This window comes from Moritella sp. (genome assembly GCF_013215705.1).
Taxonomy (GTDB): Bacteria; Pseudomonadota; Gammaproteobacteria; order Enterobacterales; family Moritellaceae; genus Moritella.
In genome coordinates this window covers 57672-115342 of sequence record NZ_JABSQR010000016.1, presented here as the reverse complement: position 1 = coordinate 115342, position 57671 = coordinate 57672, and the positions used below count along the sequence as shown (strand labels likewise).

42 protein-coding genes and 1 pseudogene (2 of these 43 cut by a window edge) are annotated in these 57671 nt (G+C 41.3%); 6 read left to right on the top strand and 37 right to left on the bottom strand.

Annotated elements, in window-relative coordinates:
* The 4 genes in view from HRT96_RS12360 to oleD are tightly spaced (at most 25 nt apart) and all read left to right on the top strand, a layout consistent with a single transcriptional unit that may run on beyond the window.
* Positions 1-566: the 3' portion of a 3-oxoacyl-ACP synthase III gene (locus HRT96_RS12360; protein ID WP_293157006.1), read on the top strand. The gene continues 484 nt to the left of window position 1, outside the view; only the last 566 of its 1050 coding nucleotides appear in the window; its start codon lies off the left edge, out of view; its stop codon occupies positions 564-566.
* A 16-nt stretch (positions 567-582) separates the two neighbouring features.
* Positions 583-1461, top strand: coding sequence for an alpha/beta fold hydrolase (locus tag HRT96_RS12355; RefSeq protein WP_293157004.1), 879 nt, complete (start codon positions 583-585; stop codon positions 1459-1461).
* A 5-nt stretch (positions 1462-1466) separates the two neighbouring features.
* The gene (oleC, locus tag HRT96_RS12350) at positions 1467-3203 is read left to right on the top strand and encodes an olefin beta-lactone synthetase (RefSeq protein ID WP_293157002.1); all 1737 of its coding nucleotides are present in this window, start codon (positions 1467-1469) and stop codon (positions 3201-3203) included.
* Between the two features lie 25 nt (positions 3204-3228).
* A complete protein-coding gene (gene oleD, locus HRT96_RS12345) occupies positions 3229-4296 on the top strand; it encodes a 2-alkyl-3-oxoalkanoate reductase (protein WP_293157000.1) in 1068 nt (355 codons plus the stop codon).
* A gap of 125 nt (positions 4297-4421) precedes the next feature.
* Here oleD and HRT96_RS12340 read toward each other — a convergent pair whose 3' ends face one another.
* The 9 genes and pseudogenes from HRT96_RS12340 to soxR form a co-directional block, all read right to left on the bottom strand.
* Positions 4422-5264 carry a mechanosensitive ion channel family protein gene (locus tag HRT96_RS12340; RefSeq protein WP_293156998.1) on the bottom strand — a complete coding sequence of 281 codons (843 nt, stop codon included), beginning with the start codon at positions 5262-5264 and terminating at the stop codon, positions 4422-4424.
* A 315-nt stretch (positions 5265-5579) separates the two neighbouring features.
* A complete protein-coding gene (locus tag HRT96_RS12335) occupies positions 5580-7142 on the bottom strand; it encodes a methyl-accepting chemotaxis protein (RefSeq protein ID WP_293156996.1) in 1563 nt (520 codons plus the stop codon).
* Between the two features lie 596 nt (positions 7143-7738).
* Positions 7739-8182 (bottom strand): MarR family winged helix-turn-helix transcriptional regulator, encoded by a 444-nt coding sequence (locus tag HRT96_RS12330; protein ID WP_293156994.1) that lies wholly within the window; start codon positions 8180-8182, stop codon positions 7739-7741.
* On the bottom strand, positions 8183-8593 hold the full coding sequence (locus tag HRT96_RS12325) for a polyketide cyclase (protein WP_293156992.1): 411 nt from the start codon (positions 8591-8593) through the stop codon (positions 8183-8185).
* A gap of 232 nt (positions 8594-8825) precedes the next feature.
* A pseudogene (locus tag HRT96_RS12320) lies at positions 8826-9433 on the bottom strand (transposase); the annotation flags it as partial.
* Positions 9411-9551 (bottom strand): hypothetical protein, encoded by a 141-nt coding sequence (locus tag HRT96_RS12315; RefSeq protein ID WP_293157022.1) that lies wholly within the window; start codon positions 9549-9551, stop codon positions 9411-9413. The gene HRT96_RS12315 and the pseudogene HRT96_RS12320, both read right to left, overlap by 23 nt.
* 166 nt (positions 9552-9717) lie before the next feature.
* Positions 9718-12477, bottom strand: coding sequence for an immune inhibitor A domain-containing protein (locus tag HRT96_RS12310; RefSeq protein WP_293156990.1), 2760 nt, complete (start codon positions 12475-12477; stop codon positions 9718-9720).
* Between the two features lie 113 nt (positions 12478-12590).
* A complete protein-coding gene (locus tag HRT96_RS12305) occupies positions 12591-12929 on the bottom strand; it encodes a hypothetical protein (RefSeq protein ID WP_293156988.1) in 339 nt (112 codons plus the stop codon).
* A gap of 892 nt (positions 12930-13821) precedes the next feature.
* A complete protein-coding gene (gene soxR / locus HRT96_RS12300) occupies positions 13822-14262 on the bottom strand; it encodes a redox-sensitive transcriptional activator SoxR (RefSeq protein WP_293156986.1) in 441 nt (146 codons plus the stop codon).
* Between the two features lie 121 nt (positions 14263-14383).
* On the opposite strand from soxR, the gene HRT96_RS12295 reads away from it, so the two are divergent.
* Positions 14384-15595: an MFS transporter gene (locus HRT96_RS12295; RefSeq protein WP_293156984.1), complete on the top strand. Its 1212-nt coding sequence runs from the start codon at positions 14384-14386 to the stop codon at positions 15593-15595.
* 230 nt (positions 15596-15825) lie between these two features.
* On the opposite strand, the gene HRT96_RS12290 is transcribed toward HRT96_RS12295, so the two are convergent.
* Together HRT96_RS12290 and HRT96_RS12285 are read right to left on the bottom strand one after the other, a co-directional pair.
* Complete coding sequence (locus tag HRT96_RS12290) at positions 15826-16248, bottom strand: hypothetical protein (protein ID WP_293156982.1); 423 nt, start codon at positions 16246-16248, stop codon at positions 15826-15828.
* A 633-nt stretch (positions 16249-16881) separates the two neighbouring features.
* Positions 16882-17478, bottom strand: a complete 597-nt coding sequence (locus tag HRT96_RS12285; protein ID WP_293156980.1) for a type VI secretion system-associated protein TagO — start codon at positions 17476-17478, stop codon at positions 16882-16884.
* A 404-nt stretch (positions 17479-17882) separates the two neighbouring features.
* Between HRT96_RS12285 and HRT96_RS12280 the strand changes: the two genes are divergently transcribed.
* Positions 17883-18983: a site-2 protease family protein gene (locus HRT96_RS12280; protein ID WP_293156977.1), complete on the top strand. Its 1101-nt coding sequence runs from the start codon at positions 17883-17885 to the stop codon at positions 18981-18983.
* A gap of 439 nt (positions 18984-19422) precedes the next feature.
* On the opposite strand, the gene HRT96_RS12275 is transcribed toward HRT96_RS12280, so the two are convergent.
* From HRT96_RS12275 to HRT96_RS12150, 26 genes are all read right to left on the bottom strand, one after another.
* A complete protein-coding gene (locus tag HRT96_RS12275; protein WP_293156974.1) occupies positions 19423-21840 on the bottom strand; it encodes a Hint domain-containing protein in 2418 nt (805 codons plus the stop codon).
* Between the two features lie 71 nt (positions 21841-21911).
* The gene (locus HRT96_RS12270) at positions 21912-29390 is read right to left on the bottom strand and encodes an RHS repeat-associated core domain-containing protein (RefSeq protein ID WP_293156971.1); all 7479 of its coding nucleotides are present in this window, start codon (positions 29388-29390) and stop codon (positions 21912-21914) included.
* 500 nt (positions 29391-29890) lie between these two features.
* The gene (locus tag HRT96_RS12265; protein ID WP_293156968.1) at positions 29891-30982 is read right to left on the bottom strand and encodes a lipocalin-like domain-containing protein; all 1092 of its coding nucleotides are present in this window, start codon (positions 30980-30982) and stop codon (positions 29891-29893) included.
* Positions 30979-33414: an ABC transporter permease gene (locus tag HRT96_RS12260; protein WP_293156965.1), complete on the bottom strand. Its 2436-nt coding sequence runs from the start codon at positions 33412-33414 to the stop codon at positions 30979-30981. Before HRT96_RS12260 ends, HRT96_RS12265 begins: the two co-directional genes overlap by 4 nt.
* A gap of 28 nt (positions 33415-33442) precedes the next feature.
* The gene (locus tag HRT96_RS12255) at positions 33443-34120 is read right to left on the bottom strand and encodes an ABC transporter ATP-binding protein (RefSeq protein WP_293156963.1); all 678 of its coding nucleotides are present in this window, start codon (positions 34118-34120) and stop codon (positions 33443-33445) included.
* A 67-nt stretch (positions 34121-34187) separates the two neighbouring features.
* Entirely contained in the window at positions 34188-35147 is a 960-nt protein-coding gene (locus HRT96_RS12250) for an FHA domain-containing protein (RefSeq protein ID WP_293156960.1), read from the bottom strand.
* Positions 35148-35168: 21 nt separating this feature from the next.
* Entirely contained in the window at positions 35169-36110 is a 942-nt protein-coding gene (locus HRT96_RS12245; RefSeq protein ID WP_293156957.1) for a GGDEF domain-containing protein, read from the bottom strand.
* A gap of 301 nt (positions 36111-36411) precedes the next feature.
* On the bottom strand, positions 36412-37113 hold the full coding sequence (locus tag HRT96_RS12240) for a hypothetical protein (protein ID WP_293156954.1): 702 nt from the start codon (positions 37111-37113) through the stop codon (positions 36412-36414).
* Between the two features lie 53 nt (positions 37114-37166).
* Positions 37167-38672, bottom strand: coding sequence for a hypothetical protein (locus HRT96_RS12235; protein ID WP_293156951.1), 1506 nt, complete (start codon positions 38670-38672; stop codon positions 37167-37169).
* A gap of 149 nt (positions 38673-38821) precedes the next feature.
* The gene (locus tag HRT96_RS12230; RefSeq protein ID WP_293156948.1) at positions 38822-42769 is read right to left on the bottom strand and encodes a TOMM system kinase/cyclase fusion protein; all 3948 of its coding nucleotides are present in this window, start codon (positions 42767-42769) and stop codon (positions 38822-38824) included.
* 271 nt (positions 42770-43040) lie between these two features.
* Entirely contained in the window at positions 43041-43484 is a 444-nt protein-coding gene (locus tag HRT96_RS12225; RefSeq protein WP_293156945.1) for a CopD family protein, read from the bottom strand.
* A 92-nt stretch (positions 43485-43576) separates the two neighbouring features.
* Entirely contained in the window at positions 43577-43930 is a 354-nt protein-coding gene (locus tag HRT96_RS12220) for a hypothetical protein (RefSeq protein WP_293156942.1), read from the bottom strand.
* A gap of 185 nt (positions 43931-44115) precedes the next feature.
* Complete coding sequence (locus HRT96_RS12215) at positions 44116-45327, bottom strand: DEAD/DEAH box helicase (protein ID WP_293156939.1); 1212 nt, start codon at positions 45325-45327, stop codon at positions 44116-44118.
* 325 nt (positions 45328-45652) lie between these two features.
* Positions 45653-47530, bottom strand: a complete 1878-nt coding sequence (gene dsbD, locus HRT96_RS12210; RefSeq protein ID WP_293156936.1) for a protein-disulfide reductase DsbD — start codon at positions 47528-47530, stop codon at positions 45653-45655.
* The gene (locus HRT96_RS12205; RefSeq protein ID WP_293156933.1) at positions 47527-48399 is read right to left on the bottom strand and encodes an FAD:protein FMN transferase; all 873 of its coding nucleotides are present in this window, start codon (positions 48397-48399) and stop codon (positions 47527-47529) included. The genes dsbD and HRT96_RS12205 overlap by 4 nt, the downstream gene beginning before the upstream one ends.
* Positions 48389-49594: a DUF3570 domain-containing protein gene (locus tag HRT96_RS12200; RefSeq protein WP_293156930.1), complete on the bottom strand. Its 1206-nt coding sequence runs from the start codon at positions 49592-49594 to the stop codon at positions 48389-48391. The genes HRT96_RS12205 and HRT96_RS12200 overlap by 11 nt, the downstream gene beginning before the upstream one ends.
* A 106-nt stretch (positions 49595-49700) precedes the next feature.
* Complete coding sequence (locus HRT96_RS12195) at positions 49701-50432, bottom strand: DUF4266 domain-containing protein (protein WP_293156927.1); 732 nt, start codon at positions 50430-50432, stop codon at positions 49701-49703.
* Positions 50429-50893 (bottom strand): TlpA disulfide reductase family protein, encoded by a 465-nt coding sequence (locus HRT96_RS12190; RefSeq protein ID WP_293156924.1) that lies wholly within the window; start codon positions 50891-50893, stop codon positions 50429-50431. The genes HRT96_RS12195 and HRT96_RS12190 overlap by 4 nt, the downstream gene beginning before the upstream one ends.
* A gap of 80 nt (positions 50894-50973) precedes the next feature.
* Positions 50974-52188 carry a VWA domain-containing protein gene (locus tag HRT96_RS12185; RefSeq protein ID WP_293156921.1) on the bottom strand — a complete coding sequence of 405 codons (1215 nt, stop codon included), beginning with the start codon at positions 52186-52188 and terminating at the stop codon, positions 50974-50976.
* Positions 52185-52802 (bottom strand): tight adherence pilus pseudopilin TadF, encoded by a 618-nt coding sequence (tadF, locus tag HRT96_RS12180; protein ID WP_293156918.1) that lies wholly within the window; start codon positions 52800-52802, stop codon positions 52185-52187. Before tadF ends, HRT96_RS12185 begins: the two co-directional genes overlap by 4 nt.
* Positions 52792-53280 (bottom strand): TadE family protein, encoded by a 489-nt coding sequence (locus HRT96_RS12175; protein ID WP_293156915.1) that lies wholly within the window; start codon positions 53278-53280, stop codon positions 52792-52794. Before HRT96_RS12175 ends, tadF begins: the two co-directional genes overlap by 11 nt.
* The gene (locus HRT96_RS12170) at positions 53277-54140 is read right to left on the bottom strand and encodes a tetratricopeptide repeat protein (RefSeq protein ID WP_293156912.1); all 864 of its coding nucleotides are present in this window, start codon (positions 54138-54140) and stop codon (positions 53277-53279) included. Before HRT96_RS12170 ends, HRT96_RS12175 begins: the two co-directional genes overlap by 4 nt.
* A gap of 2 nt (positions 54141-54142) precedes the next feature.
* A complete protein-coding gene (locus HRT96_RS12165) occupies positions 54143-55027 on the bottom strand; it encodes a type II secretion system F family protein (RefSeq protein ID WP_293156909.1) in 885 nt (294 codons plus the stop codon).
* Positions 55027-55962: a type II secretion system F family protein gene (locus HRT96_RS12160; RefSeq protein WP_293156906.1), complete on the bottom strand. Its 936-nt coding sequence runs from the start codon at positions 55960-55962 to the stop codon at positions 55027-55029. The genes HRT96_RS12165 and HRT96_RS12160 overlap by 1 nt, the downstream gene beginning before the upstream one ends.
* The gene (locus HRT96_RS12155) at positions 55959-57317 is read right to left on the bottom strand and encodes a CpaF family protein (protein WP_293156903.1); all 1359 of its coding nucleotides are present in this window, start codon (positions 57315-57317) and stop codon (positions 55959-55961) included. Before HRT96_RS12155 ends, HRT96_RS12160 begins: the two co-directional genes overlap by 4 nt.
* A protein-coding gene (locus tag HRT96_RS12150) for a hypothetical protein (RefSeq protein WP_293156900.1) crosses the window boundary here: on the bottom strand, positions 57317-57671 show its 3' end. It continues 473 nt past the right edge of the window; the window shows 355 of its 828 coding nt (coding positions 474-828); its start codon lies off the right edge, out of view — the gene reads right to left on this strand; it ends in the stop codon at positions 57317-57319. Before HRT96_RS12150 ends, HRT96_RS12155 begins: the two co-directional genes overlap by 1 nt.

The following is a 57671-nucleotide window of genomic DNA, read 5'->3' as shown; positions in this document are numbered from 1 at the left end:
ATGATATGTTAGCCGATCCGACCATCAGAAATTACGCCACATCACTGGCGACCTTGACCGGCGGTTCTGGCGCAGTAGCCATATTACTTACCGATGGCAGTTTAAATTTAGCTGGGTCTCACAATCACCAATTACTCGGGGCCACGCACTTATCTGCGCCTGAACATCACGACCTATGCCAGTGGGGATTGAAAGAAATCGATACGCAGTTATACCGTGAATATATGCGTACCGACGCAGTCAAATTGCTTAAAGAAGGCGTATCACTGGCGCAAGAAACCTGGCAGCAATTTTTAGCGCAACGCCAATGGACACCCGAAGATGTCAATAAAGTGATTTGTCATCAGGTGGGCGCAGCCAACCAAAAGAAAGTGTTAACCGCCTTAAATATTCCAGTTGAAAAAGAATTTCCGACCTTCAAATACCTGGGGAACATGGGCACAGTATCACTGCCAGTGACAGCCGCGATGGCCGACGAAGAAGGCTTTTTGAAGAAAGGTGACAACGTGAGCTTCTTAGGAATAGGCAGTGGCTTAAATTGTATGATGCTTGGATTAAAGTGGTAACTTGGATACTTCAAATATGTTAGATAAATTATTTCCGTTTAAACGTAATTTCCTTGACCGTAATGGTCAGCAATATCATTACCTCAATGAAGGAACCGGAGAGCCTGTCGTCATGGTTCACGGTAACCCAAGTTGGTCGTTTTATTATCGTAATCTGGTCTCGGCATTAAGTAGCAATTATCAGTGTATTGTACCCGATCATATTGGTTGCGGTCTGTCTGATAAACCCGATGATAACGATTACGACTATACCTTAACCAGCCGTATTGATGATCTGGAAGCATTACTTGAGCATCTGGATGTTAAAGAGAACATCACCTTAGTCGTCCACGACTGGGGCGGCATGATAGGTATGGGTTACGCGGCGCGATATCCAGACCGGATAAAACGCCTAGTGATCTTAAATACCGCGGCTTTTCACCTGCCGTTATCAAAAGCGTTTCCACTGCCATTGTGGATCTGTCGTAATACCATTGTCGGCACGTTTTTAGTGCGCGGTTTTAATGCCTTTTCATCCATCGCGTCGATTGTTGGTGTCCGTCGCAAAGCCATGAGCCGAGATGTTCGCCGCGCTTATGTATCGCCTTTTAACTCTTGGCGTAACCGTATTTCCACCTTACGTTTTGTGCAGGACATTCCGCTAAAACCTGAAGACCGCAATTATCAGTTAGTCACCGATATTGGCGATAGTCTGGCTAAGTTTTCGACAGTGCCAACCCTGATCTGCTGGGGATTAAAAGATTTTGTGTTTGATAAACACTTTTTAGCACAATGGAAACAACGCATGCCGCACGCGCAAGTAAATGAGTTTGATGACTGCGGTCATTATATTCTGGAAGACGCCAGTGATGAAGTCATTGCATTGATCACCGACTTCATGACCGATAAGCGTTAAGTTGTATGACCATTAACGCAACCTCAGAGGCGATTAATTTCTGTCGCCACCTCTCACAAGCCGCATTCGCGACCCCCGACTCGCTCGCCGTCGCTGTACAGCAGAGTTGTAAAGGGCAATTGGTTTATGACGAGATTAATTTAGCCGCTCTTGATCAGCAAAGTGATGAGCTCGCCTATGCGCTAAATGCTTATGGCATAAAACGAGGAATGAAAGCGGTATTAATGGTCACGCCAAGCATCGATTTCTTTGTCTTGACCTTTGCATTATTTAAAGCCGGTATCGTGCCGATCTTGGTTGATCCAGGAATGGGCATTCGCAATCTAAAACAATGTTTTAGTGAATCGGCTCCCGATGCTTTCATTGGTATTCCCAAAGCCCATATCGCGCGTAAACTGTTTGGCTGGGGTAAAGACAGTGTCAAATTTAGCCTTACCGTCGGCGGTTGTGAAATACTGTCGCGCCTCACTGGGCAAATGAGCTTACTGCGTTTATTAACCGAGTATCGTACCAATTTAACCCCCAATAAACAGCAAGATGAGCAGGTTAAGCCTTATCCTATTGCGCTATTTGATAACAGTGACTTGTGCGCCATATTATTCACTAGTGGCAGTACTGGCGTGCCTAAAGGCGTGGTTTACAGTCACCAAATGTTTGAAGGGCAAATACAAGCGCTCCGCGATGATTACGGTATCAAACCCGGAGAACGGGATCTCAGTACCTTTCCATTATTCTCGCTATTTGGTCCGGCGCTGGGCATGGCGTCAATTGTGCCCGATATGGATGCCAGCAAACCGATAACCGCAAACCCGGACTTTATCTTTGCTGCCATTGAAAAATACCAGTGCACTAACCTGTTTGCTAATCCGGCATTAATCGAGATCCTTGGTCAAGCGGGCTGCAAACACGATAAACCGCAGATATTAACCAGTTTGAAACGCGTGATCTCTGCGGGCGCTCCGGCAACCTTATCGTCAATTTCACGCTTTACTCGCTTGCTGAATACCAATGTAGAAGTCTGGAATTCTTACGGTGCTACAGAGTCATTGCCGCTTACGAAAATTGGCAGTAAAGCACTGCTAACTATGCAAGACATTACAGATAATGGTGGCGGGATCTGTGTTGGTCAGCCAATCAAAGATGTTGAGATAGCCATTATTGCGATCAGCGAAGATGTCATTACAGATTGGGATGATGAGTTAACCTTACCAACCCAACAAATTGGTGAGATAGTAGTGAAAGGACAAGTGGTCAGTCAGCGCTATTATCGCCGCGACGTCGCCACTCAACAAGCCAAGATCAAAGACCCAACGAGCACTGAGTCACAGCCAGTGTTTCGACACCGCATGGGGGATCTGGGATATTTGGATGAACAAGGCCAGTTATGGATGTGTGGACGTAAAGCCCACAGTGTCGTCACGCCGAGTCAACGCTATTTTCCGATCCCTTGTGAGCGTATATTTAATACCCATGAGCAAGTGAGACGTACCGCACTGGTGGGGATCCAATACCAAGGTGAAACCATCCCGTTACTGTGTGTCGAATTAGAACATGATGCTGTCATCTCTACTGAGCAGTTATTTAACGAACTTAACGTGATTGGCAATAAGCATCAGCAAACATCCGCGATCAACGCGTTTTTAATTCACCCTGATTTTCCTGTTGATATTCGCCACAATGCCAAAATATTTCGTGAAAAACTAGCGGTTTGGGCGAAAAAACAAGCACCTTACAATCGTTGACAGTATTCCCAAACAAGGTCTTAATATGTCGAATTTCAGCTCGCGTCCGCCCGCAGAACAGCGCGCCCTTACTGCATTAGCCGCGACCACCAAACATGCATTTGTCACTGGTGCTGGTGGTTTTTTAGGCACCAGTATCTGCCTGGCATTAACTGCCGCCGGTATTAAAGTAACCGGGTTCGCCCGTGGTCATTATCCGCACTTATCAACGTTAGGTGTCAACATGGTACAGGGCGACATCTGTGATTTGTCGGCGCTCACAGCGGCGATGAAGGACTGTGACTTGGTCTTTCATGTCGCATCCAAAGCGGGTGTATGGGGTTCGCAAGCTGATTATTATCGACCTAATGTGGAAGGGTCTGCCAATATCATTCAGGCTAGTCAGTCACTGGCTATCGAGCGCTTAGTATATACCAGCACCCCAAGTGTGACATTTACGGGCGAAGACGAAGCTGGGATCAATGAATCGCAACCTTACGCTCAATCATTCTTAAATTATTATGCGCAATCCAAAGCGCTGGCCGAGAAAATGGTACTGGCCGCGAATAGCGATAGACTCAAAACCGTTGCCTTAAGGCCACATTTAATTTGGGGACCCGGTGATCCACATCTGGTGCCACGCGTCATTGCCCGAGCCAAACTCGGTCGATTAAAATTAGTCGGTAAAGAAGATAAACTGGTTGATACTATCTACATTGATAATGCTGCTTATGCCCATATTCTGGCTGCGCTAAGACTCGCAGACCCCACGCCAAGTTGCGCCGGTAATAGTTATTTTGTCAGTAATGATCAACCGATCACGATGGCCAGCATGCTCAATAAAATACTTGATTGTGCCGATTTACCACCGGTGACGAAACGCGTACCAGCACTACTGGCCTACATAGTCGGTACCGTGCTAGAGAAGGTATACCAGTGGCTTGGCAAAACCCAAGAGCCGATGATGACGCGTTTTGTCGCTCGTCAATTGTCGACTAGTCATTACTTTGATATCAGCGCGGCTAAAGCCGATCTGGGTTACCAGCCTCTGGTGTCTATTGACGAAGGTATGCAGCGCCTTAAAGCCTCCTTATCAGCAGACATTAAAGTTTAAGATTTAAAGGATAAAATTAACATTACATAAAGTAGGGGTTAATTGAAATTAACAAATTGCGATTCTTCCATTCACTAGGCTTTACCCTATTAATTTTCAATTCGTCGAGTTCCATCATCGCGGGCTTAAACCGTTTCTGAAAGTAATCGTACCTCACGCTGTGGAAAGGGTATGGTTATTCCGTCTTGCTTCAGTGCCTGAAACATCTTCAAATTAGCGCTGTATTTCACTTCATAATAGTTTTTCGTCGGCACCCAGAAACGTATGCCCAAATTAATTGAACTATCGCCAAAGGCTTCAATGCCTATTTTCACAGCTGGATCTTTGGCTACTGCATCAATGCTAGCCAGCGCGGTACCCAAAGTGGCAATGGCCTGTTCTGGATCGTCGTTGTAACTAATGCCGATAGAAGCTTCCACTAACATGTATTCGAAGGAATTATGCAGAATTTCACCAACGATGTGCTTGTTGGGGATACGGATCTCATCACCCTCTTCATTCGTGAGGATAGTCATCCCGAGAGTGATCTCCTTAACCACGCCAATGACCCCTTGGATTTTGACGGTATGACCCACCACAAACGGGCGAGTTAAAATAATGGTAACCCCAGCGGCGTAGTTTGACAGCATACCCTGTAGGGCCAAACCCGCACCCAATGCCAACGCACCTACGGCAGCAATAAACGGCGCCACACTGATCCCGAGTTTACCCAATGCAATAACAGCGACCATCACAATAACGAGCATGCGCACAGCGTTGGAAATAAATCCGCTCAGGGTGACATCAACATCATGCTTTACACATTGGGCTGCAATAAAGCGTTGAACTTTACCTGCCACCCACAAGCCGATGATGAAGATAATCATCGCACCAAAAATCTGGAAACTGTATTCCACCACAAATTCAGTTATTATGGTATACACGTTCTGTAGTTGTTCTAGCTCTTCTTTTAACGCGATCTCGTCCATATTGTTGTCCTTTAATTCTCTGAATAATGATACTGCTTGCCAATACTTATTGGCGTTCGCTCAATTATGTTTATGTCTATGGCTTGGCTGTTTATCTCATCACAGCTTATGATACGGAATTCTATATATAAGACTAGGTTATCGAGAACAAAAGAGGTTTTTAGTTATTACGCTAAGATCGTAACTGGCAGAAATTCGACAGTAAGTCTGAGTTGAGGATGATGACTGAAAGGTTAATGGGATAGTGAGCGTGACGTCGTCACACTCACTATCTGAAAATAATAAAGAGCCCCTTATAATTAGAAGCCTTAAATATTATATTTTGAATGAACCTACATGAAGATCTAAAGTTTGAGCAAGCTGCTCTAGGGTTTTACTCGAAGTTTCTAGCTCCTGACTAGCGATCAAGCCTTCTTGAACAGAGTTATTGACCAAATCCATATTGATATTGATTTCATTTGCTACACAAGATTGCTCTTCGGTAGCCGTTGCGACTTGGGTATTCATATCAAGGATTGTAATGACTTGCACTGATATTTTTTCGAGCATTTCCAGAGCTTGAGCGGTGGTTCTTGTACCTTCTTCGGTTAAAGTTCGACTACTCTCCATCGCCTCTACCGCATTTTTTGCCTCATGCTGTAACTGATTAATCATATTTTGAATTTCATCGGTCGACTGTGCAGTTTTAGTAGCAAGATTTCTGACTTCATCTGCGACGACAGCAAAACCTCGACCAGCCTCACCGGCTCGAGCAGCTTCAATTGCAGCGTTGAGTGCAAGGAGATTAGTCTGCTCTGAAACACCTCTTATCACGTCGAGAATGGACCCGATTGACTGTGTTTTTCCCGCTAATGATGTGATAACCGATGACATATTATTCATTTCACCACCAAGGTTATTGATGGTATTAGATGAGTCTTGTAATGTTTTACGCCCTGCTTGAGTTTCGCTATTTGCACCATTAGCCGAATTTGCTGCACCCGCCGCATTTTGCGATATTTCATTAATAGTCGCGATCATTTCATTTATTGAAGTTGCGACTAATAACGTTCGTTCGCTTTGCGCTTGACCTCTTGATAACCCTAGCTGAGACTGACTGCGAAGTTCAGTCGCTGAACGACCTATACCTAAGCCCGTTTCGACAACTTTGGAAATTATTTCATTAATATTACCCACAAAAATATTGAATGCTTTAGAAATATGGGCTATTTCATCTGTTCCTTGTACAGGTAACCTAACGGTAAGGTCTCCATCGCCTTTTGATATATCTTCTAATGCCTGTTGCAAGCCAACAAGCGGTTTGAAAAATCGACCCAGTAGCCACATCAACACGCAGGCACATATCAGAAAAATGGCGGTGATTGCGATTAACTGAGTGAGCACAATGTCTGTTACAGCATCATCTACTTCTGAAATTGGGATGCCAATATCAAAAGCACCCAATAGCTCACCATTCTTATCGTAAACGGGGACCATTATGTCGTACACCCACATTTGTTGTACATCCGCATACCATTTAGAGAATTTTTGCTCTCCTTTCCCTGCGCCCGCCATGGTGTAGTTATCTTTATAAATCTTATTTAACTTGTTTATATCGCTATGTGCAACAGCCTGAATTTTTCGGTCAATGAAAACCGCGTAGATAATATCTGAACGCTCTGAAAGTGACACTACTAACTCTTGTAAATCAACCAATGGCTGGGCAGACTTTTGTAATACATACTCGACATTTTTAGCAATTACTTCAGCCTTTGCTTGGGATTTTTTTAATATAATGTCATCAATTTTTTGATTAGATATATAAGCAGTAGAGGTGATACTTGTTATGCCTGCGATCGCAAACATTACCAATACCGTTATTAATATTAAATTTTTCATACACGACATCCTTGGTGTTATCATCCAGTTAAAGTAATTAAATACGGTGTATTTATTCCACTTTTTATCATCTAGAATCAGTAGATTACAATAATTAAAACATTCTCCCCCCGCTTATGAATCAGAGCATAGGTTGAGAAATTAGAATAACATGGCGCCATGTTACAGGACATTGAAAATTGTTCATTTAAGGTGCGTTTACAGCTACTGAATCTACTTTTTACAATTGTAATGGCTCATTGGTGACATTCTTAATCTAGAAATCAAATCGTCGATATACGGCCGATTGAACATGAAGGGAATGATACGCAGTCTCATTTTCACTATTCAGACAAAAAGTCCTCTCTAATGCTTATTTTACCACTTTAAAACTAACTTTAACCCGTAATTCTGGATGGATCATTTTGCGCTGTCTTAATGAACATCCCTTTCGCATCGATTCTAATGAAAATGCTTATTTGTAATACTTTTGTAATATGCGATACAAGTCACTATAGAAGGGAGAGCGCTTTTGCATAATATCTAATCTAACCAAGGCTGGATCACAGCAACTATGTATCGGTTGCGCAACAAACATGAAAAATGATGCCTGACTTTTAGTTGAAACGATTAAATTCCAAAATCAAAGACAGAAATTTTTCTTTCTTTGCAGTTCCTAATGAACCGAAAACCTTATCATCGATTTCTTCCACAACACTAATTGCTTGCAGAGTTAGGTCTTTACCTGTTTCAGACAGTTTTAAAACAAAACTTCGTGAATCATTTAGTGCTTTACTTTTTACCACCAATTTATTTTCAACTAATCTTTTCAAGGCTTTAGACAAAGTCATTTTATCAATACTTGTTAAGGCCGATATTTTAGCTTGAGAAGGACTGGTTTGTTCTTTTTCACACCAAAGAGTCGCAGCAAGGATAACAAATTGAGTATGGTTTAATCCTAACGGCTTCAGGTTTACTGCAATTGCTGTATTCCATTTCGTGTACAAGTTCCAAAATTGCAATCCGATACTACCCATGGGGTCATCTGCTTTGAATATCATTTATTTCTCCGCTAAACTTTTCAGACCTTTGAGTGTAATAGGTAAACCGTTCTTAATTTTCTTACCAATTATATTGCGAAACACAACACTAAGTAGCCCCTTAAATCTAACCTTATGTGTTACCAAAACAGTGTCGCCTTTCGATATTAAATGATGTTCAAAATGCATGACACAAAAAGGTAATTTACTCTCAACTGTAAAAGATTTATCTTCTGCTACTTCGGATAGCTGGATTTTAGATTTTGGGCCTTTTGATGGCGTTAAACTACCAAAACTCCCCTTTATAAACGAACCGTTTAAGCTAGATTCTTTGACTTCTTTATCCCAAACATACCAATTAGAGACATTTTTATAAATCGAGAATATGTGCTGTGGAGTTGAGTTAATTTCGATGTTTTCTTCAATAATCATGTATTTTCTCTGCTAATGAATGACAATAAATAGTAAACGAGTTTACTATTTATTGTCAACTTCCTGATAACTTCGATTAAGAGAAGATCCAACTATACCAAAGAAAGATGCTCCACAAGCTTTTCGATAGCTATGTAGGCATCGCTAAGAGATTTCTCATGCCTTTCATCATCAAACTCTTGATACTCTGATTTAATGTAAGCGGTTGGTTAAGCGGCCAAGCCTGATATCATCAGGCTTTTAGACCTGCATTCCAAGGTAATAAATCACTTAAATCAGCAAGTCCATCCCACTGCGGCAGTTCTATGAAGAATTTTTGGAAGTATAAATACGGATTTATATCGTTCGCACGGCAAGTCATCACAATACTGTAAAGTACTGCGCTCGCATCTGCACCATCCACTGATTGACTGAACATCCAATTTTTCCGACCTGTGGTAAATGGCCTGATATCACGTTCAGTGACGTTATTATCAATCCCTAATTCACCCGAATAAAGATAACGCCTCAGCTTTCCCATTGATTTAAGGTATAGCTAATGACCACGCCTATTTTACTTTTGGGCTGCGCGGTTAAGGCATCGTGAAACTTACGTCTTGCATGAGCCCAACAACCAACAGGAATTATATCGTCGATTTTTTCATAAGCACTGTAACCATCGCATTGTAAATAACCTGAAAACCCCATTAAGAATGCTTTAGGGCAGCGACGTGCGCGACTCGGTTGGTAATCGTAGATTACAACCGGCTTTGCCGTGTATTCATTGCTACGATAAACCCACATGTATGATTTTTGCTGTGCAGTTCAATCTTTTTCATCAAGTACTTGGATCGTTGATTGAGCAAGTAAATGTGTTTTCATAACCAAGATGTTCATCTAGCTCTGCATTGAGCGCAGTTTCAACGGTGATGTTAGTGAGAGTTTGACTAAAATAGAGGAGATTTTGCTGAGATTTCAAGATTTTGCAGCTTCCTTTGCACAGGCTTCTAGTGCTTGCGTTGTCATAATTGCCTATCCTTAATATGATTAAGTTAATGATAGGCAATTACACAGATTTCGGGACAGGGCTCCTTAAGTGAGCGGCATTACCCACAAGGAGCGCTTTAACTCATCTTTTATGACATTTATATTTTAACGTTAATAACCTTGCTGACAACAGCACCGTCATTATCGATTATCTTCAATGTCACAACATGATGACCGTATGAAGGAAACATTGCCGTAATAAGACGACCATGCTTAGTCTTGCCATTCGGTAATTGCCATTCAGTATCAACAATACGACCATCACTGTCAGTACTGGTTGACCATAATGTCACCAGACGACCTAAGTGAATATATTTCGCATCAACTTCAGGTTCAACATTTGGAGAAACAACCTCAATTGTCTCAGATACTGTCGCTGTTACGCCATCATTATCAGTTACCGTCAGGGTTACCGTGTAACTGCCACTTTCAGTATACTGCCACACTGGTGAGATTTCATCACTGATCTGACCGCTGCCAAAATCCCATAGATATTTAGAAATCTGACCATCACTATCAGTACTTCTGTTTGTGGCAGTAACCTCGAGTCCGTCAACAACAAAGTCAAATATAGCTTGAGGTGCAACATTTTCAGCCTCTGAATAAGACACTTTTAGAACACCATATTCGTTGTTTTCAGCCTGCTTCAGTATATCAATAACAAGACCATATTCGGTCACGATACGCCCTGAATCCGGCGCTTGTGGCAAACTGTAATCTTGATTATCAGCAAAATGACCATTGGCAGCAAGATTACTATCTTCCAATACATTGCCATCACGAGCAGTCAAACTAAATTCAGTTTGATCATGTAATGAGAAAGCAGCATCACGAACTTGAAAACGAGTTTGTGCAGGGAGGCCAGTATCCGACCATAATAGCGCGTTCTGATCAGCATCTAAAATACCAAGCCAACCTTGACCAGGATGTTTACCTACCGCGTTATCCTTAAATGAATCATCAACGTACCAAATAATCAATCCGGGTTCGAACGTCACTAACTGACCCATACGTTTAATATTTTTCAAGCCTTCATCAACGTCGTTATGACTACGCCATTGTAGTAAATAATAGTGATTAGACTCGTAGAAACCAGTGTTAGCCTTAAAGCCATTAAGAGCAAACGTCGACGTTGATTCTACATCATCAATCAGCGTACGTTCACCATCACTAACCAGAGCAATGTTATCAAGGAACAGTCCTTTCATTGCCAGACCACCATCCGTGATGTAATCAAAACCAAGCGTAACAGTTTGTCCAGCGTAAGCCGACAGATCAAATTCTGCATCGATCCAACCATCAGATTCACCACCAATAGCCGGGGCTAAACCAGTATTAAGCGGATCATCCAGCGTCGTAATATTACCTGAGATTGGTTTACCGTTAATCAGCACACGGGCAAAGTCATAATCCTTTTCTATTTGATACCAAGCTTTAAATACCAGTTTAACGACATCTGCAGCTGGAATATCTAAGCTTCTGCTCATCGAATTGTTCAGGCCGTCACCCTGTTCGGAATGGAACTGAGCCGTCCCTTCGAACGGTTTTAATCCTTCGCTTTTCTTCATAGGTAAGTCAATGCGTACCATATTCGGACGATCGTTATCTGTAGTTTGGAACAAGGTAAAGAATAAATCTTTCTCTTTTATCTCTTCAATAGATAATCGCTCATCATTGATCCAGCGGCCACCAATTGCAGTTTGTAAGAAAGTTTTAGCCCATGAGCTGAATGCTGTCGGTTGGGTTCCACCAATTTTACCAGCCCAACTACCAGAAGACATGATTGACCAATAAGAAACAGGTTCGCCAGCGCCACTATACTGAGTATCATACTCATCAGGCAGGCCTAAATCGTGACCATATTCGTGCGCACAAACCCCTGCTGCGGCGTCTATTGGTTGGATCGTATAATCAAACGCTGCATAGTTACCATTAAATTGTTCCGGCACAGAACTTGTCGTACCTTCAAGTACATATGGCTGACCAAGATTAAAACGGTGTGACCAAATCGCATCAGGACCCAGTACACCACCACCTGCTTCTTCGCCAACAGAGGCATGAAAGACCATGAGATGATCGATAACACCATCTGGTTCACGGAAGTTACCATCACCGTCAAAGTCATAACGATCTTCGATATCATAGTCGGCCAGATTCACACTCGGATCTTTAGCCAGCTGTGCCAGCGCCTCGCGCACTAACGCTTGGGCATTTTTGTCATTGTCGGTTGTCGCAGAGTTGCCTCCGTAATAAGCGGCATTATTCTCCGCTGTATACCAACCTGTAGCTTGACCGGCAACACTGTAACTATCTCCTGATTCTTGCTCGTAATATTGACGCATAGAGATAAAATTATTGCCTTTCGGACCGGTATAACCAGTATCTGAGAATAGCAGGTTCTGATAATGCGTAGGTGAATAACTAGGGTAAAGCATCGAAGTATGCTCTTCAGTCAGCTGGTTATCATCCCATGGAAGGTCGGGGAAATCGATCAAAAGAGCCAAGACTTTATCGGTGCGCTTATTCGTAATTTCCAGCGCAAAGACACTCGACTTTTTCAATCCCTGTTGTTTCTCGATAACATTAATAATGCGACTTTGATGAAGTTTGGCTTGCTTCCCAAATTGAGCATCACCACTAAATCCATGTTTTATCTTATTGTCTAAATAGCTTTTTACTGCATCTGACCTTTCCTGTAATGACGCTGAATCATCAAGTAATCCCCTGCGAACCAGCATTTCGGCCAACTTATCTTCATTAACCACCCCCAAGTCTACTGGAGTTTTCGCATGTACAGCATTGACACCAAGTAAACTGATTATCGCTGTCGCAACCAATGTATGTTTGAGTTTCTTCATTAATATTTCCTTGTTATTATTTTCCATTTTATTATCACCACACTCCGCAGAACCTGTTAATGAGGATCAGCAAACATGTTGATTGATTCCCTATGAGTATTCTCTAACCGGGATTAGTCGGGCGGTAGAATGCAGGTATTTTTTTCATTCGAATTTGCAGGCTCCGAATTAGGCATTTCTGCATGTAAGTCGTTAGCAGTATTGACGTCAGAAGTATCGCTATCGGGATACACCGAATGCTTTATATTACTCGGTTTATTCATGCTGTTATGACGCTGTTTACGCTGTAAATATATCGCTAAAGCCTTTTGTTGTTGATCGCGATTAAGACCGTCGCAAATAACACCTCTGGATATCAAGGCACCGAGTAACCTTTCATTTTCATCCGCAGGAACAGAAGCAAATACTAAGTGACTAATAAGCGACATTACCAAACAAAAAACTATTTTCATTTCATCACCCTCGCTTTGTAAATTATTTGTAAATGTTTAGTTAAGTTATTACTAATGGAATTTATTGCAAAATAAATACACTGAACTTGTGAGGTATTCCAAAAGTAATAGAAATAATTCGTACATACATCACACTTTAGATGTTTTTATAACTAAGATTCATAACACTGTAATCATAAACATGGCCTAAACTGATTGATTATTAACCACTAAATATATATTTATAGGCAATATCATGTATCAAAAATATAAATTATCAATTTGGGTATTATCAGTCCGAACATGGGATATTTAAAAATAAAAGGGAGGAGAAGTAATGTGGCTGATATGACTGAATTTTAACTCTGTAACAAGATAACGAACGAGTTCATGATGGGCTGGGTTACACTAAATTAAAGTCTTATAATGATATTTCTTCCTGTATTGACGCATACTCTAATGCTCGAGAATATTCAAAGGTTACATTATGAAAATGTTTGCTATCAATTATATTTGTATTGGTATGTATTTTTTTAAAACGTCAGCAATATTGGAGTTCGATTAAAGCCTGAAATAAAAAGCAGGTGGTGTGGCTTATACCATAGTGTATGAACGCAAGCGGTTAGTTAAACAGTGAAGCCTGATATCATCAGGCTTCTAGGTCTGCATTCCAAGGCAAGTCATCACAATACTGTAAGGTATAGCCTATTTTACTTTTCGGGGTGACTGTTGTTGCACTTTTGCTTAGCCATTCGTGAAATTGATGCAAGACTGGTTCTGATTTTTACTCAATCGCGTACAGCGATTGAATGTAATTTAACGCCACTAGTGCTGCAAACAACGACGGTCTGAATTTTAGATACTTTTATCCTACAACGGTTATGTATCATTTTCCTATCATTCGAATACGCTATTAGGTTAAATCGCTATTTTCCCATAACACCGCACCTTTACCTGTCTGTGCTAATATGTCTTGCGGGTTTCTTAGTCTGCACTTATTGATAGATAGGCATCCACAACCAATGCATTCATCAAGCTCATCTCTCAACGTTTGTAAACGATTAATACGTTCGTCCAACTGTAACTTCCACACATTAGCCATCACTCTCCACTCTTCTTCAGTGGGGGCGTTATCTTTGGGTAAATGCGATAGTGCTAGTGTAATTTCTTGCAAAGACATACCCAATTTTTGCGCCATTTTAATCACTGCGATTCGCCTTAATACACTGCGATCATAACGGCGCTGATTACCCGTATTACGCCAACTTTGAATAAGCCCTTTCTGCTCATAAAAATGTAAGGTTGATACTTTAACAACAGCCCTTTTGGCTACTTGCCCAACACTCATTTCCATCTCACTCTCCCTGTTATTTTATATTTAAGTCTATGAAAATATCGCTTTACCTCAACTTAACTTGAGGTATTAGACTAGCACTAAATAAACATAAATAATAATAAAAAGCATGGAGCATAATATGAGAAATAGAACGGTCCCCTATCTATTCGCACGTTTTTTTGATGGTATTTCATCTGGGATGTTTATGATGGCGTTACCATGGATCATGCTTTCAGAAGAAGGTATGGGTATGTTCGTAGCGATTACGGCATTAGTTTGTACCTCTGTATCATTTGTTTTCACCCCATTTTTTGCCACTTCGATAGATCGCTACTCTAGAAAAAAGATTCTGATATTCATGCAGTTAATACAAGCAACGACTGCAATGATGGTGTTCGTTACTTATTACAATGGAATTCAGTCTCACTGGCTTTTGGCTTTTGCTCAGTTAATTTTTTGGTTAAGTAATGATTTAGCCTGGAGTTGTAATAATGCCTTCACACAAGAAAACTATCGTCAGGATGAATACGCGAAAATATCGAGTTATCAAGAAGTTGTGATGCAAGTCACCACACTTGGGGCGGGCGCATTAGGGATCATTTTACTTGAATACTGGTCAATGCTTGAATTTTCATTTTTAGCGGTATTCGCTTCAATCCTGTCTGGCTTATGTTATATCGCGACCCCTTACCAGCGCCAGTTCCGTCCATCCTTAAAAGAGGCATTCTTTAAACAGCTTGTAGCAAGCAAAAGCATATTTTCTAAACAAAAACACTTCTATACATTTTTGGCATTATCTTGCTTGTCTTATCCAGTATTGACCTTTCTGGTAAAACTTGTCCCTATCTATTTCGCTGAACAAGGCATTAGCGGTAGTTGGTTTGCGACATGGAAAATGAGTTATGGTCTAGGTGCATTACTCAGTGGATTGTTAATTGCTCACCTTTTAAGGCGTTATGATCATGACAATGCCATGATAGTTTCAATTCTAGTTATGGCGATCTTACTTCTTGTTATGGGATCTTATCTGTCCCCTACTTTGATTATATTACTTACTATTATCCTTGGTTTTTTCAATTCATATAATCGTATTGCGAGAACCAATAAGATGCATCATGTCATTGCGATGGAAGAAAGAGGGCGAGTTGAAGGTGGATTAAAACTGTTTTCTACACTAGCGCAAAGCTTGAGTTACGTCGTTATTGCGCTGTTAAGTTACTTACAACTCACAGCCTTGGGGTTCATTATTATCGGGATAGTATTGCTGTTCGCAGGGGTGATGATGCTGCACTTAAAACAGCGTTCAAATATTAAAATATTTATAAATCAAGCTGAAATTATCGGTCACTAGTCAGTACTCATTGTGTATTCTTGATGGCTGTATTGAGGTTAACGCTCAAATCAGCTGCCCCTTAAGTATCAGCTTTATTTTTTGATATGTGTATTTTATATTGATACTCAATAGCTTCAGGAATGCCACAAAGTGTTAGCTCTTTTACTGCAATTTCTCGATCTTTTGTTAATTAAAACCTAGATCGCCAAACGTTAGCTGTCGATTTGAGTAACTGGTTATACCGATGATTATAAGTTACGGTACATTGAATCATTTAGTGTCTCGATTAATTGATCAAATTCCGTCCGAGATTTTCTGCTATTTCCGATAGACCCTTTATTGCCACTTACCTTCGTAATTACCAATCTGTATTGTGCTCTGAGAAAAAAGCCAAGAATGAAAAATAAGCTCATGAAAAAAACCGAACTCACTAACTGAGGATCTTCTACACTCGGAAAAAAATTTGGTATAAAAATAGTTAATATAAACCCAGGAAAAAATGAGAAAAGCAGTCCCCAGAATGAAAGAGTTAAACCAGCTATAATCTTTTTCTTTACATCAGATTCGAGGACTTCAAGAGCAGCTATTTTCGATAATGGTTCGACATGTCCAAGGTACTCAAAGGTGCTGTCAGAGACCTTGTATTTACCGCCAAAAAACTCCTGTTCCATATCAAACCTTCCTTGAACTTCTAACATTTTTATAATAAGACGTTTCAAATTAACTCGCCGCGACAAAGAGTAACTAATCAACTGAAAAGTAAGATTATATTATAAATTGATTGATTACCAATTTCAGGGGGAACGAACCGTCCTGTAAATTATTTATTTAGTCTTATCAGTTATATACGAGACTAGCTATGTGACTGAGTATATTGATATTAATTTTTAGCTACAAGATAAATCTGACTGTTTTTTAACAAACCGTGACGGCTTTGGCCAAAATACCAATAACACTATATAAAATTATTCCATCGCACCGCTTTCATTAAGCACAAATATGGTCAGTAAAATTAAAGTTGCTAAAATTTAAATATAGAAAAATTTATGGCTAAGTGTCATGAACAAAATATGAATGAGTAGAAGCACTAACAAAGAAAGGGGCATTTTCAAGTTAGCTACGCGACCCAACTCATTCATGGACAAAAATAATTCATGACTAAAACTAACTAAGTTCTGGATACAAGTCGATGCCGATTTGTATCTCAAACCAGCTTGCCTTAAGTTTAATAAAAAGATGGCTTCGGACTTGTTCAATACCCGAATAGATGTCGGCTGCGCGGCACCTATTCTTGTTGTTAAAAATTACCAGCCACAACGGTCTCTAAGCGGCTGTATGATATTTGCTAAACCAGCGGTATTGAAAACCGCTGTAACGGAGCTTTCATTGTACAACGTTACTTGAGTAACTAACTTAGATGAATCAAGCAGCTCTTTTATGAACGGAATTGGCTCGTTGTGATATGTGGTATTTTTGTCAGTAGACATACTCCAGCTTTGAGTAATGGCTTTATTAGTACCGACTCGAGTCAGAACCGAAGCTTCGCGACCAAGATAGTCATTCCAGCCAATATAGAGATCTGTTGTATTACTTTTACACCTTACAACCAGATAAACCGGTTTACCCCATCGGTTTTTCCCAGAATCAGCATTCAGAGTCAATGTAACGGCCTTAGAACCACCATCTACGGATACATACCACTTTCCTTTACCCACGAACGATGCTGGTTTAACTTGACGAACATTAAGTTTTTTAGCGGCGGTCAAATTATCAAAGCACTCAAGTCTAGCCTGATCCCCTTCAACGATAGCGCATTTAGCATATTCTTTTTCATTTATTGCAGCGTTCGCGTTTGCAGCCAACAACAGCGAGGCTGCAACCAGTAAAATTTGTCTCATCATCTTCAGATTTTTCCTTGCGATGCTTAACGCTTTAATATTCTTTATGAACAACACCTTACCAATTTATGGCGGTAAGGTAAACGACCAGTAACTATTGATGATTATTCTCGTGCAGTACGCCGCATTTCTGCTTACTTTGACCTTTCATCAGATAAGTTCACAACTTCCAATCTAAGCCCGCAACAATTGCAAAAGACATGACCAAAAGGCCCGCAAGCAGATGAGAACAATATTTCTCACGTACAGATAACATTGAACAGGTACTGTTATCGTGCTTTTCTCTTTGCGATACTTTTTGCTATACTCTGCCATCGGCAAACACACTGTGATGACAGTAACTTAAACTCTATTATTCTATTATTCTATTAATCGGCATCACTGCTGGATAAATATAAAGGCTTAACTTGGAATTATTAAACATTGACTGCCTTGGCAAATCGCTGCGACTGGAAGGCTCGCTAGCGGGCTGGCAACAAGTATTTTGGGACGACAAACTCGTGTCGGTGATCAACGCCTCGAGTGATAATGAGGGCAGTAAAACCCATGAGTTTGAACTCAGCCAGCACAGCGGTGATGCGCAGACACCCGCCAGCATCCTCATAAAACTCACCACCGAGCTGCTCTGGCAACCCTTTAAAATAGACTATGCCTTGTATGTTAATGAACAGCTCATTAACCAAGGTCAGCGCGACACCAAAGATATTGAACGGCAAACCCCGCAACATCCGGTTGCCGAAAAGAAAAAATTTAGCTTAATTGGCTTAGGCTCGCTGGCGTTAAAGTTATTAAAGAGCGCTAAGGTTATCAAGGTAGTGCTGGCCGGCGCCAGTCTAGCGGCTTATTCATGGCTATTTTCTTGGCAGTTTGCCCTCGCCTTAATTGCTTGTCTGGTGTTTCATGAATACGGCCATGTTAAAGCCATGAAATACTTTGGTATGAAAACCAAAGGCATTTACCTGATCCCGTTTATGGGCGGGTTAGCATTAGGCGATGATAAGATTAATACCCGTTGGCAAGATGTGGTGATCTCGATTATGGGTCCTACCTTTGGCTTGCTCATGTCGCTGTTGTCTCTGGTCGCCTACTGGCTAACAGGGGAAGTATTCTTTGCCGGACTAGCCAGCTTTAACGCCTTGCTGAATCTATTTAACCTGTTACCGATTTTACCGCTCGATGGTGGCCACATCCTCAAAAGCATTAGCTTTTCGATGAACAGCGTCGTAGGCCTAGTTGCTTGTATCGCAGGGGCCGTGGCCGGGATATTCATCAGCTATAGCTTAGGCTTGGCCCTGCTTGGCTTCATGCTGTTAATTGGTAGCGTCGAGATCGTATTTGAATGGCGTGGCCGTCATCAAAGCCATCTATTACCCCTCGACAGATACGGGCAGCTGTTTTCCGCTATCTGGTATGTGGCGACAGCAGGCGCGCTTATTGGTGTGATTTGGTACTTTGCCGGTATGGGCGATGAGTTACTTTCCCTACCACTACAGATATTACAAAGCTAATTACCAGCAGTGCCACCAGCCCATTGCAACCTGATTTTCTGCAATGGGCTTCGCTGTACTTTGTTATGCAAAGTGCTAAAGAAACACATCAAGGTAATCCAATCGAAAAACTGTACTTGAAGCTGCGAAGGTGATAAATCCAATGTGCAGGCCTAACGGAATAAGGAATTGTGAACCAATCGGCGCGGTCATATTGAACCCACATAATGTGCCTAATGAAGAGACGAAAAAGGTAGTATGAAGCTTAAGTGAAGAGTGTCAACTATCTTGAAAAACACCCTATTCAGTATACATAAAAAAGCTAAATGACCTCCGGCAAAGCCGGAGGCTTATTGGTTACGCTCTAAAAAAGCTTAAGTTAACGCTCAAAACGTCGTAGCATGTGTCATTTCATTTTTTTAATATTTTACTGAAATGACACTAAATTATAAATACTACCTTATTGATTGTGTAAACGATTAATATCATCACTCATTCGCTTCATGTCATCCATGATTGCGATTGCTTCAGGGGTCGGCGTTTTTTTGTTTTTCTGCTCCCGCTTCGCATTTTGGCTGATAAAATCACCCGCATAAATACCATCGGCAATGAGCATAGCGCCGCCACAATCGACATTATAGACTTGATCGTTATAATCAACTTTTGATAGCTCAATGATTTCTTCCAAACCATCTTCGGTATGTATTTTGGCCGAAATAGCTAACTTAGCCGCCATCATTGTGCCTGAATCTGACATAATCGGGTGATTGTCTGTGATCTGCAACACTTTACCAGATGCTGTTTCTATACGTATCAGCTGCTTTTCTAAACCTTTGTAGATTTCCGTAACCGTTACTTTTTCCTGCTCTGCCGTTAACAATACATCACCAATAGAAATTTCACTGATTTTTTTCACACAACCACCAGCCAATTTAATCAGGCTATCCTTGTGGAAACAGCCCCATCTGATTAATATATCCGGTATCTTGACCGTATTTGAGTCCGAATGATTGTATTTTCCACCTTCAGGTGGCTTTGAAGCACTCGTTATTGCAACATTTACGTCAAATATGTCGCCATTTGCCTTAACGGTTTCGATTCTGAAACTCCATCTTAATTTAACCCCAGTTAAGCAGGGACCCTCTGTTGTATAGTTATCTTTATGTAGCTTAACACCCCAGTCTTCGTCAAAATTAAAATCAACCTTCCATTGTCCAAGGAGCCCTGCTTCCTTACTAAAAGTTAAGTATTTATTCAAATCTGACGGTTTGTCATAGTGATATTTCACCAAGGTTTGTCCGTCATAAACTAACTGTAAGCCCCCAATATTTGATATTTGTGTCGGTCTCAGAAAAGGCGCTAATTTAAAAGATCCCTTAACTGGCAGCTTAGTTGTCACTAACTCACCATTCAGCACACCTTTATAAGTATAGTCCGTATGCTCACCAGCAGCAGCATCTCGATCATACATAACGTTAACGGTCGTGTCATTTAGACTATGGGGATCATCAATAACAAAGTCGGTGACAACACTCTGTCCATTAACCAATGTATAACCCTGAGTTTGTTCCTCGCTTGTATATGTAGCAGCGTCAGCATATACGTAGGTAAACTCAGTAACCACTTCAAGTTCATGATCATTAAATTGTCCTATGTCTGAATTTAACGCCTCGACTCTAGATTCAATGTCGGTCTCACTCGTATATTCACTTATGGTGTTTAGTACGGTTTCAGTGTTCAGATCGGTTAACGTTGAAACGACCATAATCATTGCTGCGTTATTAACTGTTGCAAAAGAATCGCATGCCACAGAACGTCTGTCAGATGCTGTCAGATTACCTTTACTACTTGCGCCATCGGTTATATAAATAGCACTCATCATAAAGCCTTTATCTAAAGCATCATCCCCAGTTTCTGCCTGTGTTTTTGGCGATTCAGGCGTTTTTAAAAGCGAATTATAGAGCGCGGGATACTTTTCTTTCGCAACCTTAGTACCACCGACATGCTTAAACATTGATTCTAACTTGTGAGTTTTAGCCATAAAGTTGTTAGCGTTAGTTATAAAATCATCAGCTTTATCAATTGCTTGGCTTACTTTATCTATCACGTTACAAATTGTGGTTATCGGTTTTTTATTTTCTTTAATCACCTTAACAGTACCGGTTTTACCTTTCAGACCTTGATGACCCTTAGTACCATCCTTGCCATTTTCTGTATCCGCACTCCAGGCACCATTCTTACCTGAAACCCCACCTTGACCGCTACCACCAACACGACCAACACGATTAGTCCATGTGATATCATTAGTAGTAGAACCCCAATATACCGTTACTTGAGTACCATCACCGCCATTACCGCCATTACCGCCGTCACCGCCGTCACCGCCCTTGCCGCCCTTAGGCCCATTTTTTTGACCATCACCACCATCACCACCATCACCACCATTACCACCATCACCACCATTAGAACCAACATTAAGTAATGATAAATTCATATCGGAGTCTTTGATTGTCAATGTATAATCCCCCAATGAAGAACCGTTATAAGCTGATGAGCCATCTCTGCCATTTTGCCCATTGGCACTCGTCGCTCCATCTTCACCCTTTTGACCTTTTTTTCCATCGATTCCATCTTCTGATACTATGATGATGTCGTAGTTCCAATTTTTTTTCTGACTGGAATTTAGATTTGTTGTCGGTATCTTGCCACCTAAAGAACCATCATCTTCAGTGATTTTATCAATCGTAAGCTCTGCACCGACCTTAATTTCAATATATCCTCCTCTTTGAAAGAATATTTCATCGTATTCTGTCGGATTTTCGATATCAGACACTATTAGTGGAAAATCAGGTGTTACCGTAGTTGTTCTTCCCATCATTACTTTCCTTGTTGTTTATAGGTTGTAGGTTGTTACTCTTTTGAATTTACGTATTACTCAATAAAATCACTTTAGGTATTAAATGAAACATTTCTCACCCAAAGAGACCCTATATCATTTAAATTTCCCGGTTGTTTTACTTGATAAATCTGAATGTTAGGGCCGTTAATTTTATTAACGTCACCGAATTGCTGTTGTCTATCATCTGCCTGAACAGTGTTCATCAATGCATCTTTATTGTCGTATATCTCCGCCGCTGCTTTTCCTGCTACGGATTTACCCGCATCCGCTAAAGATGTGCGAATTTTTTTCTTAAGTTCATGTTTTGCGCTGTTGGGTGTAACCGTATATTTCCCTGTGTTTTTATTACTCCATGCTTTTTTTGCAGCAGGGATACCACCGACGATGGCACCCGTGATAGCACAGGTTGCCCAGCCATCTGTAAATGCGCGGTCTTCCCTAATATTGGTTATTCCGTTTGAAACTACGGAATTATTTGCGCCTAATATAACCCCTGAACCAATCTCAGCGAACGTCGTTGCCGTGGAACCTATCGTAGGTGCTGCGGCGGCAATTCCAGCGCCGACCCCGAAAGCAACAGCGCCAAAAACAAAGCCTAAGCCACCTGCAATTAGTGCGTCGGTCAAATTAAAATCGCCTGAAATGGCAGAGCTCACGCCATAAACCGCCAAACCAGCACCACCGCCGATCAATCCCGCCCCTAACATACCAAGGGCGACTCCGGCGGCACCGCCTAAACCACCAGTAGCAACAGTAATAGCAACACCGACACCAATAAGGACAATGCCAATGACAGCTGTAGCAAAGGCAGCCCAAGAAAAAGCGCCATCAGGATCAAAGTAATTAACCCAATCCGAACCGCAGTATAAATAAGGACTGGTATGTTGATTTTCTGGATCCAAATTAAGGAATCGGCCTAATGATGGGGAATATATCCGGTAGCGCATGGTATACAAGTCTAACGTCGCTTCCAGTCTTGCGGAGGTAAAACGAATTGGAATCAACGTTTCTACTGACTCATCTAGAATTGTCTGAACATCTATCTGACCAAAGGGATCGTAGCTAAAGGTGGCTAAAAGTGCATTACCGTCATAGATAGCCCGAACGGATGACTGATAATCCTTAATTAAAAAATATACTTGATCATTCTGGATCTGCGCCATCATTCCATTGGCACCATATATGCAGAGTGTTCTAACACCGTTTTTCATCTCACTAAGCAATCGGCCTTGCATATCGTAATTAACAAAAGTCGTCGCAGTGCCATCGTTTTTTGACGAATGTCCTTGTACACCATGGGTATAAGTCAGTTGTCGGCTTCCGACTTGAATTGCCGTTGGTTTATTGAACATATTGTCATACTTGATGAGCATCTCATGTTCAGGTACTTGGGTAACATTCCCCGACGGATCGTATTGAAAAGATGTATTGCCCTTGGATAATAGCTTATTGGTTCCTTCTTCATATTGAAATTTAGTAGACCCATTATTTTCATCGACCTGATTGCCGTTTAAATCCAAATCGATAGCATGAGCTATGCCATTTCGTTCATAAGATTGCAGCCTACCGTAAGCATCATAGCTATAATCAAAGGTTATTTCTGGAGTACCGACATGTCGACTAATAGACTTCGTGATCCGTCCTCCCAACCCAGAACTTGACCCCGTGTCGGCATACTCTAATTCTTGTTCAAAGAATCTGTCTTGCATGCCTTTTAACCACATTGCCGAATCATAAGTATAGTTTTTTTCCAAAGCGCCTTCTTGCTCAGGTAAGAACGTCTCCCCTGCAAGTTGCCCACAGGGTAGATAGGAACAAGTATAAATGAGATTGTTTCCGTGTTTCACACCGACTAATCTGGATAAAATATCGTAGATATTCGTTACGATCACATCGTCCATTCGATAACTTGTCATGTTCTTGGCGTGATCATACTCCATCACCAATACATCCTCATTGGCTTGGGTAGATGTGATTTTGTCCTTAATATTGTCTTTAAGGTCATCGAGGTACTTTTCGACGGTTTCTAATATTCCCAAAATTTTTGGACACGTTATTATATTCTTGGCTTGATCATACTTCGTCGCTAATACATCCTCACTAGCTTTGGTAATCGTAGTTTTCTCCCGAATATTTCCCCGAAGATCATAGCGATATTTTTCGACGGTTTCTAATACCCCATCATCATCGAAGCTTTCAACTTTGCTAAGCTTGCGCAGTAAGGTCTGATCCGTACCATCGCCATCATAGAAATTTCTAACTCTGGCAATGCCACCAGCAGGCGCAATACCAACCCCTTGCGCCTCTAGTTCTAATTGTACTGGGTCCCATTCGCCCTCGATGGTACCCTGTTCAATCATTCGCGTATAAGTGTCATACACATAATATAAATAACGCCCGGAATCTGACGCCTGATTCTTAAATCGTAACTTTCCAGCCCGATCATAGATAAATTCATAACCACTGGCATCAGGTTCTTTCTGTGAACTCAGTTTACCAAAGACATTATATGTATACGTGCTAAAGAACTGCTCATGCCCTTGCATACCCGAGAAATAGTTAGGGTAGAATACATGCGTTAAATTACCATTGTGATCATATTGATATCGCATCAGCTGCTCAGCGGTATCACTGGCTTCATTATAAGTGATGGACATCACTTTGTTTTCAAAGACATCTACGGCTTCAAAACTGCTAATTCCATCAGGCATTTTCTGTAACTTCAGGGTACAAGTGCCATCTTGTAAATGATGAAATTGACCTTCATTAATATAGTAATCAAAGCGCATGGTATTACCATCGCCTTCAATCGCCCTTTGCTTACCCGCCTGACCCATTTCTATCTGTTTAGGTGACGGGGATTTCGTATGTTTAATTTGATCATAAGGAAACCCATCATCCTCTGGATAAGTATCTGCAACGAGTCCTTCCAATATTCCAGTGTCACTATTGTAGTGCGTTACTAGATCTTGTTGATATGACCAAAGTACATCTTGTAGCTCTAATTTCTTTGTCGTTATCTCCGCTTGTCCCTGCGGGTTATAGAGGGTTTGCCCGACAATAATACCGGTTTCTGTAACAGCAATATCCTGATGAGATTTACCCGCAAAATCGGTAAATGAGAGCAATATTTTTGGATCTGGCGCAAACCCCATGCAATCCACATTTTCAGTATCAGACACGGCTAGCTGTAATTGTGTTCCTACTGCAAAAGGGTGCTTGCCCTCATAAATAACCGTATCTTCACAAGACAATTGAATACGATGCCCTACTTTTAAGAGCGTAAAGTGCTGGCCATCGGTGACATCTACTTGATGAACAAGCCCTCCTGCGTACTTTATCAACCACGTATTATTAATTACTTCGAGATGGAGTTCTCCTAACGTCAACGTCGGTTGTCCATCCGTCATTGCTGTAAATAAAGCAAAATTATTTTGGGCTATAAATTCCCAACAATTATCAGCGCGAGACCAGTATTTGCTATTACCATCCCATTGATCCATCCAATGAAAGCGTCCGCCGCTGGGGAATTCTATCAACAAAGTTTCATTTAATGTTAACGCTGTCGATAATTGCCCATGCCGCTGTCGCGATAGGCTGATAAATGATCCGTCATCGCCTGCAATAGCCGCTGGATTTTGAAAACGGTCAAGGTAAATTCGTTCACCGCTTTCGTGGTTTTTATGAGATGCAGATTGCTTAGCAAAAGCCCCTGTATACACATAAGCTTCGCCTAAGGAAAGCGATGGTGACAGAAACAGTGCGTCGATATATAAAGGCTGAGTGCCAGTAATAGTCACTGTCAACGCCCCTTTTTCTGACGCTGAATTGGAGAAAATATCTCTGAGTTGCTGCCAACGATATTCAGCAGCGGGATAAGTTTTAGTTTCTACCATGCTACCAAGCCGCCAAGTAATTGTTATCTCACCCTGCGTTTTTGCGGCTAAAGAAATTCTATTATGAGTACCCTTGTTAGAAAGATTGATACTCAGCGCATTATTGGGTTCAATGCGCAAACTTTGCGTTCCGCTGAAGCATTCGCTAGGATCAAGCATCTCGCTAATCCTACCTTCCAACATGTTAAGTTGAGTCAGATTTTCATAAGGTTCAAAACCACAGTACAGAACTTCTTCTGGAAGCGCGTGGTCAAATGCTGCCACGATAAACTGATCTTTTTGATCATAGAGGTAAGTTGTTTTTGTTCCTTCTATATCTTCCGTACAAGCTGTTTCCAGATTCGTGTTAACCTCTATTGCTTTTTGGGTTGTAACCCATTGTTCTCCCTCTTCTTCGAAGCTCGCTGTATGATCCCACAAAAATTCTCCGGTTTGATAATGTCGGTTAGAACTGTCTTTCTCAAAAGTATACCGAGTGACCCCCAATATCGTGTTTGACGTTTCCTCTTTTTTTATCTCAAGGACAACATCTGACAGGGCATTTTTTTCCAGAAGGGTGCTGTCATCTTCCCACAAATAGCGAAATTCAGTACTGAACTGTACTTCTTTTCCCTCGGCATTCAGACCGACTTGTTTTATTTTTCGTTTGAGAAAATACTGATCTTCATAATCAATATATGTAGCTTTTTTAATGGATGATGTGTTTTTCGCTTGATGATTCGTCATGTCATATGACGGGAAATAACGAGTCTCTTCTAACCGTGTTTGTAAAATAGTAAAACCAAGCGTATCCATGGCCTTCAAACTATTTTCGGACCGATTTACTTGGTTGTTATCACCATCATATTCTATGCTATGAGCCAAACGACCACACATGTGGCTATAATACTGCTTTACATTGGTATGCTTATCGTCTGGGTAGTCATAATCATTTACACTAGCGCCATTAAAGAAGTGAAATTCTGTCTTCCCACTAGAGCCATTTTCATCAACTGGATATACCGTCGTGGTTTGGAAAGCACAACGATCATTTTCTAGGCGTACCGTATTCATGTCATATTGAAGATAAATATCTTGTTGCCATACACCATAATCACAATTCAAAGAACGGATCAGTACATTGTGCTGTTTGTCTTTATATTTTTTTTCACTCAACTGGTAAAAATGTACAGCCTTGCTGCTAGCTTCAGAATTAAACGTATAAAAAGATTGAAGACCCGCTTGGGAACCCATCGCGCTCGTAGCATCTAACCGTTGTCCTTCGATTACTTTTACATCCGTACTCAATGCACCGTTTTCAAAGGGTACTTGGTAAATTTGTTCATATCCAATAAGTTGATAGAGTAAATAACCGCCTTGAGCATCGATTTGTACATGAGCATAGTCAATGTTTTGCTCTAGATCGCCAATATTTATCCAAGTGTCATCAATTGTCCGCGTGAAGATATACCGCCCCAATACAGCGTACTCCCCTGCAATCAATGGTTGGCAGGTTCCCTTTATTTGCGTGAGGTCCTCTGATTGTGGAACCCCATCGGTTGTCCATCCATCACGATAAGGGTCAAACCTTTGAGCATAGAACCGTTGACATTGATTCACATTCTCAACAGCCAAGGCCATATCTGAAGCGTAAGAAAATTTATAAGCGCCACCGGAAACGACGTCAAGCAGCTTGTGATGAACCCAACCTTGAGGTGTATAGCGGTATACGTGCTCTGCGTAGCCAATTAGGGTATCTGTTGTCACCGCAAATATATAAGGGCTTATCGTATCATCTGTATACTCAAAATCTTCCACTTGATAGTCAGTGAATTGAAAACCATCGGTCCAAGTCAGCAAAACTAGCGTTGTTTTAACACTGTTTCCTTCATGGTTAATAAAACACGCACTTGCTTGAGCATATCCGATAGACCATACATACTCTCGGACCACAAGTGCCCAGTCCACATTAGCTGTCACATCAAGGGTTCCCCCTATTTGCCAATTGTGATCTTCATCTGAATAGAAACTTTGTAGGCGAATATTGTCTGAGTTACTGTCACCATAGGCGCCGAAGATAAATCCATCCCCCGCACCCAATGCCTGATATCCCCGACTTTCCACTTCCAACGTATTCTCATGCCAATCATTGTCTGTGTATTTATATTGTAAAATGTTCAGACTATTTTGCTCGGTATATTGAACAGCAACAAAATCGGTTCCACAAGCAATGGAAGGTCTATCGGGGCTATTTTCTGTTGAAAAATCTCGAATTTCCCAATCAAAACGCCTTACAGGTGAACGTTTAATAATTTTTATCTTATAACTGCTGGATAATAAGTCCAGATAGGAAAGGCAAATAAATCCATTACCAAATTGTAATTGTACGTCTGATACACTCTCGTCAACCATGGAGTCATCAATATGCTGTCGCCAAGTAATATCCCATTGATAGATATGAAACTTTATTTTTTCCTCGCGCTGAAGCAACACAAATTCAAAATCATTTCCTTTGTATATTTTACTTTCCCAGTCCATCTCCAAATCAAACTGACCATACCCATCACTGGTCGATAGCTCAGTCTTCTCATAGTTATATGATATTCCTGTTCCAAGTGGATACTGTAACTTTTCTACCAGTCCTTCAAACTCACCACTCTTTTTATAAGCCAAAGTCAAAGCTGGCCGCTTGGTACCTTCTGCTGTGATTTGCGCTATTTCGGTTAATCGCCGCTTAGTTTCTTCGGTTCCAGATTCTACTAACTCATAGATCAGTTCCTGAGAATACATCAGTACGTGATGCTCATTACGAACATCTAGTTTTTTAAGATATTTGTCTTCATATTTTTCTTGGTAAGCATTATCGCCAGCCGTAATACTGTGGTTTGTTCCGTATTCCCCGGCTTCTTTATCTTCATAGTGAAACAATATTTCATGATCGTAGGAGGTTTGAATTCGTTTTAACCGTACCGTTCTGGTATAAGAAGCACCTGCAAGCGTTTCCATTACATTATCGTATTGGTACTGAACCTGCGCCCCTTTGCTTGTTTCAGCCGCTGAAAAATACCATGCACTGATGAAACTTTCTGCACCTTTTGAGACTAAAGGTCCAATCCAATTATCCCAACTCAGGGTTTTTTCATTGCTGTCATCACTACCACCATAAGTATGTCTAGAGCCATCTTCATGCAAGATTTCCCAGTAGGAATGCTCTGCATTATCATATAAATAAAACTGCCAATTAGGATGCTCAACCGAAAAAAAACTTATCTTATCATCCGCAGTTCGTCCATTTCGGTACAAAGGATACTGACCGCCTTCCCCAATAAGATAAAATTCCTTTTGGTAGGATTGCTTAACTTGCCTATTTTTTACCATAATCGCAGAAAGCCCAATACCCCAACCATAGCCCAAAACGGTATTAGCAAGCTTTCTATTTTGGTGGTGAAAGTGTTCAGGATTATTTTGCATATATCCTGCTTGAACCGTTACAGAAAGATCGTCACGACCCTCCAAGTGGCAAAGTGTAAGTGGTAATTTTAGTGAGCCAGTAAACAAATCAATAGTATTGAGTGCATTTTCAGTAGAACTGTTTCCCTTTTGGCCATTTCGATATCCAATGTTCAATCCATTGTCGTTTTCTAAATATGACACGCTTAACCTCCTATGTTAAAACGATACTTAAATGCGTTTGTCGAAAAAATGCCAATTAAAGTTACTCGTTTTAAATTAACATCCTATAATCAGCACCCTACAGATGTTAAATAGGCTTAACAATCAAAACTTTACATTAACAACTAAAATATTAAATTAACAATGGGGAAAACCCAGTTAAGTGCGAATCCCGAGGGCGAGCTCAACGGGCTATGGCTCAGTAATACAGAGCAGGCGTTACGCTATTGGGAGATAGGCCGAGACTTACATGATATGCGCTTAGCGGCGAGCCACTATGTTTACAATTAAATTACCACTCATAACAACAAAATAAAGCGAGGGTACTACAGATGGAAAAAATTAATATTATTTGTGTTGATGATCAGCGCGAGGTATTGAGTGCCGTGTTGCAGGATTTATCCCCCTTGGCCGACTATTTTAATATTGAAGATTGTGAGTCAGCGATAGAAGCACGGATAGAAAGCTATATCGAAAAAAACTTAGTTTACATAACCGGTCATTTCCACAAAGCCTTCACCGGTATGAGAGCCTTTAAAGCTAACCATGCCCTCAAAATATTCAATCCCAAAGCGCATGATCTGCTGCTGATTAATCACAGCCACGCGTAAATCAACATTTAAACCAATACTTTGTTTTTCTACTCGCAAGTCAAATGCATAGGGATAATCTAGCGTATCGTTAACATGACTGACCAACTTGATATTATTCGCATCAAGAATATCAATAGCACCATTACTGTGCATCAAACTACCATAGATAAAATCCTGTTCAGAAGAGCGAATACGGTAAATCATCAAGGCTTTCTCTGTTGATAAGCGCAGTGAGAACCAGTCCCAACCCTGTTGAACTTGCGCGAGCATTGCCGATCCCCACTCGCGGTCAAACCAAGCTGAACCAGTCACATTGAGCCATTGCCCTTGCCATAATATTTTACCTTCTACGTCGATAAAAGGTTGAGAATAATAATGGCTAGCGATCGCCTCACGCTGATGCTTTTTACTATAGCCCTGCTCACCTTGCATAAAAAATGGACTCGCAGTCACTAGCGATAATTTTACCTGCCACGCTTCATTATCAGTACGCGCAGACCCATAACTGAGCTGCGCAGGTAATAATGCCGCCGACGACTGCCATAACCAATCATCAATTGCAGCAGAAAAAGGTTGCTCAGTAATAGCCACATTAGCAAACTCTTCCCTTCCCTGACGAAAGGCAGCAAGGTGCACCTTAGTATCCGCCAACGCACCATGAGCAAAGTACCACTGCGCCTGATTAATCGCGGTACGGAATAATGTCCATTGCGTAGCAAAACGTATTCCCGAGTCACTCTTTAAATTAGCCGTTAAGTACCACCATTCATGGCGATAATCTTTATGTGGCGAATGTGCTTGAGGAAAACGAAGCCTATTTTCAGGTAAGGCTTGCGCATATTGTAGCTCCTCACCGTCTCTGACTTTAAGCGGACTTTTATTCAGCTCAGGTAGTGTTTTGACTTGTTCGCCACAAGACAATAACAAGAGTACGACTAATACTACAAACACGAACAATTTAAACATTTTACGTGGTTTCATCTGCGACTCCTTAAATTCAATTTAAACAGCGGAATACCGAGTGCTGGCAATAAGAATAACAATCCGAATATGCTGCTGACAGCAAAAGACCCCACATTGAACATCAGTGGCATTGACCAACCAAAAGAAGCTGGTAATGCCTGACTCACCAATGCATGGGCTAATATCGTGGCGATTGGCCAGCTTAAAAGTACGCAGCCCACAGCAAGTAAGCACCATTGCAGCAGCATATGCACAAACAACTCAGTCTTGCTATAACCCAGACTGCACAAAATGTATAAATCGGCTTTACGTGCCAGCTCTAAACCATTAGCCGATAAAAACAGGCCAAAGCAAGCAATCACCAATAATATAACCGCGATCAACTGCGTTAATACAAAGGTCTGTGCAAATACCTTCAGCGCTATTTTCTTTACTTGTGAAGGCTCATATATTTGATCATCAGCCAATCCCAACGCCAAGCTCACAGCTTGTTTATCGATAACAGTACCGGAACGAAAATACACACCGAAACCACTATAAACCCAGCCCGTAAATAACGGGTTAGCTTGTGTGCTATCTAACGTCAGCGAAAAACCCGGATAGCCATATTCATAATAAATACCTTGAATATGACAGCTATATTGCATCTCTCCCTGACGAAAATGAATTAATTGTTCAACGGCCAATTGGCGTTTAAGCGCGAGCTGTTCATTGATAAAGCACCCCTGCTTAATCTTAGTCGATAACGACTTTAATAATAGCGATGACAACTGTTGGGGTGATTGATAGCTGGATACTTTGACGGCGTCATTTTCTACCCTTGCCCAAGTATGCTGATGCAGAGTATATTCATCAATATCATTGTTATTTTGCAGCCAATCTTCCACCTGTTGTTTTTGACCATGATGATAACGGATAAGCAAATCTGCACTTAACTGTTGATCAAGAAAGCGCACAAATGCCCCCTCAAAACTGTGTACCATTAAAGCAGCAGCAATACTGGTCGTTAACGCGAGATAAAAAGCCGCGAGGGGTAAGTAACGCCGTCCAATCTGATTACTGGCATCTTGAAAAATATAGTTAACCCAGAAAGAATTAAATCCAAAAGACTTCACACACAGCCCACTTAGAAATAACATGCCTTGTAAAAAATGGGGTAAAAACACCACACTCGCGATCAATAACAAGCCATACTTAACCATGATCTGATACCAACTTTGGCTCGGCCACCCGCTAAATAACAGCAATAGAATAACCGCTCCCGCTAGCGTGACCAATCGAGGAAGATACCCTGTTAACGTGCTTGTAGAAAAAGTAACATGCGCAGTACTGATGCGCTTAAATTGCTTTGCTAATGCCAGTAATACCGCAACGGATGAAATAAGCAGCGCCCATAATGCGTATTGCCATTGCCAAGCAAAGTGACCACTCATATTCAGTGAATAAAGCTGACTAAACGTGAGTCCCAGCAAGGGCAATAATACGGTCACTAGCGCGACGGCAATCAATACCCCGACAATACTGGCAACCAGCACCAGAAATAACGCTTCAAGCAACATCGCTATTTTGATCGTATGTAGTCCAACCCCCAACAAACGTAACTGCATCGCTAATTCAGCACGTTTATGCCAAGCCTGCTCACCCGCCTGAAACGCAATAAACATACTGACAATAAATCCTAAAACAGCCAATGCCATTAAGTTAAGGTGCAGCGCATCCGCAAAACCACTGCGTTCTTGATATGACCAAGGTTCATTGAGGGATAAATGCGCGGGCAATGCAGCCTCTAACGCTTGCTTCTGTGTGGCTGTCAATGGCGCTACCATTAAGGCGCTAAAATCAATCTGCTGGGGAAATAACTGCCAAGCGAGTGCAATATCAAGCAGTGCAACCCGACCCCATTGTTCGCTCGTGGTTAAACGAATGGGAATGGCGGTTTTGTCAGCCAATATCAATACCGGATTAACGCTGGGGTTGATATCGATATCAACATCCAATGACGCCAGATGCGCTTTAGTGAACAAAACGGCTTGATGATTGAATTGGGCAGGATTAGCAATACTCAGCCCGAGCATATCAATAGCAAGGAACTTCAAACGTTCGCCATTCGCAAGGTGCTTCCGAAATGTTAATACTGGCGTAATGTGGGTGAAACCTTGTCTGCGCAAGTGAGCAAAGTCACTCTTACTCACTCGACCACCTTGCTCAGCGACAATATAAAAACCGATAGGACTGGTTAGCTGTGCGTTGGCTTGGTTATATTGTTGTTTGCTCGCATGATTTAAGACCAGAATACAGAGCAAGGTGCTGGTAGCGATGGCTAAGCTGAAAATGAAACCCAAATGTAATAAGCGATGATGATTATATTCTGCAATCTGGGTTTGTAATACTAACCACAATTCTTGCCGATCTACTCTGCGGATGAAACTAATAGCATTACTATCTGTCATCGTCTCTACCGCCCCAACTCGATTATCTCTATTTATAGACGTGGTTGATTAAGCTTAGCTGACCGTCCGCTAATTGATAGATCTTATCCATTTTGGCCGCAACGTTATGGCTATGCGTAACGAGTACGAGTGCGGTATTGTGGGATTTAGCTAATTTAACTAACAATGCCACGACACGGCTACTATTATCGTCATCGAGATTACCGGTCGGCTCATCAGCAAGCAGTAATTTAGGTTGGGCACTCATGGCTCTGGCAATCGCCACGCGTTGCATTTCGCCACCAGAAAGCGTCGAAGGGTATTGATTTAATAAAGAGTGGATGTCTAACTGTCGAGCCAAGTGATGACACAGAGCAGTATCGTAGCGCCCAGCCAGACGGGCACTAAAAGCGATATTATCTTGAACCGACAAACTCGATAATAAATTATATTGTTGAAAAATTATCCCCAACTGTGTTTTTCTCAGATAACTAAGCTGCTGCTCACTCGCCTGTGCCAGTTCAACCCCTGCAAGCGTGATCTGTCCTTGCTGTATCGGTTCTAACCCAGCAATAAGATTAAGTAAGGTCGTTTTACCGCTACCACTGTCCCCCATCAAACCAATGCATTCACCGGGTCCTACAGTCAAGCTTAGATCTGACAGCAATTGTCGCTGAGCCTGGCCGTCGGAGACCTGATGGCCGAGAGACTCGATGGTTAATGACACACTCATTCCTTTCAAAACGATAAAGATGACGCTCATGCTGCGTCACTAGTTTAAGGATAGTGGCATTTTAAAGTACCGCTTTACTCTTCGTCGTAATGAGCTCAACCCCACCACTGATTTCTACGTTGCCATAAGCAAAACGAATTTCCCTTGTCCGACGTTCAATAGCCTGCGGTAAACTAGACGAATTAGACAATAGCTTAACGATCTGTTTGCGGAAACGATATATTTGAATATTGATATGATTTTCGTTCTGTCCTAGCATCTTGCTTAATAACTCTTTATCAATCCAGCCTTGCTCACTTGTTCTCAGTCCCTTAGCTATATCTTCAAGACGTTTTCGAGCCAGAATTAACAGTAAGTAATGATGATTACGTTGCCCTAAATCGTATTCCTGTTCACTCATGGTTAGTTTCATCGACACGTGTTCTTCATTTTGACTAACCATAAATTGTATTGATACTTGATCAACGGTTGCAAACTCCAAAACATCATTCTGCAAAGTTTCCGCAGTTGCGCTGGCTTCAATAAAACGCCATGCTTGTTCTTGGCTACCGACCAGATCACCAGTTTTCAGCACAGATACACCCGATTCACTTTCACATACCCAGTGGCCACTGGCCGATATATATAACGTATTTTCAGGCTGTTCTCCATTCGGTAATACTGCTAAATCTTTCAGCACTACAGTCGGTAATCCCGGGGTAACCGGTATTAACAAACTATTTGGCGGAGAAAGATCCACAATGCGCCATGTATCAGCGGACAGACTGGCGAAATTAATCAGATCACCTAGATGTAAATGCTGATCACTACCTCGATGAATCAGTTTACCATTAACATAGGTGCCGTTACTGCTGGAATCTTGCAGTACCCACATGGCCCCATCCCAAAAAATAGTCGCATGTATGCGAGAAGTATCGGGCGAAAACAATAATGTATGCGAAGAATTAGGGTGTCGACCAAAGAGATGTTGCAGCATTAAAGTGACCTGCTCTTCGGTATTAAGATTGATAATATTTGCCATAAGCAACTCCATCTATAATGATTAATTTAGTCGTGTCTGTGACATTTGTAATTCTGTACAGGGGGCCAATTCAATACAATCCAGCCCCTTTCCTTTCGCTCGGTATAAAGCTTTATCCGCACGTGAAAACAAGCTATCCAATGTATCATCGTCTTGAAACAGGGCACTGCCGATACTGCAAGATAGTTTATATTTGACTAATGAACAATTTTTGGCTACTGCATTTTTAATTCCCTGCGCAAATAATGAAGTAGCATTTTTATCTGCGTCTTGGATCAAAACAGTAAACTCATCACCAGCGAATCTAAATATCTGGGCTCGTTCACTACTGAACTGTAATAATAGTTGCGCAAAGTGGGCTAACACAAGGTCTCCGGTTTGGTGACCGTATTTATCGTTAACCCGTTTAAAGCCATCAATATCAATTATAAGCAGTGAGAAGTTCATTTTCTTTTTATAGCTACTGACGGCTAATTTTTGGAAACAGTGCTCAAATTGATTTCTGTTCGCTAATCCAGTCAAACTGTCTTGAAATGCCAGCAATTTCATGTGTTGATATTCCATCGCATTGCGTAACGGATGGATCAACATCCTAGATAACTGGGTCAATAATGTTCGCTGTGCCACCGTCAGACTTTGGTCTAAATCACACTCTAATTGACCCAAAGCATAACCGTCATCAGATAAATCCAATCTTAAATTAACATTTCCGGGATCAGACATTTCAGCTATTAGAGTGCTGTTAGCAGTATGAAATGCCAGATTACAAAGAGGGAGATATTGGCGGGTACAAAGCTTAAAAATAGTCAATAAGACTTCAGGATCCAGACTGGATTGTAATTTACTCGCTAAATTGACGCAGGCCTTGTCTGCGGCTTTGGATTTTATCAGCACATTTAACAATAGCGGATGTGTGAGGCTAAAGTTAAATAACTTATAAGAGAACCGAGTATGTGCTGTCATTGTTATTACCACCAACTTATGTTTCCAAGTCAGCAATATAAAATATCTGACCTTCCTCAAGTTATTATTAAAATAATAACGGGGCTCGTCACTGTTTCTATTATACAACTTGCTAAAAGGCAAACTGTGTATTAGTAAACAATCTAGATCCAGATTATACTTTTTAAGAGCTAAAAAATATTACAACTTATTACACTTGCAATAAGCTGTAATATTACACTTATTTTATGAAGTAAAGCATGCCAAATTTATATCGTGACGACTTGCTCTTTCACAATAAAATGACAGTAAATTGAATGTATTACCAAGATGCTTTATAAGTATTACTACCAAGGAAAGTTGTTAATCCGTTAACATCATTACAACTTAAATAGTCGCTAATAATACCTGCAGTTTGCATTGAGATACACTGCGCATTAGCTAGCTTGATAGAGCTTAATATGGTTACAATTTCACTTTTTTGTGTACAAGCGATAACGTCATCACGTACCGCTTTATCAGATGCAATTGCATGGATTAATAACGCTAACTTACCTTGTTCAGTACTGCTGAGGATCGTGACATCTTTATCTGCCAGCTGAGTTTGCTCAACAAAATCAAGATTATCTGTATTTGAAAAAGCACAGCGGTAGTTTGCATTACCTAACAATAGTTTAAGTCGTGGCTCAGCATCTAGACTGCCCGTAACATCAACCAATAATGATGCAAAATCGTCGCTCATCACGACACTTGATAATTTACTTGGTTCGTCAAGATAACGATCGACAAGATCGAGTAACACATTAGATTCTGCAAGCTGAATAACCGAGTTAGGTAAATAATATAAATCTTTCAACTTTGCTTTTAATTTTGCTTTATTATCGCCCTCACCCGAAATACCCGGATAGATAGAACTAGTAGTAATTTGCAATTCATTGTCGCTAACCATAGCAACGATTAATTGAATACAGCAAAATTGATCGCGAAATAAAAATAACTTCTCTATATCTGTAGTATTTGACATTTACTCTCTTCCTTATTTTTAGTTTTATGGCTTATTTATTATTTTTTTTATGACTATTTCGATAAATTAATCTTAGTTCCAGTAAACACATCTTTTATTCTTGCCGAAAAAATAAAATCGTTAAACTTCGCTTTATTTGCGCGTTTATGGCAGCCGCTACAGCTCGTTCTTTTTTCACCGAAGGCTTCCAATATTGGATTTTCAAGTTTCTCTGGCTTTACATATCCCATATCTGACCACTGATTATTAATTATGCGGTAATTTTTCCATACACTATTTTTAAGCTCCCGCATTGTGGCATTGTTGTAGCTGGTTAGGTTTTTGACGTCCTGCTCAGAAGGATGCAAAACTATGGTACTTTTTTCGCAAGGTTCTTCCTTCCCACAACCATTTTTATTGATTGGACATGAGGATAAACTTTGCTGCCACAAGCCCTTTTCATTCACACACATTTTTCGTAATCCAGTCCAATCCTGCTTAAAAAAGGCCCAAGAGTTACCTAATGTAGGTTTGATACTATTCTCTGTTAATTCTTCGATACCATCCTCAGTAAAGGTGTACGAAGGAGCATTTCCAACAAATTCATACGTTGCCCAGCTCCACTTATTAGTTTCGTTAGCGCGAGACCCAGGTGAACCAATGTTTTTAGGATTATTTTTATTTACTATATGCATTGCCGAAAGGCCTACAACGTTAAGTTCACATATTTCCATTCCATCCGCTGTTTCCGACGTAACCACTGCGAACGACTTATGGTAATGAGCAAATTCTTCAGGCTGTAATACTTTCCAGGCCGCTTTAATGAAGATGGCTCCTCGTACAGCACTTTGTGTGATGCCGTACTGTTCAGATACTCCTTTAGCAACCGGATAATTTATGTCATCAGTTACTGATGAAGATAACCCTTTTGAAAATTCAAAAGCCGGTTTATTCATATACACTTGATACCTGACTGCCTGCGCATTAATATCAACAACAATATCATTTTGCGGATTCACAGCATTCGTTAATACTTCTATTTTAGGTCCTCGAGGCACTGTCGGATATTGCTTAATAAAGTCTGTATATTTAGAGCCTTTCCCCTGAGACGTTTTCTCAAATAAATAACCACATGATGCAGGAATGGTAAAATCATTCTCATCCCAATTCTTTATATCCGTATATTTCACCTGGTGAGTCGTTGGCCATGATTGCCACACAGGGAAGGTATCAGCCTGTTCCGAACTTTTTAAAGCATAATTAGGTAAGCCAATTGTATCCCCATCGACAGGCCAGTTAAGCGCATGAAACTGTCGATAAGCATCACGGATCAAAGTTTGGTTGGTTCGATTATTGCCTAATGTCGCGGCAAAACAAGCAAGAATTGAAAATGGTTTATTACTGATATTCTGATAACCGGGACAGGATGTAGTGGTCGGTAATTGATTAATTAACGCATCATTCGTAGCCGTATTATTATCATTAGTATATGAGTTTGCTATCGCACTATAAAAACATAGAAGCAAAACAACAGCACCTATAATTAGTTGTTTTTTCTTATCATTTATCAAGACATCCATATAAAACTTAAATTTCCTTTCTTCATTAGAATAATATTGAACATGTTAAACAGTGATCAAATAAAGTGTACATAACTGGATAAGGCGTAGATTATCTTATTTACTAAGAAATAATATTACGCCTTATTACATAAATAGAGTGGATTTCACTAAAAAAGGGGGTCAGAAAGACTCTTTTGAATAGCCAGAATATCGAATGCAAAACGTTTTTCACCATCACACTCGAGCTGCGCTAATGCAGAGGTCATCAAGGTTGTACTTTGTTCACGTTGGTCTAATTTCGCGTAACTCTGAGCCATTAAAGCCTGCATCCAAGCGCGATGAGAAATAGCACCCGCGCTAGACCATTCTATATAACCCGCATCCATTAATTCTAAACCATGCTGTTTTCCCTCAACATTAACTAATACCCAGCCGAGTAGAAACGTTGACATTGATTTCCAGGTAACAATATTATTTTTGCTGGCAATTTCTTGCGAACGTAGCGCATACTTTTTCATCGATTTAAAATCTTTCATGTAATACGCAAATTGAGCACGGTGGAAATAAAAGAACGCAAGGGTATGTGGGTCTTGAGAATCATTAGCCGCATCATAGGCGAGATCTAATTCTTGCTTAGCCAGTATAAGATTGCTGCTATCGAGCTCATCCCTCTCTAATAACGCTAACGCATGATGTGAATGTAAGGCACTCAACAGATCATAAGGGACATGTCTTCGGTAATTATCCTTACAAGCAACCAAATTAGACTCACTAACTTGGTTATATTTATATTTTGCCAAGCTATATTCTTGGTACGCTTGGGGAGCGTCTCCCGAAGAATGAAGTATAAGCGCATTCACAAAATGAATTAACGCCGTGAAATGTTCAGGTATGGTCACTAACTTATCCAGTTCGTTATATTTCATTAACCCCTGTGGTAATTGAGTGAGTACCGCGTAATTGATCATCAGACTAAAGTAAATTGAACATTGTCTTTCTGAATCTAATTTTTCCAGTGGCAGTTTATCTATCTTGGCGATATTTCTTTTATAGTCTTCAGAGCCAAAGCCTTTCACCGTCATTAACAACATACTATAAGTTAAACGTAAGTCAGCCTCGCATGTCGGTCTGTCGTCCTCAACAATACGATGTAAATTATTCAGCGAGTGTTCAATCATATTCATGGCATAAATAAAATGGCCGTCAATCGACAGCGCTGTACCTATATTCACAGATTGTTCAAATGCCTTAACTGCATTACCGGAGTCAAAAAGATGATCAATATAAATCAACGGGGTTTTCTTGATTATCTCCGATTGCCCTTGTTCCAATATATAAACAATTTTTTTGTGCGACTCTAGGGTTGCCGATTGTGTTTGACTGTCATACGCAGCATCCTTCACTAACGCATGCTTGAAAATATAACTATCGCCCGCGACTTTACGTTGCAGATAAATGATCTCAGCATCAAGCAATTCATTCAGATCATTCTGCACCTGACTTTCACCGTAATGAGAAGCGGCAACCAACAGCTCATAATCAAATTCACGGCCTATAGTCGCTGCTAATTGAGCTGTCTCTTTAGCATAAAGCAAACCATCAAGTTTTTGCTGTAAAGAATCCCGTAAGCTATTTGGCACTTTATCAAGCTTATCAGGGTTCACAAAATCAATTACGCCATTAAGTTTGTGTACTAACTCTTTTTGTTTCAGCATATTAGCCAATTCTTCAATAAATAGCGGGATACCATCAGTACGCGCTATTAATACATCCAGCACATTTTCCGACACTGTTTCATCATCAAACAATGCGAGGATAAATTTGGTCGTCGCTGCCGTAGTTAGCTTATGTAGTGTTATAGAGTCAAAACCCAATTGCTCTAACGATGCCGGTAACGCTTGACGAGATGTACTAATAACAACATCACTTGTGGATTTTAGTACCGTAACAAATTCAGCAATGAACTCTAAACTGGTTGGGTCTGCCCAGTGTAGATCTTCAAAAATAAACAAATTTTGTTGTTTTACAGCACTCTCTAGGTCACATTGTCCATCACTGATTTTTTCATCCGCGAGCAAGGCTATCAGGGTCGAAAATAGCAATTTCTTTTGTACTTCAGGGACCATCTCACTAAGCGGTAAGCTGCCGTCCAAAGGTAAATTAAGCCAGCTACAGAGTACCGAAAAACCTTGGTTTTTCTCCTCAAGCGTGTTGTTTTCTAGGGTTCTTAACTCCACTGTCTGCATGGCCTGAGTTAAGCGCTGTAATGCAACTTGGGGAGCTATATCATTTAATGAATAACGATATTTCAATATTTTTAGTATCGGATAGAGGGCATTATTTTTATGTTCAGGCAAGCACTGAGCTATATGGTGACGCATTTTCAGGGCTGTATGTCTCAGCTCAAATACCAGCCTAGATTTACCAATACCAGCCTCACCGCAAACATGCACTAAGTTAGTCGTATTTTGTTCACTATCATTTAACAGTTCTGAAAGTTGTTCAAGTTCCTGTTCACGCCCAATAAATGCGTAATTTTTCTGGCTACTGCGTAAAAAACCAAATGCTTCAACCTGACGTTCGGCGAGTAAACTGAACAGCTGTGTTTCCACACGATCCACGCCCAACATACAGGCTTGCGCAGGTTCGAATTCGATATAGCTTTTCAACAAATCACGGCTAACATCTGAACATAGTATCTGCTCACTGTCAGCCATACGTGCAAGTTGCATCGCAATATTTGGCGTATCACCTTCTGGTGTAGCATCGGCATAGCTCGTCACTAACCCAGTGTGCATACCAATGCGGATCTCCATTTCAATACCTTGACTAGTTCTTAGCAAGGCATTACGCTTATTTAAATTACTAATCATATCCAGAGCCGTGCGCGCGCAGAGACGAACATCATTATCACTCACCATTGGATACCCAAAATAAAATAATAAGCTGTCGCCTAAGCTACCCACATGACATGCTCCATAGCGGATCGCAGTATCTAGACATTGATTTTTTTGGTCTCGATGCAATGCATCAACAACTTCATGATCGATCGGGTTATCGGTCACCGAGCGTGCGCTTAAAAAAATACTTAATGCCGTGATCTGCTTGCGTTCAGTAAGCCCTGTATAATAAATAGCATTGTTATTGATCAGCGTCTCATCACAATCCATTGGTAGTAATTTTCTATCTGATAGCCTGTTCTGTTCTTTTCGGGAAACCAGTTCACCAACCAAATTAGAGAGGTTAATATGGATGAGATCTTTGTATAATGCGGCAGCGTTAACACTGCGCTCATGCGCTTTTTTCTGCAGCACGCGGCGAAGTAGCGCCGCAATAGGATGTCCAACAATGGCAGCTGGCAGAGGCACATTTTCTTGGCTCAGTTGCTTATGAAATATAGACGCAAGATTAGAGCCTGTGATTGCGGGTTGACCGGTTAAACATTCAATGAATACTAAGCCCCAGACATAAAGATCAGTCTTTAATGTCGGCGGCTCTCCCCTAAGCTGTTCCGGTGCACTATAAGAAGGCGTACCTAAGGTTTCTTGCCTCAAGGTAATACTTTTATAATCAAGTTGACGCGCTTCGCTGATCAGGGTCCCAATGCCAAAGTCTAATACCTTAGCATGCGTTTTTGCCCCTGATTTGGTCAGCATGATATTGGCTGGTTTAATATCTCGATGGATCACACCTTGCTTATGAGCGTGCGCCAAGGCATCTAGTACCTGCGACATAACTTCAACGGTTTCCACCGGAGATAAGGCTCCAGACTCGATCAAGGCTTGCTTTAATGTTTTTCCATCCACATATTCAAATACCGCATAAAGTAATTCACCACAATGAACTTTATCTAATAAACGTACGATATTAGGATGTTGCAATCGACCGACGAGCTGAGTTTCACGTTCAAAACGTTCGATATAACGCTGCTTTTTCGCATCATCAAATTCAGTACTGATCGACAAGAATTTAATGGCTACATTTTGGCCTGTATTAAGTTGTTTGGCCCGATAAACACAACCAAAGCCGCCTTCACCTATTTTTTCAAGCAATTCATAAGCACTCGAATTAAATTGTTTAGCGAGTGTATCAAGATTTTTTATAGCGTTAATCATAAAAGTATGTGTATTCTAAGTCTATATATTATAAAGCGAATGTTACGGCACAAAACCTATACGAACAATATGAAATTACATAAAACATTGTATAGCTTAGTATTTAGCAATAAAAGTCAAAAAATGCATCAAATAATGGTTTATTCTGCTAAATTATTTAACTTCAGCAAAACAGAAGACGTGATAACACCGCGATACACCATCCCTTATGGAGTATTAATCTATATTTATAGTAAACGAATAAGTATTTAGGAAGCGACAATTCCGCCCGTTAATATAACCAGCCGGTTCTAAATGACACCCCAACAACAACAAATAAGATCGAAAATATAGTCACAGGAATAATATGCCATGCCATAACCTTAAGGTTTTGCGCTGACAGATAAGGAATAACCCTAAATCGAGCGTGCAGTGCAAACCCAACCGTAAGAGCCAATAAAATCAGCTTCATCGCCAGAACATGAGTGATAGGATTAGAAAAATTAACCCATTGATTAAAATCTGGCAGCATATGATGGGCCAGCATCAGACCAGTAATAATTTGAATTATGAGTGCTGGCATGCCAATCTTTTCATACACAGACTCAAAGCGTTGTAATTGTTCAGGTGAACGTTCTTTTAATACTCTTGGCAAGATCACGATAGAAAGGACAATATGGCCACCGGTCCAAATTGTCGCAGCCAGGATATGCAGTAACAATAGTAATCCGTACATGTTTACCTACTTATTATATGGATCGAACAAATAGATAATTTATACCCCAAGTCATTTATTTACAACATAGAAATACATAAATATTGTTTTAATTACACAGGCATTAACTGAAATTGAATACTCTGCTTATGCCCTGTAAAAACACCCTTAATGTCATACAAAACACTCTTATTTGTTCTGGGAGTAACCTGATAAAAACTACTGGAACTGCCATAGGAGTGGTCCCAAGAAAACTCAACTTCAAAACTTCTATCCTTGGCTGCATAGGTCGCACTGCCCTTCGGCCCCATCATTATATCCGGCTTGGTTGCGCACGCCCATGCTTGCGAGAATTTTATCTCTTTTGGCAGTGCTTCAGTAAATTTACCGTGCTCGACATCAACGCCAATTAAAATCAGTGTTTTACCCGTAAAGTTATTTACCGTCATATCGACTGGTCTACCCATTTTACTTCTCCGCTATCACTTTAAACTAGCATTTCATCTATTATTTCCTATTACAGTTACTATATCCAATTTCTATAAACATATGTATTACACGCTATTACAAATTATTGCACACATAAAAAAAGCGACTCAAGTGAGTCGCTTACAATTCATTATTAATACTATCCATTCTTACCGAACAGTTATTATTTCTTCGCTGGACGGCGACGACGTGGTGGTTGAGAACGTTTTGGTACATAACCTAAGATAGAGTCAGGAATACCCACTTTCGCTTCAAAACCTTCAACTTCTTTACGTTCGATAACATGGTCTAGTAATTGTTCGATAGCACATAAGTTACGGAAATCATCACGAGAAACGAATGAAATCGCTTCACCTGATGCGCCAGCACGGCCAGTACGACCAATACGGTGAACATAATCAGCCTGTTCTTCAGGTAGATCGTAGTTTACTACGCGGTCTAAATCATCAATATCAATACCACGAGAAGCAACACCAGTCGCAACAAGAAAGCTTAGTTCACCGGCTTTAAATTCTGCTAATAACTGCTCACGCATCGCTTGGCTACGACCACTGTGGAATGATTCTGCTTTAATGCCACGTTTTTCAAGTTGACTAACTAACTTAGCCGCACCACGTTTTGTTTCAATAAAGATTAACGCTTGCTTCCAGTCATTTTCAATAATCATATGGCTAAGCAATGCCGATTTCACATCTTTATCTACAACTGTTAACCACTGGTCAATTTCTGGTGCAGTTGTATTTTCTGGTTCAATCGAAATTTCCAGCGCGTAGTTAATAGCAGTTTTTGCTAAGAAACGTACTTTGTTCGATAACGTTGCCGAAAACAGTAAGTTTTGACGTTCTTGCGGCAAACGCTCGATGATTTTGTTAATATCGTTAACAAAACCCATATCTAACATTCTGTCCGCTTCATCGATAACTAACACTTCGAGTTCGTCAAAGTGCAGCGCACGTTGATGTGCCATATCGAGTAAACGACCAGGCGTCGCAACTAGAATATCAACACCTTCAATTAAGCGTTGTTTTTGTGGGTCCATATCAACACCACCGTACATCGCCATTGATGTTAGGTGTAAATGTTTACCGTATTGCTCAACGTTTTCTGCTACCTGAATTGCCAATTCACGTGTTGGAGTTAAGATCAGCGCACGAATACGCTTCGCACGTAGTGTGTGTTTGTGGCTGAACATTTGTAATAGTGGTAATACAAAACTTGCAGTTTTACCTGTACCGGTTTGCGCAGCGGCTATTAGGTTTTTGCCCGATAAAATAGCAGGAATTGCTTTTTGTTGAATCGGCGTAGGTTGCTCGTAGCCTAACTCAGCTACTGCTTGGGTAATTAATTTGTTTAATCCAAACTTAGAAAATGGCATTTGTAATCTCAGGTATTTGATAAATAAGTAAACTGTTAAGATTGGAATAAGTAACAGTTGGATATTGGCGTGCATTCTAACACGAAGCGAGGACTTGCGGGATAATTTAACGTTTACTGTTTTATGTTGATAAATGACTCGATATTTATGTCATATTCTAAATATTGTTTAAAACGCCATTAAAAAATTCATCAATCCAAGTGAAAATCCCAATATCTCCAAAGCATTCGAGTATCAAAATACGCATTTTACAACATTATGGTTACTGGGAGGATGACGGTTCCCCCCTCCCCTCAGCATTAATTTATAGCGCTAAACACTTGAATTAACTTACTGGAACCGCTTCAGCGACCAATTTAAGGTGTGCTAAAAACTGTTGTTTATCCATTTCACCAACAACACGTAATTGCTCAATTTCATTACCATCACCATCAAAGAACAACATACTTGGCGGTCCAAATAATTTTGCTTTCGCCATCCATTCTGATTGCGATTTGGTATTATCCGTAATATCAAATTTAAGTGCATTGATTGCTGTCATTGCAGTTGCAACACTTGGGTCTGAAAACACGTGTTTGTCCATCACTTTACACGATGTACACCAGTCAGCGTAGAGATCCACCATCGTCACGACGTTGGGCGCTTGCAGGTTATTGATCGCATTATCGATATTTTGCACCAACGCAGTTTTCATAAATAGCGGCCGTGAACCTTGTTCTGCGCCTGGGCTAGTAACGCTGCGCTGAGTGATATGCTGCAGTGGGTCTGCCATATCATCTGCTCCTGTCATCATACCCACTAGTAACATAGCGCCGTAAACCAAGGATACGAATACCACGACGTGACGTAACCACAAACGACTTGCTTCTATATCCGTGATGTTATTAATGTACATTGCACAACTGATCATAAGCAATGCCCACAACCCTAGTGTCACACTCGGAGCAGCAAACCGGCTGATAAGTAAGATAGCGATCGCCAGTAGCATCACGCCAAACCCTTGTTTAACACGGATCATCCATGGACCGCTGCTGGGTAAGAATTTACCACCCGACGTACCGATTATCACCAAAGGTACGCCCATGCCTAATGCCATCACGAACAATACGCCACCACCAAACAACCAGTCTTGAGTGGTAGAAACATACAATAATGCGCCCGCCAGCGGCGCTGATACACAGGGCGATACCACCAAAGCTGAAATAGCGCCCATCATAAATACTGTCAGCGTCTTCCCACCAGTTAAACGTTGCGATTGATTATTCAATGCAACCTGTAAACGCGACGGTAATTGCAGTTCATAAACACCAAACATCGCCAGCGCTAACAATACAAATAAACCCGAAAATATCACTAATAACCAGGTTTGTTGCATCGCCGCTTGTATATTAACGCCCTGCCCAACTGTCGCCATTAACACGCCAATCAGCGCATAGCTTGAGGCCATTCCCAGCACATACGCAACCGAAATATAGAAACCTTTCCAGCCCGTCATACCTGAACCTTGACCACCAATAATGCTCGATAAAATGGGGATCATCGGCAAGACACAAGGGGTAAAAGCAAGCCCTAAACCAAGCACAAAGAAGAGTAACAAGGCTTGCGCTCGTCCAGCCCCTGCTAACATACTCGCTAAACTTTGACTGTCATTCGCAGAAGTTGCTGTCAGATTAAGCGGTTGACTAGAAGCAAGACGGATAGGTTCAACAACGGACGCTATTACCGGAATATTGGTCACCTTAGCGTCAAGTTCAATCACTTTACGCTGGGGTAAATAACATAAACCACTGTCAGCACACCCTTGGTAGCGGACCTTAACACTGCCACGTCCCGTAAACGGCAAGGTAACCGTTAGCGGTTGATGATAAACCTTCACTAAACCAAAATTAGGATCTTGTTTTTGTTCTGCGATGACTGAAAATTGTGGGTTAGCCAAGCTGACATCACCATCTACGACCTTAAACGAAAAACGTTTGTGGTAAAGATAATAACCCTGCTCGGTCGCAAACGTTAATACCAATTTATCTCCATCTTCAGCGCTTAATACTTGCGATGAAAATGGAAAGGCTTGATTAACCGTGAGGAATTCAGATTCAACATTGCTGCCTGTTTGAGTCTGAGCAATAGTACTAATACTGGTTAACAGCAGTAACATGATACATAGCTGCTTCATTGCATCATTTAATTTAAAAAGTGACTTCATGATAATAAAAAATCCGTATTTTGATGAACATTCAACTGCTCATCAATTAATGCAAAACCAATCTCTTCAGGAACCGTTAAGCGAGGGTTAATCGTTAATGCTGTACTCATGATCCCAGCTTGCAATGCACTATCAGCAACAACCGTCACTGAAATAACCTGCCGGTGAGTATCTTGTGACGCGAGAATATGAGAACTTTCTTGGTCTGAAAACTGTTGTCGCCTTGCATAATGCGCGGATGTTGTCAGCGCCTGATTACGCAGTGGTAAGGCAAACAACGCTTGCGTCTGTTGATGAGGGTTAACAACCCCCACCACAAAATCACTACCATCCACTTTACAGCCTGACGCGCGAACATCGCCACCAAAGTTAATTAGCGCACCACTCGCTTGCTCTACAATTGCTATTGCCTGATCAACGGCGACTTCTTTAATCACGCCACCGAGATCCAATTGTGTAATAGGGAAATGCATGATCAAGATATTATCTTCTATATCCCATGCCGCTAATCCCATATAAGGAACAGCATCTTGGTAGACCTGTTCACGCGTTTTAGCACTGTTTTGCAATAACGTTTTGACTGTACCAACCGTGATGTCAAAGATATTCTGCGTCGCAATACTATACTCACGTACCTTGACTAAAATATCTCGGGTTTCAGTATCGATAACCACACGTTTACCGCTGCGTTGATTAATCGTTTCCGTTAACATTGAAGTATCAGAATAGAAGTTAAATTTCGCCTCTAAACGGCGTGTATTTGCTTCAATATTACGCGCTAATGTCGCTGAGTCCGATGCAATTAAGGTCACTTCGCAAGGTACTGTCATCGCCATAAAACGATGCACATAAGCGTGCTTAATACTCATATGTCACCCCAACTGCCCACCAGCGACTTGCATAGCCATTACTCTGTTCATAATAAGCCGCTAATGCATTCATCCGCCATTTAGCTGATAGTTTAAGGCTTACACCCAATTCATAGGCATTAGCATTAAAATCACCTAAGCGAATATCCGAAGTGGCATAACCTGTCGAGGCGAATGTTGGGTCTGCCGCTTTCGGATCAATGAAGAAATTAGCACCTTGCTGGGTATACCAAGAATAACCCGGTGCCAGCATTAGCCAATCTGTGACTTTGATACTCATTTTTCCACCAAGCTGATGTGACATTACGCCCCAATCATCGGCGAAAAATTTATAACGCGGACGCACCACAACACGGTCACTCACGCTATAAAATGTTTGTACATTAATCCCACCAGACATGCGAGTATCAGGGCGCGAGTCTTGTGCCAAAAACACTTCATCATCACCAATACTACCGTTACCATCAATATCGACCTCACGTAACACTGTAAGATAATGATTACTCAAATAACCACTTTTATAACCGCCATAGGCCGTAAAGGTCGCATACAAATTAGGGGTGAATACTTGTGACATCCCAACTTCCATACTTGATGTAAAGATGTCTTCCCATTGCTGATCATTGCCACCATTTTGATATTCCTGAAACGCCAATGTCTGATCGGCAAGGAATGAACCACCAAGGCTAAATGAACGGTTTTTACTGCTGTCTGTATAGAGCAAGGCTTTCGCATTCGCGCCCATGCTTTTATAATCATCTTCTTGTGAGTAGTTCACGCCGACGGTCCATTCATCTCGGTCTTTATCACGGAAGGTCACATTTGTGGCCGCAGAATAACGAGTATCCTCTAACTCAACAGGGCGTATCTCGTAATTGTCACGATAAGGGTCATAACCCGCACGAATCACTTCCGAGGTCATATTCTGTGCATCTTGCGTAATTTGATCATGCGGTCCAGATTGCGGTGTAGTCGCAACCCAAGCAGGTGACGCACCAGATACCGTGTCATAACCCAATTCGGCGGTAATGGTCCAATCTAAACCAATATTTTTTTCTAATGACAGAAGACTATCACCGGCATTAATTTTATCACCGTATTCTTCAAAGCTCATATGGTGCATAGAAATATGATCTGCCGCGGATACTGAACCCGCAACAAGACCTAGTAAGGTTAAAGGTAATTTTATATTCATTATTTATCATTCATCATTAATTAATTACAACCGTGATTTATCAGCTATTCCTTATAAATCACTTACGATATAACAAGCGTCTATTTATGCGCGATACAAGGTGCTTTTAGTTACAACCACAGCCGCCACCAACACCATTACCACCAATAGAACCTTGTTTATAAGCAAAGACCTTTTCTGAGAACACATCAAACTCAGGGACTTCACCACCGGGTTTCATCGCCTTTTTCGCCAGCGTGCCCTTTTGCCAAGGTTTCACTGGTTTCACGCTAAACCAGTCACTAATCGCCGAGAATAAAGACGGTTCTTCATCTATTGCATTACTCGCAGGTGTGACTAATGCCGATATATTCAATACAGGCTGAACCGATATGACTGTTGGCATCACACTTGGTACACTTGCATGCGTTACCCTTGGTATAGCTGCAGGTTGAGTCACCGAAAGCGCCGACAATGGTTGAATTGGCACCGTTGGCACATCAATAGTCGCATGAACTGCTGGCGTTATTTTCAATGGCAAAGGAAGAATAATGGGAACCTGCTTAACTTTACTTTCAGGTTTCGCTGTCGACTCAACTATCAATAATTCAGGCTTTGACGCTGGCAGCTTCCTTACGTCCTTCACAACAGGGGCTGTAATGATCGCAGATGTTTCAGCTACCGGCTTAGTATCTGTTACAGATTTAATAGACACGGGTAATTCTGCCGTTATAGCCTGTGACCCTTGATAAGCAACACTAGAAACTGACTCGGTCATTTGGACTACTGCCGCTTGCAAACCAAAACTGGCTAATAACAACGAAGAAGACAACAAAGTTAACTGTGAATAGGATTTCATTGACCTAACCCCATCCCTTTCAAGTCACTCATGATCACATCACCGATATGATTGATAGCGCCATAACGCACCTTTAAAACTTGGCCTTGATAAATGTAATACAGCGCAGGCATACCAATAGGTTGAAAATCATCAACCAAGGTTTGCTCTGCATCATTAACAACACGGAAATTTATCCCCAACGATTGTTGAAACGCAATACCAGCGGCAACATCTTCATCGACATCGACACCAACCACATCTACACCTAGCAGAGACAAGGAAGGGGCTAACTGATTGACTTCAGGTAATTCAGCACGGCAAGACACGCACCATTCGGCAAAGAAATCAACGAGCGAAACGCGGTTTGGATCTAATCCTAATTGTTTCTGAGCTGATGCAGAAAGCATTTCACCTTGCTGATAAGCGTGAGCTTGGCTAGACAATAATAATGTGAACACCACAAACCATTTTTTAAACATAACTACCTCTAATACAATTAATTTAACTAATTTATGACGTCTTACTCTTAAGCCCTAAATAACATAACAATGCTAAACGTCTACTCGCCAAACACAATGCTAACATTGGTTCCAATATTGATATTGATCGCATCCTCAAAATAAGCCGCTAACTCCGCAGTGTTGCTCGCATCAAAAACGGATTCTTTTCTGCCCGCGCATTGCTGAAATTGCTTGATGCGATCTGCCGACACCCCAAAACCAATAAAACTGACTTGAATATTAAGATCTTGCTGGATCACATCACACAAACCCGCACGCATTAAGTCATTGAAATAATCTCGTCGGCTATCATCACCATCAGTAAACAAGATCAAACGCTGAGTCAGGGACGATGATTGCACTGGTGTGACTTTCCACTCTTTTTGCCATTGCTCAGTCAGTGTGCGAACGCCCCAAATAAATCCTTGATAAGACGCGGTACTGCCCCCACTCGTTTTTAATGAGTTAACGTGGCGAATGACACTATTAAGGTTGTTTGTCAGTGGTAAAATAAAAGAATTATCACTGCAGCGATCTAACCAAGGTCCCGGCGTTACTTCGTTAAAATCCAAACGGTCAGACGGATAATTTAACGACTGCACGGTTTTGTCTGCATCTAAGTTGCTGTTTCGATACACCAGACCATCCACACACTTAGGACTTACTTCAGAGCTAAGTAACCAAGGCGCACCGCTCACACCGACTCCAGTTTGAAATGGCACAATTGAAAAACGAACTTGATTACTACTTGAATCGATATCGCGAATCACATCGGTGATAATATTTTTCAGTTCAGGTAAATCCGATTTCATCGAGCCAGAGATATCCATAACCAGAGCGACATCCACCGGATTTTGAATCCCATTCCCATTCCCATTCACATTCACAACCAATTTAGCGCTTGAATGACTGTTTGATACAACCTCAGTATCACTATCAATCGCAACAGGCAGCGCGTTCACCATCGCGGGTTCAAATCTATATTGCGCCGAGATCTGACAGCCATTTTTGCTGTTTAACTTGACGCTTTGATTCAATCCCGGTAACACGAAATTCGGTCGGTAATAATTCAAAATATCCTCTGTTACCACTCCAGTGTCGTTTTGCTGATAAGCACAAGCAAGTACTGCTGAATCAACCGCTTGCCCTGCTCGAATAACAACTTGGCTGTACATAGCAAAATACACCGTAATGGCTAATAAACTCACTATCGCAGGTAACATAAAGGTGAATATTAGCGTTATCGCACCACGTTGACGCTGTATTACACTCATAGTGTCCGCCCGATTAATAACGCAGCGCTCTGATAATAACTGTCGCTAAAACGGAGTAAAAATAAAGGCGTGAATTCCTCCGCAATACTACTCATGCCCTTAATACAAAGAGTGACTTGAAATAGTTCAGCATGCTGACCCGCATTGAAACCTGGAGTCGTGCCAATTGGAGATAAATCAGTTAAGGACGATAACCGCTGCGTCGATAAACAATCCGCCCCCGCTCTAACATCATATGATCGTGGTTCCTGTGTTGACGGATCAAACACCACTTGCTCAACATGAAGTCCAATTTCTGCTGAGGAATCCTCAATCAAAGTATTGAAATGGCGTTGCGCAACCAGCAGTAAAGAATCTGCCAATTCGGTTGAAATAACCTTTGCTGTTGGTGCCGACGAACTAGAGCCCGAAGCAAGCATAGTATTGTCACATTGTTCACAAGCAACAATAGAGGTGAGTGAATAAGCCAAGTTATCGAGTTGATTTTTTTGGCTAATGCTTTGATTTATTCGCACTATAAATAACACCAAAATGACCATGAAAAATGTGATCACAGGTAATTCAATAACGCTGCTGCCGCGCTGTAACGTGCGCATATTAGATTTAATTAACATAGCTAGTACCCCGCTCTAACGACACTAAAATCGTGCGTTTAAAGCGAGTTAAACGGCTAAAACTATCAATCTGACCTGAAATAAATAGCGCTTGGTAAGGGTATACCAGCGTGAACTCCGCAAAGTCTTGTTGCTGGAAATCTTCTAATCCCGAACCATCTGCAAGCGACGTTAAAGATGTGTAGTAGCGAGCCTCTACAGTGATCTTGCTGCTATCAAGTAAGGGTAAATCTAGTTCAGACAAGGTTAGTTGTAATTTGCTGGTCAGATCTTCACCTGCACTTGTTACCACCAACTGTCGAGCGGCAGAAGTTAGCGCCACATCAATAACACTGCTCACCATCATAAAACGGCTTATTTCAATGAGTGCTAACAGCAATACAAAAAACGGTAAAATAGTCACCGCAAACTCAATACTGACACTGCCTCGCTGACCCCGATTTACTTGGCTACAATTCATTTTGTTACGAATTTTCATTGCTTAACCTGCTGTAACGGCAGTAGTTGTAGCGGCTGAAATTGTTGATAATAGGCTACATTATTTTCCAGTTCGGCTTTAGTCAGATCTTGTTTGGCAATCGTTTTGGCCGCTTCAAGATCCCCTTTCATGGCAAATGCTAACGCTAAATTTTGACGACTTTTAGATGTTGAATGACCACGTGCATAATGTGAATAAAGTACATCAATACCCTGCTGCGGCTGACCATCTAAGATCCAAGCCAAAGCTAAGTTGTTACGGTATTCTAGATTCTCTGGTTCATTGGCTAACGCACCAATAAACGCCGTTCTGGCATGGTGATAATCTTTAAATAACGCATAATTAACACCTAAACTATTTAAGGCTTTCGCATCATCAGGCAACAATGCTACGGCCTGTTTTAAATCAGCTAATGCAAGCTTCACTTGCCCTAACCCTTGCTGTGCATTGCCTTTTTCACGTAATATCTGTCCACGAATTTCACTCGTATTATCCGACTTACTTAATTTATTCAATTCACCCGCGTCACTAAGTAGCAAAGATTGCGCCTTTTTAAGGTGGTGTAATGCTAAATCAAACTCAGATATTTGGTTGTAAGCCGAGCCTAAAGCCAGCAATAACGAGATATCATTTGGCTGCAGTTTCAGTTGGTCACGATAAATACTAATCGCACTCTCTGGTCGGCCACTCTCTAGAGCAAGCTGTGCGAGTCCACGATCAGTTTTCATCTCTTCAGTTATATTGGCTTGATGAGAACTACACCCCGTCAAGGCGACAACCCCACAGATTAATAACAGCTGTGGTAACGACTTTTTAAACATAATTTTTATTAATACTGTTTTTATTAATGCTAAGGCCATGATTACAATCCTCCAATGCTGTCTAATAAGGCGATAATAGTGGGCGCAACAATCAGTACCACGACTGGCAGCATGATTAACACCACCACAGGCAATGACATTTCCGCCGGGATCTTACCTACTTTTTCTTCTAAACGAAGGTATTGATATTGGCGACTGTCACTGGCTATCAGACGCATCGTAGGGGCTATTTTACTGCCGTATTTTTCAGCCTGAGACAATGCAATAACCATGTTTTCAACTTCAACTAAATCTGTCCGTTTGGCTAAGTTATCCAATGCGGTTAAACGAGAATCTAATAAACGTAATTCCGCTTCGGTAATTAACCATTCACGCGATAACTCAGGTGAAACGGCTGTCATTTCATGCCCAACACGTTGGAATACAGCTTCTAAAGTCAAACCTGATTCAACACAAATAACCATCAAATCTAATGCATCAGGTAAGGCTAGAGCAATACGATAATTGACAGTCCTCGCCCGCCATTTCAGCCAATGCTCTGCAAGTAAACCACCTGAAATAGCGAATACTAAGGTTTTAGCTAACACAAATTTATCTAAGTCAAAATCGACATACCATTGCCAAGCCAACCCACTGACTAACATCATGCTTATTTTGCTCAGTAAAAAGTAAGCACCAGCTCGCGGTCCATGAAACCCCGCCTTCACCAATAACATCGAGATATCAGGCGCGACCTTTAAACACGGCCATAAACTGGATGTGGACTCTGCTTGAGGTAAATGAGTAAATCTGCAGCTCTGTTCCACCGATACCAACGTCAAACGCCGCAACAGCAATTCTCGACGTTGAGCCTGACCATTAAACATCAACGCAATCACAGCACCTGAGATAAGTAACGCGACAGCAATACATAAAGATAAAGTCATTAAGCCCGCACCTTCGTCAACAAATGGATAATAGCCATACCAAGCGCCATACTTGTCACCACATACCCCAAAACCAAATGACCTCTTGGACTTTGGGTTAAGGTAATAAAAGCACTAGGATTTTTGAAATACATAACGCCAATAAGTAATATCGGTAAACTCGCTAAAATTGCCGCAGTCATACGAGGCTCGGCAGTTAAACTTCTTATCTTCATTTTAATCGCGGCATTGTCATGCACAGTACGGCTCAGGCTATGTAGCACTTCTCTAAGTTGACCGCCGTTCTCTTCATTTAATATCAGCGCGACACTAAAAAAATGAAAGCTAACATAAGGCAAACGAATACTGGCTTGATTCAGCGCTTGTTTTAAGCCAATACCAATTTCTAATTTATCTCGGATCAAACTAAACTCTCGGCCTAGCATCCCCTTCTGATAATCAGCAATCTGCGCAATGGCTTGCGGTACCGAAATACCAGCCGAAACCGCACGGGACATTTGCCCCAGCACTTGGGTAAACGCGGCGTCAAATTCACGATGTTGACGTGTACGCATCAGCCAATAACTCCCCCCAAGAACAACAAGAATAGCAATCGCAATAATCATTATTCTCACCAAGGGTGAAAAAAATGGCATAAAAAACCAAATTCCAAGCGCGACAACCGCCAAGATTATCAATAACCAACGCTTAGTTTGACGATCAAAAAGCGAATCAATACGAGATTGCATCTGCAACCCATATTCCATCAACGGTCCTGTTTTCTGTTGCCAAATAAACAAGCTAGAACTAGCCATATTTGCTGTCGAATTAACGCCGGAAACTAAATCTAATCGACGCTTTAATACCAGCCGTTGCCGCTGATATTGCAGCATTTTACAACTACTAACGATTAACACCAAAAATAACGAGAAACCAATCAGAAGCACTGGCATCATTGCACTCCCAGCGCTTGCTTTAACTGCGATTCAAGTTGGTAATAACGGGCTTTTTCACTAAACCGGGGTAAGATTTTTGTCGACAAAAATTGCCCGACAATATCACCATTAACATCCATGTGCTGATAATCAAAATGAAATAGATCATGGGTAAGATACTGCTCCCCTTCGAGGCCAACAACTTCGGTGATGTTCACCACCCGACGCTTACCATCACGCATACGTTCCACTTGCACAATGACCTCTAAGGTACTGGCAATTTGACGACGCAAAGCCGATATCGGCAAGTTAACTTCCGCCATTAACAACATATTTTCTAAGCGAATTAAGGCATCATGAGGTGAGTTAGCATGAAGCGTTGACATCGAACCGTCGTGACCCGTATTCATCGCTTGCATCATATCAAACGCTTCGGCACCACGAACCTCGCCTAAGATAATACGATCAGGGCGCATTCGTAGTGCATTACGTAACAGTTCACGCTGACCGATTGCAGCAACACCTTCCACACTTGCTGGTCGTGTTTCGATACTCACCACATGAGGCTGTTGTAGTTTCAATTCAGCTGCATCTTCAATAGTGATAATCCGCTCGTCTGGTGATATTCCAAATGACAGCGCATTCAATAAGGTCGTTTTACCCGCACCCGTACCACCCGAAATCAATACATTAACACGTGAACGAGCAATAATATTCAGCACACTCGCCATCTCTGTTGACATAGCCCCCAATGCTGCCAGCTGCTCTAAACTGTGTTTTAGATCATTAAATTTACGAATAGAAATACACGTACCGTTTAATGCCAACGGGGGGATAAGTACATTAACTCGACTACCGTTTGGCAAGCGCGCATCGACCATAGGCGTAGTTTCATCAACACGACGGCCAATTCGACTGACTATACGTCTGGCCAAGTTCAACACATGTTCTTCATCTCGAAATCTAACATCTGCACGCTTTACTTTACCGCGATACTCAACAAAGACTTCGGTATGTCCATTAACCATAATATCGGTGATCTCTGGATCATCCATCAACACCTGCAAAGGACCTAGGCCAAGCATCTCATCGACCAGACGCTGACTAATCTGGCGTTGTTCAATCCCGCCAATTGGAAATTGCTGACGTGTTGCAATATCCCCAACCGCTGCAAATGTACGCACCTCTAGCTCTTCCGGACTTAAGGTAACAACAACGGCAGGCGCAATGATCGTCATGATCTCTTGTTGAATGGACCGAAAACGCTGCTCTTCAATACTGCTTGCTGAACTCACATCCGTAGCAGGCGTTGATAATGTGAGTGTCGATGTAGATTCAGTTATAGGCGTTGATGTGGTTATACTAGATCCAAACATTACGCCCCCTTACGCCAGCTGAACAAGCTTGGTTTTGCTATTTTAGCTTGACCACTGATTAAGTTGACGAGTTTCTTCAATGCTTTTGCATTACGACTTTTTTGGTTAATCGCTAACACACCCAACGAGTTACCCCCGCGCATATCTGCTGGCGCATAAGGAATTTCTGCATCCAATTTACAATCCAGAGCAGTCGCCACATCCTTGGCGGTAATCAAAGATGAAGACTCAGGCTTGGTATGATTAAGCACCACTAATGTACGTGTTGAAGGTAACGCGTCTAATTTTGCCAATAACTGATTGGTGCTACGAATAGATGCTAATGTAGGTTCCACAATAACAACACGAATATCA

Excerpts from the sequence above, each read along its gene's own strand:
- HRT96_RS12340 (WP_293156998.1), bottom strand. The coding sequence starts at position 5,264 with ATGGACGAGATCGCGTTAAAAGAAGAGCTAGAACAACTACAGAACGTG.
- HRT96_RS12220 (WP_293156942.1), bottom strand. The coding sequence starts at position 43,930 with ATGGGTAGACCAGTCGATATGACGGTAAATAACTTTACGGGTAAAACA.
- HRT96_RS12330 (WP_293156994.1), bottom strand. The coding sequence starts at position 8,182 with ATGATATTCAAAGCAGATGACCCCATGGGTAGTATCGGATTGCAATTT.
- HRT96_RS12170 (WP_293156912.1), bottom strand. The coding sequence starts at position 54,140 with ATGGCCTTAGCATTAATAAAAACAGTATTAATAAAAATTATGTTTAAA.
- oleD (WP_293157000.1), top strand. The coding sequence starts at position 3,229 with ATGTCGAATTTCAGCTCGCGTCCGCCCGCAGAACAGCGCGCCCTTACT.
- HRT96_RS12305 (WP_293156988.1), bottom strand. The coding sequence starts at position 12,929 with ATGAAAATAGTTTTTTGTTTGGTAATGTCGCTTATTAGTCACTTAGTA.
- HRT96_RS12185 (WP_293156921.1), bottom strand. The coding sequence starts at position 52,188 with ATGAGTGTAATACAGCGTCAACGTGGTGCGATAACGCTAATATTCACC.
- HRT96_RS12160 (WP_293156906.1), bottom strand. The coding sequence starts at position 55,962 with ATGATGCCAGTGCTTCTGATTGGTTTCTCGTTATTTTTGGTGTTAATC.
- HRT96_RS12225 (WP_293156945.1), bottom strand. The coding sequence starts at position 43,484 with ATGTACGGATTACTATTGTTACTGCATATCCTGGCTGCGACAATTTGG.
- HRT96_RS12335 (WP_293156996.1), bottom strand. The coding sequence starts at position 7,142 with ATGAAAAATTTAATATTAATAACGGTATTGGTAATGTTTGCGATCGCA.
- HRT96_RS12230 (WP_293156948.1), bottom strand. The coding sequence starts at position 42,769 with ATGATTAACGCTATAAAAAATCTTGATACACTCGCTAAACAATTTAAT.
- HRT96_RS12240 (WP_293156954.1), bottom strand. The coding sequence starts at position 37,113 with ATGTCAAATACTACAGATATAGAGAAGTTATTTTTATTTCGCGATCAA.
- HRT96_RS12355 (WP_293157004.1), top strand. The coding sequence starts at position 583 with ATGTTAGATAAATTATTTCCGTTTAAACGTAATTTCCTTGACCGTAAT.
- HRT96_RS12155 (WP_293156903.1), bottom strand. The coding sequence starts at position 57,317 with ATGTTTGGATCTAGTATAACCACATCAACGCCTATAACTGAATCTACA.
- HRT96_RS12215 (WP_293156939.1), bottom strand. The coding sequence starts at position 45,327 with ATGCCATTTTCTAAGTTTGGATTAAACAAATTAATTACCCAAGCAGTA.
- soxR (WP_293156986.1), bottom strand. The coding sequence starts at position 14,262 with ATGGAAATGAGTGTTGGGCAAGTAGCCAAAAGGGCTGTTGTTAAAGTA.
- oleC (WP_293157002.1), top strand. The coding sequence starts at position 1,467 with ATGACCATTAACGCAACCTCAGAGGCGATTAATTTCTGTCGCCACCTC.
- HRT96_RS12260 (WP_293156965.1), bottom strand. The coding sequence starts at position 33,414 with ATGACAGATAGTAATGCTATTAGTTTCATCCGCAGAGTAGATCGGCAA.
- HRT96_RS12165 (WP_293156909.1), bottom strand. The coding sequence starts at position 55,027 with ATGACTTTATCTTTATGTATTGCTGTCGCGTTACTTATCTCAGGTGCT.
- HRT96_RS12275 (WP_293156974.1), bottom strand. The coding sequence starts at position 21,840 with ATGATGGGAAGAACAACTACGGTAACACCTGATTTTCCACTAATAGTG.
- HRT96_RS12325 (WP_293156992.1), bottom strand. The coding sequence starts at position 8,593 with ATGATTATTGAAGAAAACATCGAAATTAACTCAACTCCACAGCACATA.
- HRT96_RS12205 (WP_293156933.1), bottom strand. The coding sequence starts at position 48,399 with ATGAGTATTAAGCACGCTTATGTGCATCGTTTTATGGCGATGACAGTA.
- HRT96_RS12200 (WP_293156930.1), bottom strand. The coding sequence starts at position 49,594 with ATGAATATAAAATTACCTTTAACCTTACTAGGTCTTGTTGCGGGTTCA.
- tadF (WP_293156918.1), bottom strand. The coding sequence starts at position 52,802 with ATGTTAATTAAATCTAATATGCGCACGTTACAGCGCGGCAGCAGCGTT.
- HRT96_RS12195 (WP_293156927.1), bottom strand. The coding sequence starts at position 50,432 with ATGAAATCCTATTCACAGTTAACTTTGTTGTCTTCTTCGTTGTTATTA.
- HRT96_RS12295 (WP_293156984.1), top strand. The coding sequence starts at position 14,384 with ATGAGAAATAGAACGGTCCCCTATCTATTCGCACGTTTTTTTGATGGT.
- HRT96_RS12265 (WP_293156968.1), bottom strand. The coding sequence starts at position 30,982 with ATGAAACCACGTAAAATGTTTAAATTGTTCGTGTTTGTAGTATTAGTC.
- HRT96_RS12285 (WP_293156980.1), bottom strand. The coding sequence starts at position 17,478 with ATGATGAGACAAATTTTACTGGTTGCAGCCTCGCTGTTGTTGGCTGCA.
- HRT96_RS12310 (WP_293156990.1), bottom strand. The coding sequence starts at position 12,477 with ATGAAGAAACTCAAACATACATTGGTTGCGACAGCGATAATCAGTTTA.
- HRT96_RS12190 (WP_293156924.1), bottom strand. The coding sequence starts at position 50,893 with ATGTTTAAAAAATGGTTTGTGGTGTTCACATTATTATTGTCTAGCCAA.
- HRT96_RS12290 (WP_293156982.1), bottom strand. The coding sequence starts at position 16,248 with ATGGAACAGGAGTTTTTTGGCGGTAAATACAAGGTCTCTGACAGCACC.
- HRT96_RS12250 (WP_293156960.1), bottom strand. The coding sequence starts at position 35,147 with ATGGCAAATATTATCAATCTTAATACCGAAGAGCAGGTCACTTTAATG.
- HRT96_RS12235 (WP_293156951.1), bottom strand. The coding sequence starts at position 38,672 with ATGGATGTCTTGATAAATGATAAGAAAAAACAACTAATTATAGGTGCT.
- dsbD (WP_293156936.1), bottom strand. The coding sequence starts at position 47,530 with ATGAAGTCACTTTTTAAATTAAATGATGCAATGAAGCAGCTATGTATC.
- HRT96_RS12245 (WP_293156957.1), bottom strand. The coding sequence starts at position 36,110 with ATGACAGCACATACTCGGTTCTCTTATAAGTTATTTAACTTTAGCCTC.
- HRT96_RS12175 (WP_293156915.1), bottom strand. The coding sequence starts at position 53,280 with ATGAAAATTCGTAACAAAATGAATTGTAGCCAAGTAAATCGGGGTCAG.